This window comes from Planktothrix prolifica NIVA-CYA 540 (assembly GCF_963864145.1).
Lineage (GTDB): Bacteria > Cyanobacteriota > Cyanobacteriia > Cyanobacteriales > Microcoleaceae > Planktothrix > Planktothrix agardhii.
The window spans coordinates 5,345,669-5,400,692 of record NZ_CAWLTW010000001.1 but is presented as its reverse complement, the minus strand read 5'-3'; the positions used below and the strand labels follow the sequence as shown (position 1 = coordinate 5,400,692).

Here is a 55,024-nt window from a genome sequence, read left to right as displayed (position 1 = left end):
GGGTGGGGTTCTATATTCTGATCGCAAATCATTTAAGATTGCTATAGGTTTGGTATCCAAACCTATTTGCTATTTCTGATTAATTTTTTCCCAGAATGTTTCGATAATTTCAGTTAATATTAAACCCAAGGTTAATAAAATTTCTATGAATAGAAATAACGGCAGTAAAATTACTTGAAATAATCCCAGTAAAATTTTATTACTATTTTTCATCTGGGTTTGGACAGTCATCATTCTTAACCCCCGAACTAATAGTCTAATTAAGCGAATTCTATAGCTAATTTTTAAGTCTTTAAACTTGGGATTATCAAATTGAATTTGACCGGAATCAAAGATTTGATTTAATCTTGAAATCGAACTTTTGGTATCAATTTGATTAAAATTTAAGTGGAGCCAAGTTAAACCACAAAGTCTGCCTAAAATAAAATCCTGTTCTCGGTATTTTCTATCAAAAAATCCTCCAAAAGCGTTGATAAAATCTGAAGCTAATACTTGCTCGACGTCTGTAGGTTTCTCGACTAGAGGAGTTTTGAATAAATATCGGAATTTTTTATATAGATTTTCTAATTCCTCTTGCGCTTCTACATTTTCAATCCCTGAAATTTGATTCAAAATTAAGGGTGTAATGGGCGATAATTGGATATGATGATAGGGGATGGCTTTTTCTAGGTCGGTTTTTATTTTAGAGATAGTTTCCCCGGACTGGTTGGTGGGTAAAGTTTCTAAAAGAGATAATATATTCTCTTTATAATCCACTTGTTGATTGATTTCTACAATCTTTTTTAACTGTATGGCATCCTGTTGAGCAGAGGGAATATTTAACCCATCAAATAACAAGTCAAATAGATTAAAATTGTTCTTTTTTAAGCTGGGTCTACTTTCTAAGTTTTCCAAAGATGAGGGAGAAACATAAGCATAAATTCGCTGCTCTCGTTCGGCTTTAGTTTTGATGTTAAAATCATGACTGAATTTAATAAAATCCGCCCCTTCTTCCTGAATTAAATACTCTGAATTAGGCAAGGAACTTAAGTAAATTCTCGCTTCTAAATCAATGGCTTTGAGAATGGGTAAATTATCTAAAATTCCCCCGTCACTATACCAAAATTTGAGGGTTTCCTGGGTACAAAACATCGGTAGAGCCGGATCTAGTTGTTGTTTTCTGGATTTATCAGAGATTGTAAAATAAGCTGGACTCAGATTTTTTAAGTTATAACTTTTAACATTAGATGAATCTTGAATTGGAGGGAAGGCAACGGGAAAAGCCCCCGAAATTAAGCTGGTATCAATTACTTTTTTCCAAATTTTTTGTAAGCGATCGCCTTGACGATTTAACTCAGAATGAAACAAAAACTGCCGAGTTTCTGCATGGTTAACGGCTGGAATACCGGAAAAATTGCGACATTTATTTTCATAGGTTACTAACAGCCCTTGTAAATTCGTAACCGTCATTACTAAGGCTAAGGGTTGATGAACTTTCAGTTGATCGGTATTTTCCGTAATTAAATTAGCAATATTTTTAATCCCTTTTTGAGATAATAAACTTTCATTTTGACTTTTAAATAAATTATTCAAAACTTGACGGTAATCTTCAATGGCAAACACCGTATCAATATCTTTCATATCAGCTTTTTCTACCCAAGCTCTTTGTAAGATATTTTGGGACTCATACTCAGTATCACTAATCTCTCGATTTAATAAATAATAAGCTGTAATTGCTCCGGTCATCGCCCCAGCAGATGCTCCGGTAATCAAATCAATTAACAGGGGAGAATTGTCTTTTCTGGCTTGTCTAACTAATTCAAAACACACCCCAGCCATATAAGCTCCGAGGGCAATTCCTCCCGACAAATTTAGGGAAATTTGACTAGGATTGGGAGAGGTATTTTCTAGGGTCATAACTATTAGAATTTGCAGAAAGGCACCGTTGTTGGGCTTTAGCCCATTCTTCTTAGGGCTAGGAGGGGCTAAAGCCCAATAATTAGGAGGGGCTAAAGCCCAACAACTAGCCCAATAATTAGGAGGGGCTAAAGCCCAACAACTAGCCCAATAATTAGGAGGGGCTAAAGCCCAACAACTAGCCCAATAATTAGGAGGGGCTAAAGCCCAACAACTAGCCCAATAATTAGGAGGGGCTAAAGCCCAACAACTAGCCCAATAATTAGGAGGGGCTAAAGCCCAACAACTAGCCCAACAACTAGCCCAATAACGGGATATTAGGATTGAAGTTTGGCTTTCGGACGCAAAAACTTAATAACTGCATATAAATCTGGGTCGGTTTTGGCCTCCTCTCGATAACGGGCACTCAGATCAATTGCTTGCTCTAAATTTTCAACGGCTAATTCCGTTTGACGTTGTTGAGCATAAATAATTGCTTTATTATAATAAGCATCGGCATAATCGGGTTTTAAAGTTAACGTCCGATCTAAACTTTCTAGGGCTTCTTTTCCCCGTTTTAACTTAATTAAAACATAACCGCGATAATTCCAGGCTTTAGAATTATCCGGGTCAAATTCAATCGCCTGATCAAAGGATGTTACCGCATCTTGATATCTTTCAATTGCTTGCAATGCCATGCCTCGATTTAACCAAGCCACACTATCTTCTGGTTTGGCTTTCACCGCCTGATCAAAGGCTTCAAAGGCGTCTTGATGTTTTTGTAATTTGCCATAGGCTACACCTAAATCTACCCAGGCTTGGTGATAATCTGGTTTAATTTCTAGGGCTTTTTTATAGGATGCGATCGCCTCATTTTGACGTTTTAATCGACTTAATGCCATGCCTCGATTTAGCCAAGATCGGTAATCATTGGGTTGCAATTCTACTACTTGATGAAAGGTAGCTAAAGCATCTTCATAACGGCCTTCAGCAAACAATAAATTCCCCCGTTGCACATAATCATCAACATTTAAAAATAACTCCGGTTTATTGGATTTTAACCGATCTAATTGTTCGGAAATGGTGTCAATTTTCTGGATCATTTCTGAAACCGCCGATTCCATTAAATCCGTTGGCGAAACGGCTAATAACTGTTGGAGAATTTCATCTTTTTTCACCAAAGCTTCCGACTGCATTGCCACTAATTCTTGAAAAATCCCCGCTTTTTGAGCATTAGCATCCGCTTGAACTTCTGTGATCTGTTCCGTTAACATTAAATCAAATTTATCTAATTTATTAAAAGTAGAATCCTTGCGGGTTTGTAAATCTCCTCTTAACTGTTCAATTACCCCAGTTACATCTTGATCAAACTTCTCTAACCGTTGGACAATTCGTTCTTTTTGGGTTTTCCATCCGGTTTGACTATCAGCAATAATGGTAGCATATTCCGCTTCTAATTGTTGTAATCTTTGTAACTTTTCATCGACTTGAATCTGTAATTGTTGTTGATAGGTTGCTAGTTGGGTTTCTGCTTGCTGTTCCAACTGTTGAATGCGTTGGAGTTTCTGCTCCATTTGTCCTTGAATTCTGCCTTGGGATTCGGAGAGTTGAGTCACCGCATCCTTGCCAAATTTCTCTAAATTTTTCAGGGCTAAATCAATTTGTTCTTGAGCTTTTTGTTCCGATTTAATTCTAATTTCTTCTAGTTGCGGAGCGAAATCCGTTTCATAACGTTCTAAACGAGCAAAGACCCGATCTTTTTGGGTTTCTGCCTGTTTTTGTAGTTGGGATAACTCCTGAGCTAATTCAGTTTCAATTTGTTGTAAATTCTTGCCCACGGTATTTTTTTGACCTTCGACATCGGTTTGCCAACCGGATACGGTGGTTTTAAATTCTGTACCCACCTGTTCAAGAGTTTTGAATAGGCGATCGCGTTGATTTTGAACTTGAATTTGTAACTCGGATAATTGATTAGTTAAAGTGGCTTCTGATTCTTTGAAATTCTCTAAAACCGTATTTTTTTGACCATCCACATCCGCCTGCAACCCGGCGACATGATTCGCGTAATTTGTTCCCAGTTTATCTAAGTTTTGTAAGATTAAATCCTGTTGATTACTAGCGCGATTTTGTAAATCTGCCAATTGTTTAGAAAACTCAATTTCTAAGCGATTAATTTCCTGGGTAACTTCTTGAGTTTCCTGTTGAAAATTTTGTAATGCTCCTTGACGAACTTGGGATAATTCAGTTAACCATTCCCCAATTTGATCGCGATTGGTTCCTAATTCATCCTGAAAATCATCCGCTTCTGCATTTAGGTCTTGAGCAATTTTATCGGTTTCCCGAATCACCGCTTGCATTTGTTGATTAGCGACGGCAATTTTTCCTTCTAAATCCCCTAATTCATTCAGATGATTTTTAACAATAACGGTTACTTCTCGGACAACGGAACGCCGTAATAACCATAATCCCACTAAGGTTGCTGCTAATAGAATTCCTAACAATCCTAATAGGAGATTAAACAGGGTCATTGTCTGTTTAAAGGTGCGTTGAGCTTCCGCTTGAACTTGTTCCTGTAAAAGCTGCTGTTGTCGCAGTTGTTCCAGTTCCAGCCGCTCCTTGGGGGATATGGTTTTTGTCGGAGTGCTGGGTTTCGGTTCTGGAGACTTGGGGGACTGAGCCATGCTGACTCCCGCCGAAAGTAATACTAAAGTCAGAATCACGCTGCTGCGGGATATCCAGGCCAAAAAATTCAGGCGTCGATCCGAGATCACACCAGCATCAGTCCGTTGATAATTTTGCATGAATAGCTTTGTCTGCTTAACCAAGTCCGAGTTCTCCAACCCATCCCCTATAGTTTACCCTAAATCCAAGCGATCGGATTCTTAATCAATTACCTGATTCCCCGATCAATGAAAACTAATTTCCAATCTGGGACTGACCTAATAATTGATCTGATTAGGGTAACAATTGCGGTAAAATCATCAAAATTCTAGGGTAAAAATGATGATTTTTAAGAGTCGATGGATGACTTTAATCTTAACCAGTAGTTTGTTTATTTTTAGCGGGGGATGTAGTAACACAAACCCGACAAAAACAGCAGAAGTCGCCCCGGAAATTATCAACCCTCAACCCCCCAAACCCCAAACTTATACAAAAGAAGCAGAATTAATCGCCGTGGGGGATATTATGATGCACGGAGCTCAAATTAAATCCGGTTATAACCCAACTACAAAAACCTATAATTATGATAATTTTTTTAAAGAAGTTAAAGGAATTTTATCATCAGGAGATTGGGTGATTGGCAACTTAGAAACTACCCTATCAGGCCCGGAAACCGGATATACAGGATATCCTTTATTTAATGCTCCAGATTCTTTAGCAGATGCGATTACTAAAGCCGGATTTAATATTATCTCAACTACAAATAATCATTCTTTGGATCGAGGAGAAAAAGGCGTTTTAAAAACCTTAGAAAATGTGAAAAAACGAGGTTTAATTTCCGTGGGAACGGCTGCCTCGGTTGAGGAAGCTGAAAAAATAGTTATTGTTGAAAAAAATAATATTTCCATGGCAATTTTGGCTTATAGTTATGGTACTAATGGTATCCCGATTCCCAAGGGTAAAAATTATTTAGTCTCATTAATAGATGCTAAAAAAATTACCCAAGATATTACTAAAGCTCGTAAATTAGGGGTAGATGTGGTCACGGTTATTTTACATTTTGGTTCAGAATATCAACGTCAACCGAATACCGAACAAAAAACCTTAGTAAAACAGTTAGTTGATGCTGGGGCTGATATTATTTTAGGGAGTCATCCCCATGTTGTGCAACCCTATCAAGTTTTTGAACAAACTGGGAAATTAGGAAAGTCTAAAAAAGCTGTAGTTATTTATTCTATGGGGAATTTTGTCTCTAATCAACGGGAAAAATATCGAGATTTAGGGACTATTTTTAAAGTGAATATTTTAAAGAATTTTCCTGATAAAACCATTGAAATTAAAGACATTCAAACCCTACCCACTTGGGTACATCGCTATGATCAGAATGGGAAATATCAGTTTCGGATTCTACCCATAGCACAGGTATTAAAATCTGGCAAAGATCCCTTATTATCGGCGGGAGATTATCGACAGTTAGAAATTGACTTAAATAATATGAATCGTCATCTTAATTCTTTAAAGTAGAGTATTCAAGAAACCGGGTTTCTAATTAAGATTAATTGTATCCGATCAATATTTGTTGAGAAACCCGGTTTATGTCGTGCGATCGGGAGTGTAGTAATCAATCCACTCTCTTAATTTTTGGACAAGTAAATGAACTTTTGTACTGGGATTAGCTTGTATTGGTGCAACTCCCTTTTGGGCCTGTAAAAGAATTTCAGCCCGTTCAATTGCGTTTAATTCGTTACCAAATTGGTTGATTTTTTCGACTATTTCTATATTACCATGATCGTAGGTGATAAACCTGTGCCTACTGGTTTTAAATACAATGTACCATCGGGAAACAGATCAACAAATTGTTGAAAATATTCTGGCTCAGTTTTTTGATCTTCACAAACAATTAAAAAAAAGTATTCGTAGCGCCGCACTCTTTTTGGACGTTCAATTGTTTCTTTAGTTGCCTTTTGTTTTAACTTACCTTTCCTTGCCATTGCTTTTTATAATTACACTAGATTAAAATTTCCTAAAACTGGAATTGCCCCATATCTACCTTCAAAATATCTTTTTTCTTTATCTGTATCGGGTCTTTCTTTTTCAGGTATTCCGTTTTTTTTATCCATATAAATAAAATCAGATAAAGAATAAAATTCCGTCGATTCCCAAGGATTTTTTTCAGTAAAATATATCTGATCTCTTCTCAAATTAGCATAAGACAATAAATTGGTATCATGGGTAGCAAAAATTAATTGAGCATGATTAGGGTTAGTCTTATTATTCAAAAACATATTGATTGTATGAAGCGTCATTATCGGATGCAATTTTCCTTCTATTTCGTCAATAATTAATATGCCTCCATTCATCAAAGTCCATAGTATGGGCCCACTTAAATGAAATACTTTTTGAGTTCCTGGGGATTCATTTTTATTCAATTCCCAAGCTATTGATTTTTGAGTTTCTTGGTATTGACTGTCATAAATACGATGTGTTGAATAGACAGTATATTTTTTCGCTACGGTGAGTTCATTAATCAAAAAATTCTTAAATTCATCTGATATTTTTTCTGACAATTCTAATGGATAAAAATCTTGGTCTTGAACCTCTAAATCAATAATTCCAAAATTTAGGCTAGTAAAATATGCCTTAATTTTTTGACGATATTCTTGATCGTCCCAAAGACTAATGGTTTTGATTGCCTCATGATCTGTATTTAATCCGTCGATGATTGTATATTTCTTAAACCAATGAAGAATATTTTTTGCTTCTTCAATATTTAATATATCGCAAGTTGATAAAAATAATCCGTTGTCTCTTGTTGCTTCTATTGCGGCATCAATAATCGTTGAAGAAGCTTTTAAACCCGAAGAAACATCAATGATATCTTGGCTTCTTTGAAATAATTTAACTTCTCTACCTATAGATTTTCTAAATAGCCATTCTGAAACTATTTCATTTTGGTTGAATTCAATTCCATATCTGTATCTATCTTCTGCAATTAAAAAAACAATTTCCAAAAAAGTAGGTTTATTAATCCAATCTTCTCTAAGTAAAAAAGGGTCGTATGGTAACTTTGTTGTTGAAGAGAAACGTGCAGAAAAATTAATTAATTTTCCTAATATACCCATTGCTTTCAACAGGTTGGATTTTCCACTAGCGTTAGCACCATATATAGCCACAGCATTTAAAGCCTGATGCTTTCCCCTTTGAATGATATTTTCAGAATGCTCCTTTTGCTTTGGGGCAGGAACCAAACTCAACACTTGTTCTTCACCAATTGATCTGTAGTTGGCGACTCGAAATTCTATCAACATTCCATTTTTGGGATTATTTTTACAAAATCATACTGGTTCGGTAATTTTAAGATAACCAACCAGTATGATTTTGTCAATTAACCAGGACTACAGTTGTTTTACTTCCGAAACCAACTTAGCCACAACATCCTTGGCACTGCCAAACAACATCATGGTTTTATCCTTATAAAACAGTTCATTTTCTACCCCGGCAAACCCAGTGCTCATACCGCGTTTAATCACAATAGTATGTTTGGCTTTGTCCACATCCAAAATCGGCATCCCATAAATCGGGCTATTTTTATCTTCCCGTGCCGCCGGGTTCACCACATCATTTGCTCCGATAACTAACGCAACATCGGTCTGATCAAACTGCGGGTTAATGTCATCCATATCATATAATTGAGGATAGGGAACATTCGCCTCCGCTAATAGGACGTTCATGTGTCCGGGCATCCGTCCCGCCACCGGATGAATGGCATATTTGACATCCACCCCATTACTTTCCAATTGATCCACCAACTCCTTAACACTATGCTGGGCCTGGGCTACAGCCATGCCATATCCGGGTACAATCACCACAGAACGGGCATATCCTAACATCATCGCCCCTTCTTCGGTGTCAATACTGCGAACCGTTTGATCCGTTGAACCACCGCTACTAACAGTCCCAGAACCACTTTCTCCCGTGCCAAATCCGGCAAATAGCACGTTAGTTAAAGAACGGTTCATCGCCTTACACATAATCACCGTTAGGATAATCCCCGACGCCCCAACCAACGCCCCAGCAATGATTAACAGGTTGTTCATCACCACAAACCCGGCTGCTGACGCTGCCAACCCAGAAAAGGAATTTAACAGAGAAATTACCACAGGCATATCGCCGCCCCCGATGGGAATGACGAATAACACGCCCAAAATTAGGGAAATAAATACTAACCCTAAAAATACCGACACATTAAAAGGAGTTAGGCAAATATAAACACTGCCGACTCCAAAAGCAACAAACAGCAGAATATTAAACTGTTGTTGTAGGGGAAATAAGATCGGAGAACCACTCATAATTCCCTGCAATTTGGCAAAGGCAATCATCGAACCTGTAAAGGTTATTCCCCCAATTAATACTCCTAAAATAGCGGTAATTGTTGTGCCTAAAGGGGGAGTTTCTGCTAGGGCTAAATAGCGCCAAAATTCTCCCACCGCCACCATTGAAGAAGCGGCACCCCCCAAACCGTTTAGTAAACCTACCATTTGGGGCATTTCTGTCATTTGAATTTTATAGGCCATCACTGCCCCAATGACCGAACCAATCACTAAGGCAAGGATAACCCATTCATAGTTCAAAACCTGCCGATCTAACATCGTGGCAACAACAGCAATTAACATCCCAATGGCGGCCCATAAATTGCCACTTCTAGCTGTTGCTGGAGATCCTAACTTTTTCAATCCAAAGAAAAAGAATGTGACAGCTACTAAATAGCTGAGTTGTATTCCCGTTAAGCGAATATCCATTAGGCTTTAACCTCTTTTTTCTTGAACATTTCCAGCATTCGATCTGTGACTAAAAAGCCACCGACAACGTTAATCATGGCGAGAATAATTGCAATAAATCCCAGAATAACGGTGACATTCCAATCGCGATCGCCAGCAATAATTAACGCTCCTAAAACGGAAATTCCTGAAATCGCATTTGCCCCAGACATTAAGGGAGTGTGCAAAGTTGGCGGAACTTTCGTAATCACTTCAAACCCCGCAAATGTTGCTAAAACAAACACAAACAATGCGGAAATCAATGTTTCTGCGGTCATATAATTTTAGATTTAGAGATTGTGAACTTAACCAGAAATCGAGACTTGTTGACTATTTGCGCTTAAAGCATCTTTAACCCGCCCGGAACGAATTTCACCATTATGGGTTACACAAGATCCATCGAGAATATCATCACTAAAATTAATCTCCAATTGCTTATCTTTATTAATCATTAATCCCAATAAAGCCGAAATGTTTTTCGCATAAACTTCACTGGCATGAATGGGCATGGAAGCAGGTAAATTAATCGGCCCAATAATCGTCACACCATGTTTAACCACATCTTTTCCGGCTTCGCTGCATTCACAATTTCCCCCCTGTTCGGCAGCCAGATCGACGATCACCGAACCGGGTTTCATTTGGGCTACCATGTCCTCCGTGACTAATACCGGGGCCTTTCTGCCGGGTACTTGGGCCGTTGTCACCACCACATCAGAAGCCGCGACGTGCTGCGTCAGGACTTCCCGGGTGCGTTCCTTGGCTTTTTCGGAAATTTCCTTAGCATAACCCCCCTCGGCCACGGTATCTTCCTCTAGGGACACATCTACAAACTTAGCCCCCAAACTTTGTACCTGTTCTTTAACTTCGGGACGAATATCAAACCCTTCGACGATAGCACCCAGACGTCGGGCCGTGGCGATCGCTTGTAACCCAGCGACTCCAGCCCCCAAAATTAACACCTTGGCGGGACGAATGGTTCCAGCGGCCGTGGTTAACATCGGAAAATATTTCGGTAAGGCTGCTGCGGCAATTAATACCGCCTTATATCCGGCCAAGTTTGCTTGGGAGGATAGGGCATCCATGCTTTGGGCGCGACTGGTACGCGGGATCAATTCCATACTAAAGGCGGTCACGTTCTGCGCCGCCAGTTTCTGGACTAATTCTGGGTTTCCCAAGGGGTTTAAAAAGGTAATTAAAACCCCTCCAGACTTGAGTTGAGAGACTTCAGAGTCCTCTAATACCCCGACTTTCAGCAGGACATCCACTTCGCCCCAAAGTGTCCCCTGATCAACGATTTTCGCCCCAACCTGTTCATAAGTTGCATCGGAAAAACAGGCCCGTTCCCCGGCCCCTGTCTCCACCCATACTTCCACACCCTGTTTAACCAAACGGGCGACAACATCAGGGATGAGGGCCACTCGCCGTTCATCTACCTGAATCTCTTTAGCAATGCCAATTTTCATAAATCTCCTGATAATTTGTTCACAGTTAACAGTTAACGATTAACAGTTATGTTGTTTCCTCCGCTTAGGCAAGTTAATGCAATATTGGTCAATCCCGATAACATGAACAAGATCGTGTTATATTATATGCGAGGTTTTGGAAATTCGATAAGATTCCAGACATACAAGTTTAGGTTATATCTTAATACAGATAAACAAATATCCCTAAGAAAAAATCAAGTAAGTGTCCTTCTTCCCCTTTCTTCTGTGATTAATCAAATTTAATATTTACATTTGGTATATTATTTTGCCTAATCCATTCTGTCATTAAATAAGGATGCACAATATGGAGAGATTTACCCGAATTAGAGTAAATTAAATGTTTCTCCACTCTGAAACATTCATTTTATTGACTAAAACAAAATATAGATGATTTAGCATCCCCCAGGAGATAATAAGTTGAACACAACCCAACTCGCAGATTCCTTTTTGAACAATGTTAACTAAAGATTGGCACGCTGTATTTTCCCAGCCTTTCTTCTTAGCAAGCAGAACAGCACACCAAATATTGAGGTCAAGGCATAATCGTAGTATGTTATTCATAAAAATTGATTAGCAAGTCAGAGAAACTGCTAGAGATAAAAGTTCATCTTCAGTTTCAATTTCTTCTAGTGTTTCTACTTTCATTTCTTCCATAACTAATTGATTGGCTTTTTCATATTCAAGATTTAGCAATTGGCGAGTAAAATCTTTTGTTGATTTTACTTCAAAATCAGAACTTTCTGAAAGAGAATTAAGACCTAACATGGCTAAAGACAATAAAATTTCTAAGGCTTTTTTGTTGCCATTTAAAGATTCATAAAGCATTAGACTGTTAAAGTCTTCTAAGCTAATAGTTGATAGTAAAAAAAATTTTTCTTGATTTGTAATATTGAAATTTATTTCTATTTTTTCGATCTCATTTTTGAAACCAAGTTTTTCTAATTCTCTGAGTTGATCATTGTTAAAATTTTTCTCATTCAGCCAAGATATTTTATATTCTAAATCTTGATTACCTTTCAGACCTCCAATGCGAAAAGTGCCATTGGGCATTTCATAAAAATCAATCCCCAAGGATTTTAAAGAGGCAATTGTTTCTTGTTTTACTTTAACAATATCCATCGTTTTTACCTTGATTCTTGTTTGATCCTAAATCAAGATTATCATAAATTCTCGAAAATAGCTATAATCCTTAACTGGGTTTCTCAAAATATTATTAGTTATGATAAGTTTATGAATATGGGTAATCTCAAGGAAATGGCAATGCTGACTAAACAAGATTGGGACTGGTTGGCGACTGGATCAGAATATCAAATGGCTGTAACTATCGAGCAACTATTACAGGAGAATCAAGTGATGGAAGCCAGAGAAGGACTTTATGCCTTAATTGAATCTATGGGAAAATCGAAAAAATTAGCATTAAAAAGTCAGTTAATTCGGTTAATGGTTCACGTTATCAAATGGAAATGTCAACCTCAAAAACGCACGAATAGCTGGGCGATTAGTATTCTCTCAGCCCGTCGAGAAATCGAGGATATTCAAGAGGAAGTACCCAGCTTGAATCGAGATTTTATTGAATCAATTTGGGATAAATGTTTTCAAGCTGCTGTAAAAGAGGCTGAACTGGAAATAAGGAAAGTTAAATGTCATTTGACTTCTCTTTCTTGGTCAGAGGTTTTTGAGGATGAATATATTTTATCGGATGATGAGCAAGAAGATTAAGGTAGCGATCTGAAACAGAGTTTCTCCAAATCCTATTAGTTATGATAACCTTTTTTTAAAGATTTAACAACAACTAGAACTATCAGGAGCGCAACAGGAATTATCAGAATTGGTGATGGTAACGTGATAATGCTCTCCCTTGGTTTCTTCGGGTTTACGAATAGCATTCCGTCTACAATCGAATTCTGGGGCTGATTCAATATAAAACGGCGACTTATGGGAATACCAATTTCTACTCATTTTCAACCCCATCTTCGTTGATCAAAATATCTTGTTCCTCTGCTTCTACATTAAATTCCACACGACTCTGTAAAACAATTTCTTCAATTACTGCTGCACCTTTACCCCGTTCTAAAACCCTATCAAAATGACTCATCAGTTCTGGAATATTAATCACTTCTTCTATAGATTCCATATATTTTTTAACAATAGCTTTAATATTATATTTTTCCGCCGCTTTTTCTCTGATTTTATTTAAGATTGTTTCAACGGTATGTTCTGTTTTCACAACAAAAGTAATCGGATATCTCTGAACCTTGTCAATATCGAGAAAATATTTACCTGCATCAAGAGTTTCTGTGACTTGAAAAAATCTTCCCAGGGGTTTCATTACAAAGTCTATACCCCCATCATTTGCGTTGGTTCGACCCGTTTTATATAAAATTAAATATTCCACGTTCAGTTCATCGGGTGACCAACCCCAATATATTTGTTGGTCTGCATAATATTCTTTCAAAATAGCATAGCTGACAATTTCAAAAACTCTTGCATCTATATTAGGTTTCAGTAAATCTTTAATAAATTTAACCGCTTGTGAAGGATCTTGTTTCTGAATATTGATCATCTGTTGACAATAGATCATAAAGTCATTGAATGCTTGACCACGCGCCGATATATAAGCATCAATAATATCTTTAATCGCTTCAGCAATATTTATTTGAGAATTATCAATAGAACATTTTAAGAGATTTTCATTAATCCAATATTTATTGGTTTTAGCATCTCTGATTATAGGTACATAATATGATGTTGGAAAGTATTTTTTAAATTCTTCATTTAGTCTACTATTGAGGGCATGATTTTGGAGTTTACTTCCAAATGGAAGTTCTCGTTGTCTCTGAAGAAGTGTTGTAAATTTTGCTCCTTCATAATCACTATAATTGCCATTAATATGAAACTTATTATTTAGATAGTCCTCGACCAAGACATATATAGCATAATGATTTGCCAATCCTGCTCGTGACTTGGAACCACGATTAGCAGCTTTTGTTTTAATATTTAGATATTGTAATAACTCGCTAGAATCTAAGATTTTACTTCCCTGTTCAGGGAAATATATATTTAAAATTTCAGTAATCTTATCGGTAAATTCATGCTGTACTGTCGGCATTAAAAAGCTCCTTTTGGATGAAATCAAAATTTTGAATTTTTTTATTTCTTCTAGTCTGTTTTTTCTGTGGAGGTAATAGCTGATCACCTTTATATTCTTGCCATCCCAGAACTCGCCTTAGACCAATTTTAAGATACTCCTCTTGAGATTCTATACTAATAGAATTTCTTCCTAATCGTTTGGATACTGCACCCGATGTAAATGTACCTCCAAATGGATCAAGTACAATACCACCCTCCTGACTACTAGCAAGAATTATCCTCTCTAGCAATGCTTCAGGTTTTTGGGAAGGATGGTTTTCATATTCTTCCATAAGATATCTAACACGAGGAAAATACCAGACATTCCCCGGTACTTTTTCCGAATTATAGGGACTAGGAACCGATTTTCTATAATCAATTAACTTTCTTTGTGCGCCTGTTTTTGCTTCTACTTTAATATTATCAGAGTTAAATACATAATTACTTTTATTTTTAACACAATAAAGTATGGGTTCATACATTGATCCAAAGTATTTTTTAGCTTGAACTCCTGAACTATCATAATGCCATATAATGCGACTCAAAATTACTATTTTATTTCTTAAATAAAGATCAAAATATGGCATCGCTTGGGTACTTGCCATCACATATAAAGTTCCATTAGGCTTTAATATCCGAATACACTCATCCAGTAATTTATAAGCCCATACTGCATATTCCTCATCAGACTCCCACTTATCGTGGAAATTTGAGAATTGTTTCCCGATATTGTAGGGAGGATCAATAAAAATTAGATCTACAGATTCAGATGTTATTTCACTCGACAAAATAGGTAAAGAATCACCGTGAAATATAATATGTCCCTGGTCTTCATATCGTTCAAACATTACCATTGGTTAGGAAAGTAATTTATAAACCAATAAAGTGTTTCTAGCTATTAGCGATCGCCCTAATCTAAAGTTACTAAATATCACCTTAGATCAGGACTTATTATAACCTTTTTTTAAAGATTTAACAACAACTAGAACTCACAGGAGCGCAACAGGAATTATCAGAATTGGTGATGGTAACGTGATAATGCTCTCCCTTGGTTTCTTCGGGTTTACGAATAGCATTCCGTCTACAATCGAATTCTGGGGCCGATTCTAGGGGGATAGTTTCATGGGGTAAAATTCCTAAAATATCTTGATAATAGGGGCCGTTTATGTTATTATAAATATGGTAGGTTTTATCACAAACTGCCATCCGTTCCCCCCGATATAAAATATGTCCGTCATCGTCCATGACTTGTTTCCAAGGCCCTTTATAAATCACGGCTTGGTTTACATCTAAACAGGGGCCGTCTTTGCCTTTAAATGCAGTAACCGTTAGGGAACGAAACTCAATACCATCAATAACTTGCCAAGGTTCTTCCTGTCGAGCTAATATCTCAATGCCGTAAAATCCGGCCTGTTCAAACCGTTCTAAAAATTCATTTTCCCGAAACGCTCCAGCAATACAACCACTCCAAAGATCGGGATCATTTAAAATCCTAGGTGTGGGATCTTGATCGCAAACAATATCGGAAATAACTGCCCTTCCGCCCCGTTTTAAGACTCGATAAATTTCTTGAAATAGTTGATCCTTATCCTGGGGACGGACTAAATTTAAAACACAATTAGAAATAACAACATCAACACTATGATCAGCAATTAAAGGGTTTTGTTGACGGAGGCGATCGCATTCTAACTCAAATTTCCCTAGGTCTTCAATTGATTGAATCGGATTAACTTTTAAACTCTGTTGAACTTGATCTAAATCTAAGGCTAAATCCTGAATTTTTGCCTTAACAAAGCTGGTATTAAAATAGCCTAATTTCTCCGCTATTTCCGGTTGATAGCTGCGGGAAAGAGCCAACATTGTATCATTAAAATCTACCCCAATCACTTGACCGGATGCTCCTATTTTTTGCGCGATCATATAACAATTTTTACCCGCCCCGGAACCCAAATCAACTACGGTTTCCCCTGGGTTAACATAACGAGTAGGATCACCACAACCATAATCTTTATCTATAATTTCCTGGGGAATAATTTCTAAATATTGATTTTCCTGATATTCCACCGGACAACAGAGGGAAGGTTGTACCGTTTGGGCTCCCGCTTTGTAGCGTTCAATAACTGTTTCTTCAATATTGTAATTCATATCACGGATTTAAGAGGATTTGAACACGGATTAAGAGGATTTCACGGATTTCACGGATTTTAATTAGTTAATGGTTCACTATTAACTGTTCACTATTAACTGTTCACTATTAACTGTTCACTATTAACTGACAACTATTAACTGACAACTATTAACTGATAACTGATAACTGTTAACTGATAACTGATTTCATCCGCCCCAGATTTTTTTAATTACTTGATCGGGAGAGATATCAGACATTTTGCCCGAAGGAGATTTAAGCCCAATTACCCGATCGCTTTTTGGTAATAATTTAGCGGGTTCTGTTGGGCCAAATAAGGCGATCGTATAGGTTCCCACCGCAACGGCTAGGTGCATCGGGGCGCTATCGGTACAAAGCATTAAATTCGCCGAGGCGATCATCGCCGATAATTTACCAATATCCTCCGGTTGGGTGACTTTAACCTGGGGACAAGATTCGACAATTTGCCGCACTAAGGCCCCATCTTCTGGCCCCTGGACAATGATCACGGGGAGGTTAGGTTGGCGCTGTTGAATATCTTGAATAATTTTTTGCCAACTGGCCACGGGGTAGATTTTATCAATGCCTTTTTGTTTGGCTAACTGGCTAGATCCCCCATGAATCAAAATATAACCACTATCCTTGACTCCTAACCGTTTCTGTTCCGCTTCTCCCCAGTCGAGATCCAGTTTGGGCACATTAATTGATAATCCTGGGAAGGGACTAATAATATCCAACCCTTTGAGCAGGTCATAATACATTTCGGCGGCGTACTGCTCTGGTTTTAAGGGGACTGGGTTGCTAATAAATAACCCCTCACCCCCGCCTGCGTAACCAATGCGGGTGGGGATACCCGTTAACCACAATAACAACCCGACTGTCCAACTTTGACCCAGGGAGACTACCACTTCATATTCCCGGTCACGGACAATTCCTAAAAAATTTCCCCAGTCGGCCAAACTGTTCCGTCCCTTGAAATCATAGGTTAAAATTTCAGAAACGGACTTACAAACTCGATAAGCTCCCCTGGCTCTGGGTTCTACCATAACAGAAATTTGGGCTTCAGGATAGGCTTGCTTGAGGCCATCAAGGGTGGGAAAAAACAGGATTTGATCGCCTATTCCACCTGGGACAAGGGCTAGTATTCTCATAATTAAAGAGTTAATCTACAAGGTCAGCTTAATTCTAATATGAACATAGAATTGTCAATTTTACCTCTAAATTTTCACAATGCACCTATTAATTCCGGCGGCGGGTATGGGACGAAGAATGGGGAGCGATCGCAACAAATTGCTCCTAACTTTATTGGATAAACCCCTATTAGCCTGGACACTTGAAGCGGCGGAGGCTTCAGCTTGTATTGAATGGATCGGGATCATGGGTCAACCCGTGGATTTTCCCGACTTTCAGGAAATTTTGGCCCAGCTTAATTTAACTAAACCCGTCGAGTTAATTCAGGGGGGTGAAACCCGTCAACAATCAGTTTATAATGGCTTACAGGCCTTACCAACCGATGCGGAGCGGGTGTTAATTCATGATGGGGCGAGATGTTTGGCCACACCGGAGTTATTCGAGCGCTGTGGGACGGCTTTGCAGACTTGTTCGGGGTTAATTGCGGCGATACCAGTTAAGGATACGATTAAGGTTGTTGACAAAAATGGGTTAATTTTAGATACCCCAAATCGCCAACAATTATGGGCGGCGCAAACTCCCCAAGGTTTTGAGGTGAAATTATTAAAAGAATGTCATGATCAGGGACGTCAACAGGGTTGGGAAGTCACCGACGATGCCGCTTTATTTGAAAAATGTGGGTTATCCGTTCATATTGTTATGGGAGAAGAAACTAATTTGAAAGTGACAACTCCTGTAGATCTAAGTGTGGCAGAATTTATTTTAAGATCAAAAATCAAAAATCAGGAATAAAAATATGATCGCTAAAACTACATTGAATAACTGGAAAAATATCTTAATTCGTGAGTTCATTAATCTCGGAATTATTAATTTATATTTAGCCTCATCCTTTAGTATTTTAGTAACCTTAAATTCCCTAGCTTTAGTTAAATATGGCATTAATGGCTTTAACTACGGAATTGAGATTATGGGAGCTTTAGTTTTAGGAAAGGTAATTCTTTTATCGGAAAAAATGCCAATTGTAGAACGCTATCAAGATAAGCCGTTAATTATTTCGGTGGGTTATAAATCCGTTTTATTTACCATCATTGCTTTGTTTTTTAATAGTATAGAACATTTAATTGTAGGTTTATTTCAACATGAATCTCTGGAACGGATTTTAATAGAATTTAAAAATCAAGTTTCTCAAATTGATTTATTTTATCAAATTTTATGTTTATTGATTGTTTTTATTCCTTTCTTTATGATGAGAGAATTGAATAAAATCTTAGGAAAGGGAACCTTATTTAATTTGTTTTTTAACAATAGGAGTTTGAAGGTTAAGGAAGTTGCTTCAATGCCTGCTCAAGAACTTCTACTCCAGCATGGGTCAGATGGGCATTTTCACTAATATAACGTTTCCAGGCTTTTGTCCCTGGTTGTCGGGCAAATAACTCTAAAAAATGGCGGGTGATACTATTTAATTTTACCCCTTTTTGTAACCAATATTCCAGATAGGGATACATAGCTTCTATGACTTCTTGACGGGTCAAGGGAGGTGTCTTTTCTCCATAGATTTCTTGATCCGCCGTTGCAAACAAATAGGGGTGATCATAGGCGGCGCGTCCGATCATCACAGCATCAACAAATTGCAATTGATCTTTAACTTCTGTTAGGGTTTTAAACCCGCCATTAATTTCAATAAATAGCTGAGGAAACTCTTGTTTTAAACGATGAACTTCTTCATATCTTAATGGGGGAATAGTCCGGTTTTCTTTGGGGCTTAAACCCTGTAACCAAGCTTTGCGTGCATGAACACTAAAATGTTGACATCCGGCGTTAGCAACTATTCTGACAAAATGCGCCATATCTTCATATTTGTCCTGGTCATCAATACCAATTCGATGTTTAATTGTCACCGGAATATTAACTACTTTTTGCATTGCTTCTACTGCTTTAGCCACTAACTCCGGTTGCGCCATTAAACAAGCCCCAAAATTGCCATTTTGCACCCGATCACTGGGACATCCCACGTTTAAATTAACCTGGTCATATCCCATATCTTCGGCTATTTTAGCGCAAGTTGCCAGATGATTCGGATTATCTCCTCCTAATTGTAATACTAGGGGTTTTTCTTCGGGTGAAAATCCCAATAATTGCTCTTGATCTCCATGCAAAATTGCCGCCGTTGTCACCATTTCGGTATATAGCAAAGTTCGCCGGGTGATTTGTCGCATAAAATAGCGATAATGGCGATCGGTGCGATCCATCATTGGTGCAATACTCAGGAGATAAACCTGATTTGAGGTGACAATTGAGGTCGGAAGATTCATGGAATTTAGGATTTTGTTGCTTTTAATTCTAAGGTGATTTTGAGTTTTCCACTCACGGGGTTAGACGGTTGCCAAGTTAGGAGTGATCGGCGAATTTGATCAATAATTAGGGCCTGTTTGAGATTATGCTCTAAATCCAGATTAGAGTCAAGATCATCAAAAATAGCTCGTTGGACATTGCCTTGATCAATAATTATTTCAAAGGTCACTTTTCCATTGATTTCATTGGCTAAATTTAAGCCTTGTAAATAACGGTTGAGGTCATTAATTAGGGTGCGATCGCTAATTCCTGTAACTTCAACAACTGTTATTTTTACCTGACTATTTCCAACTGCATTAATATTTGTGGGTTGTGGGTTTATTCCGCGAACAGGAGGGGGCGGTGGCGCAATTTCTGGACTCCGTTGACTGCCATAATTATTATAACCAGATGCAGAACGAGTTCGTCCTAAACTCATGGGTTTTGCTGATGGCAATTGAGAGGTTTCTGGAGTGCCAAAAATACCGTCATAACTCACCCCTTCGGGCAATTCTAGGGGAACTTCTACGGTGTGACGAGTTCCATTAGGATCGACTCTAACTTCTTCGCTGACGGCGACAAAAGCGGTATATTCAGATAGTAATTGATAGGATAAAGCGGTGCGTGTTACCCCTTCAACTCCTGATTTTGTTTCCCCGGAAAACATTTGATTCATCAGGTCTTTAATTCTCGCCCGTCCCCACAATTTGGCGATCGCAATATTACCTGATTCGTTATTATTAATCTCAGGAAAATTAACGGGTAAGGTTTGTTCATAGCGATCGCCTTTTGCGGTTATTCCGGTAATTTTTAATAAGCCATTACGACGATCTAATTTACGTCCAAATAATACTAAAGGTTGATTATCAAATAAATCAGATAAGATTACCGGATAAATTTCTGGTTTTAATCCTTCCCCTTGCCAAGTGATTTCAATATCTGTTAGAATGGGGTTATTGATCTGTTTAAAAAAGGTTTCTACAACGGTTTCTGTGGGTTCATCTTGACGCACAATTTGCGTTGTTCCCCGGCCAATTTCTCCCAAACGATTAAGTAAAAAACGATTAACAGAACTTCCTACCCCAAAGGCGTAAAATCTATTTCCGGGTTTAAGTTTATTTTGAACTTCTGCAATTATTTCTTGATCATTTCCAATATATCCATCTGTTAATAGAACAATACTGCGTAAGCGACCCTGGGAGGGAGAGGTAAACCTCATAACCGCCTGGATTCCATTTAATAATTCCGTCCCGCCATCTGCTTGTAATTGATTAATATAATTAATCGCTTTTTGTCGGTTAGCGGGGGTATTTGCTAAGGGAATTTCTGATAAGGTATTGGTGGTATTGGCAAAATCAATAATATTAAAGGTATCTTCGGGATTTAATCCTTGAATAAATCTTTTCATTAATTCTTGAGATTTTTTCAGAGGTTCTCCTTCTTGGGAACCGGAAGTATCCATCAGAAAAATAACATCTTTCGGAATAATTTGATTAGGATTATAACTAATTGCAGGTAACAAATAGGTGGCAAAATGTCCTCCCTGTTGATCTGCTTCTGTTAATACCGATGCTCTGGTATTTTCTCCTGAAATCTGATATCTTATAATTAGATCTTTATTAGGAATTTGATCGGATTGATCTAAACTAACAAATATCCGATTTCCCTGCTGTTGGGTAATAATTTTATGGGAAGTTGATCGGACATTTTCAATCGCAACCCCCGCATCAATTTCAACATCAACTTGAATTTTGTGGGGGGATTTTGCCTCCTGTTCAATAATTGGTGACGTGATCCGATCCGCATCGGGAACTTGATTAGTATTGGGTTGATTTTTATTAATTAATTGACCGGGAATATAACGGGGGCCAACTACCATCGGAAACACAAATTCATAGTTTCCCCCTTCAAATTTTAATTGATCAATATAGCGAATCGTTACGGATATTTGTTCGCCCGGTTGAATATTAGCTACAGATTGAGTAAAGATATTATCTCTTTCCTGTTCTAATAATGCGGTGGTGCGACCTTGAGCTTTAGCCCGTTGATAGATTTCTTTGGCGCCTTCTCGGGTTTCAATTTTGGATTTTATGGTGCGATCGCCGATTTTAATTACCATCTGATCAACGGCGGCTTGATCGGGAAGGGGAAATACATAAATCGCTTCTAAAGGTTCTTTAAAGGGATTTTCAAAGGTTTGAGAAACTTCAACCTGTGAAACATTCCCCGAAATTTTAGCCTTAACCTGGGTTTGTTTTAAGGGAAAAACTTGGCTTTTAGTTTCAGATTGAACATATAAACCGCCTATTTGTTTATCCATGGTTTGTTGAGGAAGTTGTGCTAATTTTAATACTGAGGATTGACGATTCAACTGTTGAGGTAAACTGGCAAAACTTGGGGGAGTATTTACCATAAAATTCAAACTATTAAAAATCATAATTCCCAAGGAAAGCCTGGCTATATTTGATAAAGAGTTCATAAATAAAATTGTCATTATTTGAGTTAGACTATTAATTGGAGATACTCACTAAGACCCGATTCTGATTATAAACGTTCCTGAGTCAGATCACTTTTTTACATTCCCAAAACGACCGGAGGAAAAGCTACAATTTTCGTCTGTAAGTAGTGATTGTATAGTTTTTTACTCCGTCTGAATCATCAGATTTTCAGGAAAATTCAGCAGGGACTCAATAAACGGCTATAATCTGAGGTTGGGTTATGAATAAAACCGATCTAATCCGTTCCCAAATTATTTACTATTGAGTTCTAATGCTTCCAAATCAAACCCTAATTCGGATTTTTATAAGTACGGGAGAAGTCTCTGGCGATTTACAAGGGTCAATGTTAATTGAAGCCTTATTCAGACAAGCCAAAAATCAGAATATCCCTATAGAAATTATAGCATTAGGCGGGGAAAAAATGGCCGCAGCCGGAGCAATATTATTAGGAAATACTACAGGAATTGGTTCCGTTGGGCTTTTAGAATCTTTACCATATATTATTCCGACTTATTTAATTCAGCAAAAAACTAAACAATATTTAAAAAATCATCCCCCCGATATTGTAATTTTAATTGATTATATGGGGCCGAATATTGGTATCGGAAATTTTATTAAAAATCACTTCCCCAAATTGCCGATTTTCTATTATATTGCACCGCAAGAATGGGTCTGGTCATTAGGTTCAAAAAGTACGGAACAAATTATTAAGTTAACCGACCAAATTTTAGCAATTTTTCCAGAAGAAGCTCGTTATTTTCAATCAAAAGGTGCTCAGGTAACTTGGGTGGGTCATCCTTTATTAGATCGGATGAAAACGGCCCCCAGTAGAGAAGAATCTCGGATCAAATTAGGGATGAAACCCGATGAAATTGCGATCGCTTTACTTCCGGCTTCCCGATGGCAAGAAATTAAATATTTAATGCCAATATTATTAAAAGCAGCGCAACAAATTCAAGATAAAATTCCTGGGGTTAAATTTTGGATTCCGGTATCTTTACCCGAATATCATAACGCCATAGAAACCGCCATTAAAAACTATCAATTAAATGCGGTTTTAGTTTCAACAAAATCAGGAAATTGTCAAACCTTAGAAGTAATATCCGCCGCTGATTTAGCAATTACCAAATCAGGAACCGTTAACTTAGAAATTGCCTTATTAAATGTTCCCCAAGTTGTGGTTTATCGAGTCAGTAATTTAACCGCTTGGCTGGTTCGTCGTTTCTTAAATTTTTCAGTTCCGTTTATATCCTCAACTAATTTAGTGCAAATGCAAGCTATTGTTCCCGAACTGGTACAGGAAGAAGTAACCCCCGAAAACATTGTACGAGAAGCCATAGAATTACTCACGAATCAACCCAAACGACAGGAAATATTAAATCGCTATCAACAGATGAAACAGGCATTAGGAGAGGAGGGAGTGTGCGATCGCGCAGCTTTAGAAATTCTCAGTAGTATAGCAGGGAACACCGGAACAGAAAAGACATCATAGGAAAGTTTTTCGGCTGAATATCTTGCCAAAATTAGGGTTTCTAAAATATTATAGAGACAGTTGATCATGCGATCGCCTAACATGAATTTGTGATCCTTGGGCAAACGGTTTAAAATGGGGACATACCATTTAATTAAATCGTAGGTTTTTTGGATAATTGGGAGTTCTTCCATTAACAAAACTTAATATTTTAGAAAAAATAAAAACGCTCGCTTCGCTCGAACACGAAGAAGGGAAAAGAAAAAAGAAGGGTAGAGGGCAAAAGAGCTAAAGAAAACAGGGCTAAGAATCCTGCACACCAACCAGGGACGCACCAACAACCCAACAAACCCGAAAGCCGTTGATGTAGTCGAAGACGCCGGGGTGATCGGAGTCACGACTAGCAGAACGGCAGATATCAGGATAGTTGACCCACGAACCGCCCCGCAGACAGTGTTTTCTTTCATCGCTTAATAAGTTGACTAAATTTTCAATGCTATAAATTTGATAACGATTATCATTCTTATTCTGCTCATCCCAAACTTCTCCTTGTGTTGGCGCTCCTTGATAGTTGTCATGCCAGGGGTCGGCGCACCATTCCCAGACATTGCCATGGAGATCATACAACCCAAAGGCATTGGGAGGGAATTGACCAACGGGGGTGGTTTCCTCTCGATATTTCCCCTTGGGTTCGTCTGCATAGGTTCTGCTTGCATCATAATTGGCTAAATCGCTGGTTAGGGTTTCCCCAAAGTAAAATGGGGTGGTAGTTCCCGCACGACAAGCATATTCCCATTGGGCTTCTGAGGGTAAACGGTAGGAGCGTCCGGTGTGTTGGAGTAGTCGGGCACAGAATTCTACCGCATCGTACCAGGAAACGTTTTCTACGGGTCGGTTAGAACCCCCCCCTAGCCCCCCCTTGAAAGGGGAGGAACTGGAAGTTTCGCTTTCTAAGGGGGGTTGGGGGGAAACTCCTGAAGCCCCCCTTTCAAGGGGGGTTGGGGGGTATCTTTAAATTCAGAACAGTCAGGATCAAGATCCCGTTGAATTTTGGGCCAGTTAGCAACGGCTTTCCATTGGGCTTGAGTTATGGGATATTTGGCCATGAAAAAAGGAGGCACTGTAACTTGATGTTGGAGGCGTTCGTCTTCGTCTCCTTCTCCCTCCAGTGAACCCATCAGGAATGTCCCCCCAGGAATACAAACCATATCTAACGTGACTCCATCCCCCAGGTCTTCGGTGAAGTATTGGGCTTGTTTGGGTTCCCTGTTGATAATTTCACCCTTTTTGTTAACAGTAACGGTTTCAAAGGAAAACACCGATAGGGGGAGTTTTTCAGAGGGTTCGGCTTCTAACTGTTGTGCTAGGGTGAGGATAGGGGCAAAGCCAGCTTCTTGGAGTAAATCGCCATAACTTTCGACCAAAGAGGCTAAACGCACCCGTTCTTGAGCATCTGGTTGTTTTAAAGCTTGTTCTATCGCTGTTTTAATTTGTTCCAGGGCTTTCCCTGGTCGAGTATAGGCTAGGGCTGTCCATTTGGGTTCGGGGCCTAATTGCCAAGCAATGCGGCTATTATGGGGTAGGGAAATTTGTTGTTGGATGTAACCCGTCATATAGTCCGCCAGACGGTTGAGGCGACGTTCTCCAAAGTTGGCTTGAAGACGACGGAGTAACAAGTCTCGGACTTTGCCATCCATAGCATAGAGTTCCCGTCCGACTGAAACGCAGAGGGAAGATAACAAGATATCCGCAACAGCAATAAAATCACAGTCAGGAACAAAATTTTCCCGCAAACAATATAACAAATGGGGCGTGAGGGCGAGGGGAAAAGCCGCATGAAATAATAAGTCCATCGTCTTTGGGAAGCGTTCTGCAAAGGCTTCTAAGCGATGGTCAGCGAGTTGTTGTCGGATATCATAAACCATTAGAAACCGAGTTTTTATAGGGATTTCCTTGTTCCCTGGTTCTACCAGGGAATATTAACGGGAGGCTCTGCCTCCGAATCATAGCAGGCGGAGCCTGCAATTGGGCATTGCTAGGTAGAACCTAGCAACGAGAAATCACACGAACCATGGCATTGAGTCCAGAACAGTTATACTCAAACATGGGAAGATGGAGAGTTTCTATTATTCCTGCTGCGGTTGTATTTTGCCAACGATCTTCGGGTAAAGGATTAAGCCAAATTATAGACCGTACTAAGGGTTCTATTTGATCAAAAAAGACTTGAGTTAATTCAATTCGTTCTGGATTATAATTTCCCCGTCCTGCTCCCCCATCACTAAAAATTACCACAATAGTCCGATTTTTGTGCAGGGTTGGGAGGATTTCATCGAGGGGTTTTGCTTGGGGTTGGTTGGGGAATAAATAAAGATAATTGTGGGGACAATTTCTAAAGTAATAAATTTGGGTTTTCCCAAAAGTGTGTTTTTTGAGACTGGTGATTAATTGTTGGGCTAGAATATGAAACGGAATCATAGAACCATCCCAGTCTATTAATAGTAATAATTCCAGGGAATTAACCCGGCGAGGACGGAAAACGGGTTCAAAGATTTGACCTTGACGGTAAATTTGAGCTAAGGTTGCGGGGATATCGAGTTCAGTTGCATTACCTTCGGGAATAGGATAGCGTAAAAAACGCCAACTTTGCAGGATTTGACGTTCTGTAACGGGTAAATCTTGAACGTTAAAACTAAAGTCTTGGGAGGTTGTTTTTGAGGTTTGGGGTCGAAATCCTTCGCCGCGTAAAGCAATGGGAATTTGCACGGAATTGGATAGTTTTGGGGTGGGTATTTTGTCAGGAGTTGAGGGGGTTTGATTTGGGGTGATTTCGGAAGTGGGAGGAGTTGGAATTGTCTCAGGTTTTAAGGGGGTTTCTAGTAATTTTTCCGATTGAAACCGGGCAAAATAACGATCAAATTCCGTATCAAAAATATCAGAATTAAACGATGCTTTGGGTTTAAACCACAGCAAACGACAGAGTTGTTTTAGGTCTGCTAAATTGCTTTGACCAAACCCTAAAGTTAACGCTTGTACAAATAACAGATATTGTTCAACGGTTAGGGACATTCCCGCGTCTCGCAGGTGCAGAAATAAACCTAAATAATTAGGGTAATTTGGTTTATTCATCGCGTTTCCGTTGATAGGAGTCTTGACTTTCTTTGGTTTTTAGTAAAGTTCCCAATAGAGGAAGATTACCCGCTAAATCTTTAATATCTTCAAATGCTTCAGATACGGGTTTCTTCAGGAGAATTTTCATCAAGTCCAACAGTTCGCTTGTTCCGGCTTTTTTAGCATTTGGACGGTTACTTCCCATCTCTCGTACACCTAAAAACTTATCAACTGTTTCATCAACTAATTCCAGTTGTTCTGAGTTGAGATCAGGAAAATGCAATTTAACAATTTCAATTAATTCTTCTTCATCGGGAAAATTCAAATAATAATATAAACACCGACGGAGAAACGCATCGGGTAGTTCTCGTTCTCGGTTACTGGTAATAATCACAATGGGAGATTGTTCAGCTTTAATGGCATTATCTCCCGTGGCTCCAATTTCAGGTATTTCAAACTCTAATTTATCTAATTCTAACAATAAATCATTGGGAAAGTCAATATCTGCTTTATCAATTTCATCAATTAATACAATCGGTCTAACTTCTTTGACTTCAAAAGATTTTCCTAATTCTCCTCTTTTTAAATAGGCTTTTTGATTGTTTAATCGTTTAATAACGGCTTTAATTTCATTTTCTTCTAAATAGTTTTTTGAGTTATTCATCCCTAAAAATTGAGCATCTCTTAAGCGGGCGATCGCATCATAGGTGTATAATCCATCTTGGGCGCGAGTGGTGGATTTAATATTCCAAGGAAAATAGGGCCATTTTTGATTATTTTCCTTGAGATAACGTTGACTAAATTCATAGGCGATAGCAGGTGCGAGTTGTGTTTTCCCGCAACCAGGTTCTCCTTCTAATAGTAAGGGACGTTCTAAAGCGATCGCTAAATTAACTGCTTGAATTAATCCCTTTTCAGGACGATAGGGACACAGTTTCTTTCCCCGTTGATTCGGTTCCGGTTGTGGTTGACATTGTTCATCACCTGTGTATTCTAAAGGTTGATTCATAACGTAAAACTCCTTTCTATATCTGAATAGTTTAGCTTACAACGTTCACAAATCGCTTTTAAAGCGAAGAATGGGATTGTATTTTTTTCAATAATGTCTTGAATAGAATCTTCAATATCTAAAATAGAATCATTGTTTAATTCTATCAATAACTTGGAAAGTGACTGCCTTACCCACAGTGTAATATCATCAGGGTCTAAATCATTAATCTCAGGAAGGTTAATAATGAAATCAGAAGACAATTGTAAATTTCCTGTTTGATCTACAATAAATAAAATTGCTTGTCTTGAGGAATCAGATGATGAATCATGATGAATTAAATTGACAACTAATTGCCATACTTGATTAATAAAAATCTCTAAGCCTTTACCTTTAGCAACATTATTAAAGTTCCAAATCGCTAAAATAACAGGTTGAGTTAGCCAATATTGATAAATTTGTTGAGCGATCGCTTCAGGATTGACCTCTTGCAAAAAAAATCTATGCTATAATAACAAATTTTCACTTTCAGACTAAGAGTGTCAACTCATAATTATAAATGGCCGACAACAAATTACAACGAAGACCATAACGGCGACGACGATTTCGATAACGACTCGATAAGATCCTGAAAATTTTGAGGCTCCGATTAACGTGTTCAATCACAATTCGTTGATGAGCCAAAGCTTGATTATAGTCTTTTTCTAAGACCGAAAGATTGCCATTTTTGGGTTTCTTTTTGGGTACATAGCTATTCAAGTGATAATCCTTAATCCCTTGATAGCCACTATCTTGTAAACTATCAGTTTGGGGGTGAAAATGAATTTTGCTTTTTTTGAATAAGCTAAAATCGTGGCAATGTCCTTCTCCAAAATCTGTACAAATAATCTGTTTAGTTTCTTGATTAATTACTAACTGAATTTTGAGTGTGTGATGTTTTTTCTTTCCTGAGTAATATTTTTTCTGTTTTTTTTTCGGTCTTTCAATAGCCGTTTCTGTGACATCCATCACTACGATTTCGGGGTAGCCAGAATCTTGAATTAATGCTTTTTTTCCCGGAATACGAAACTTTTCTGTTTTGATTAAAGTTGATTCAATATTAGCAACAATTCGGCAAATAGTTGATTCTGATACTCCCCAATTTGTCCCAATATGAAAATATGTTCTGTATTCTCGCCAATACTCCAAGGCTACTAAAACTTGCTCTTGGAGAGTCAGGTGGGTGTGACGTCCTCTCCTATCTTTAGGATGTTCTAACCTGAACTGCTCTATGGCATTAACCATTTCTTGAAAGGTTTGAATCTTGACACCAAATCTCCGTTTAAATTCATGAGGTTTCAAATTTAGATAAAATTGAGTGTTCATCGCAGAGTTATTGTCTAAATTCACTTTCAATTTTTACCATTTTATGGAGTTTTTAGCAAAAATTTGTGAAGAATGGTTAGTCTCTAGGATTTTATGAAATTGAGCAAAACTTACCATAATACCATAAAATTATTTTGCAAGAGTTCTTAGTCTCGTCTCGACAAGGAAAACTCTTAATTATTGGCAGTACCAACGATGGCAATACGGGGTTTAATACTAATCTTTGGAATAGCCTCAAAGATTTACCCAACACCCAATTTTGCAATCAAAATATCCGCAACTGTGTCAAAGATTCAATCAAAAATATTCGTTCTGCTCAGGAGAAGTAAACCTATGATTTCCAAATTTGATGAAGACGTGATTTTACAGGAATTTATTGCTGAGAAGTTGTTACCTGAACAACTCCCCAATATCTTCGTGCTTTACCCTCGGTTAAGCCAAAACTTAACGATTTTAGCCCCGTTAAAATATGCCTTAGAAATGAAACGACGGTATCAAGTTAGTTAATTATCCTTCCCAGTCGAACAAGTAAACTTTGTTAGGAAAGTGTTGCTATTTTCTATTTAATGCTACTTTAGTACACTTTCCTAAATTTTTAATCCATCTTACTTTGTGAGGAAAATTATCCTATGAACTTACACAAATTTATCGTTCTTTTCTGTATCACAATTGCCGCACTAATGAATAGTCGAGCACCTTATGCGGCTTTAGCAGGGTTTTCCGGCGAATGGCGCTGGGTTATTGCGATCGGAGTTAGTTTCCCTCTCGTTTATTTTACAGAATGGGCTATTGCTTATGATGTGGCAATTTCCAGTATTAAACGGGATATTCACCATGATCAAGAGCAAATAGAAGCCAAAAAAAGAAACACCAAAAATCAACTAATTGCAGTGCGCGCAGAAGCAGAACAAATAGTCTTTAATGCAGTTTTGAAAGACTATTTGCATCAAAAAACAAAAGTCTTTGTTGTTTTTGCCACTGGGCTTTTAATTGTTGAGTATGCAGCCACTCTATTTTATGTGCGTTTTCAAGGGGAAGATACCGATTGGATTATCTATATTGTTCCCTTACTCGGAATCATTTTAACAATAATGACAGGATTTTATACCGGAAAAATTATTCGTTATCCTGAATATAAACGGCAAATTTCCCAAAAGTTTGATGCTTATTATCAACAACGTTATCAAGAAAACCCCGATGGAATTAAACACGCCAGTCGTGAGTTTTGGGTCTTAGAAGAATTAACTAAGTATGTGTTAGATCATCCTCAATCTACCCCTGAACAACGCAATCAAAAAGAAAATCAAGTTTGGATTGAACTGCTAATTCATCAACATAATCAAGTCTTGAAACAAGGGCAAAAAGCAATTCAGGAGAAAAGACGCCAGTTAAATCAAAGTCCAGTGGGGTTAATTAGTCGAGAAGCTTGGGAAACTGCCATTAATGAGGATATCAAAGCCATCACTGAGGAGTTCCAATTAGAACTTTACCAGCTTCAAAGTGAATTAAAACGACGGGGCTATTCTATGGAATCTAATCAGGTCTTATCGACTGAAAAAATCAATACTATTAAGCATCCTAAATGGCAACTTAAACCTGATTCTCATTCCTAATTATTCAAGGAAGTCTCACTGATGCTAGGTGGACTTCCTTAAATTTAAGGGAAATTAAGAAGAACTATCAACCTCATCATCCGAATAGTCTACGGATCGATATTCAACATAGTCTGTTGAATTATCATTCGGACGGCGATCTTCAGAATAGCGATATTCCGAAGAAGCAGAGGGGCGACGGCGAGATCGGGGTGCATCAGAAGCCGAAGTTGTCCAATCCTCTCGATCTACCGCAGGCGTTGCGGGAGGACGGTTAGAGCGACTTCTGGGAGGTCTTTGTTGCCGTTCTCTAGGGGGTTCTCCCCAATCCGAGGTCGGTTCTGGACGAGATTCTGGACGAGATTCTGAACGAGATTCGGAACGAGATTCTGGACGAGATTCTGGACGAGATTCTGGACGAGATTCTGGACGACGTTTGCGAGGACGTTCCGCCGAGGTCGGGTAGTCAACGGTACTGCTTTTGCGACTAGAGGGACGCCGACGAACCGTATCATCTTCATAAGCATCGGCTCGACTCAAACGAGTATCACGACTCCCGCGAATTTGACGGGCCATCGGCATATATTCGTCCGTCGGTTCGAGTTCGTCTAATTCTGCATCCACCCGATAAACGTCACTGACATAGCGTTCATCGTCTACAATTGGCCCTCGTTCCTTAGCTTGGACAATGGCAATTCCTCTGAGGCGAACACTTTCCACCGCAAAGAAAACCGCACTTCCAGTTAATAAAAATTGACCAAAGGCTAGAATTGGATCAAGTCGCCATCCTTGAAACAACAGAATCCCGCCACAGAGTAACGCAATGGCAGCAAAGAAAATATCATGATCCCGTGCTAGTTTTGGCCGCCAAGAACGCAGGAAATATAATCCAGCACCAGAAACCGCGAGGGCAATGCCCACTAAGCTGCTGAAATTTAAACCTAAATTAACCATTATTTTTTCTCCTATGCCAGTCCTATCTTAGCGATTTCTTTTGAAAATCTCTAATCACCGGAGCTTGGGGCTGGGTATTTTGGCAACAATACAACATTAGGGGCTATCGATTCAGACAAAATTCTGATTCTTAGCCCCTAAGTTTATGGGTTTAACCAGGATTTTGGCAAGTCTGCCTAGACCTGTTCCCAGATAACCAGTCTAGGAACGAATTACTTTATCTTTTTTGCTGATAAAGAGCAGACCGACAGTTGCAGGAATCACCACAATCAGGATTCCAGCCAGCAAACTATAGAAAAAGTTCATTAATGAAGGTGTCATAACAAATGCGATCCTTGTCTTAGATTGATTTCTTGGTTTAACAGTTTAACAAAATTTCACAATCTTGAGAAGGTATTTGTCTGTTTATGAGAAAACTTCCCAAAACCGCTAGAATTGATCCGATAAACAGTAACAAAACTTAAAATATTTTTTCCGATCCTATGGACACAATAACAATTTTAACTTGGGGTTTAGGTTTAATTCTGGGTTTGATGACCTTTTTGTTTATTTTCAGAATCGTCCTCACCTGGTATCCCCAAGTTAACCAGCAGCGTTTTCCATTTAACTTAATTGTTTGGCCCACCGAACCCTTTTTAGTCATTACCCGCAAAATTGTTCCCCCCGTGGGAGGGGTAGATATTACCCCGATTATTTGGGTGGGACTATTTAGTTTGTTGCGAGAAATGCTCCTCGGTCAACAGGGATTATTAAGAATGATGTAGGCTAATCTTTGAATATTAGTGGATCAGGATTTAGATCAAAACAGTGTATTATGTCCGATACTGGCGGTTTTGTCCAGAATTTCAATAACAACTATATTGTCTAAGTCTATTTATGTTAAACCGAATTATTCAATTTTTCAAACGACTGATTCAACGCCTGTTTGGGAAGCAACCTAGTCCTCCATCGCCATCGGTCGAAGCAACTCCAACTCGCACGGATACGGAATATGAAGCCCTATTTCTGCAACTGTTGGACACCTTACAACCTAATAGCAGTCGAGGACAAATTAAGGGATGGTTAATTGGTAACAGAGTTCAAGAAGCGCAGTTAGTGGCTTGGTTGGAACGGTTTGGAACCCGTTTACAGGAAACACCCAGCCAACACGAAGAACTCGCACGACGCCTGGTATTTTTAGCGAGTCTGGATATTGGTGATTTAGGAGATGTGGCGGGAAGTATTGGCAGAAGCATTTTGGCCCAATTAACTCCACAAACCGAGGTTACGACTTCCGATATTAATGAGATTAAACCAATCATTGATGCAGAATTTATCGAGGATGGGGTTGCGACTCCAGCAAATCCTTCCGAGAATATTGAGGCTTCTCCAATTATTAATGCAGAATTTATTGGGGATGGTGTTGCAATTTCAAGGGAAGAAGAAACTCCAATAGTTGAAGAAACTCCCGTTAGTTACCAACCGGATATAATTCCCGAAGTTACCCCAATAGTTGAAGAAACTCCCGTTATTTCCCAACAGGATATAATTCCTGAAGAAACCCCAATAGTTGAAGAAACTCCCGTTATTTCCCAACAGGATATAATTCCTGAAGAAACCCCAATAGTTGAGGAAACTCCCATTATTTCCCAACAGGATATAATTCCTGAAGAAACCCCAATAGTTGAGGAAACTCCCATTATTTCCCAACAGGATATAATTCCTGAAGTTACTCCAATAGTTGAAGAAACTCCCGTTATTTCCCAACAGGATATAATTCCCGAAGAAACTCCAATAGTTGAAGAAACTCCCGTTATTTCCCAACAGGATATAATTCCCGAAGAAACTCCAATAGTTGAAGAAACTCCCGTTATTTCCCAACAGGATATAATTCCCGAAGTTACCCCAATAGTTGAGGAAACTCCCGTTATTTCCCAACAGGATATAATTCCTGAAGAAACCCCAATATTTGAAGAAACTCCCATTATTTCCCAACAGGATATAATTCCCGAAGTTACTCCAATAGTTGAAGAAACTTCACCAGAAGTTAAACAATGGTTTGAGCAAGGAATAAAACAAGATGAAGCTGGAGACTTTTATGGTGCTTTAGACTCATTTGATCAATTGCTTCAACTACAACCGAATCATATTCGTGTTTGGTTTTATCGAGGTAATACCCTCAGAAATTTAGGCAGAATTGAAGAAGCTCTATCCTCCTTTGAACAAGCGATTATCCTGAAACCAGAATATGCAGATGCCTGGAATAATCGAGGTAGTGTTTTAGAGGTTTTAGGGAATATGGAAGAAGCCTTAAAATCCTATCAACTTGCAGTTGATTTAGAACCCAATGATCCCTATATTTGGAATAATCGCGGAAACGCCCTATCGGATTTAGGAAGATTAGAAGAAGCCTTAGAATCCTATCAACAGGCGATTCAATTAGAGCCTAATTATTTTAACGCCTTATATAACCAAGGCATTTCACAACTCAATTTAGGACAATTAGAAGCAGCCTTAATTTCCTTTAACCGTGCGCTAGAATTGCAACCAGATGATGCCGATGTTTGGTATAATAAAGGTCTGACATTACAGGATTTAGGACAAACAGAAGCAGCCGTTGCCGCCTTTGAAAAAGTCAGGGAATTGCAACCGGATGAAACCGAAGGTTAAACCCATTAAAGTAGGGTGCGTGTATTGGAATACCCGCACCATTTCACTAAAATTAATATTAATAGTAATAGGAGAATGTGCGATCGCTATCCTTCCAATACATTGTTTAAATTTCAAAACTCGTACAGGGAGACATTATTGCTGTCTCCCTAAAGTTTTTTTATCCTAATTTATCTTATAGTATTGATCACTATTTTCTTTAAGTCTGCTTAAAGAGTTAAGAAACCTCTACTATTAGCATTTTTTTGTTATACCAAGTTTCTAATAATGCTAAATCTTTGAAATAATCTTCATATATTTTATGAAAATCATTTTTACTACTATTTGCACTAGATTGGGATTCTTTACCTTTTGAATTAGCAGATTTATTTAACTCGTCAAACTTTTTAATTGATTGTTCAATGATGATATCTTTAACCGATTTCCATAAATTTTGATCAACTAAGTAATATCCTGAATCTTTAAACTCAATTTGAGATCCCGTACTCAAAATTTCCCCTATTTTGGGGTCAGAAGCAGAGATAGACAAAAATTCTGTATTAACAGTTTCAGCACAAAGCAAATCTTCAATCTGTGATAAATCTTTATTTTCAAGAAGCACCTTGAGCATTTTCAGAATATCATTGAAGTCAATAGATTGAGTGAATTGTTCAGTAAAACACTGAATTTTCAAGAAATGAAGACATTTAGTCATTTTTTTATTTCCTTGCTTGCTTAATATATTCAACTAACCCAGGTAAGCTATTGACTTTTTGCAAAGCTTTAATTAGATTATCTACTGAATCACAGTCATAGTATTGTATATCAACATTACTACAATCTTTTTTTAGTTTTTCTAAAATCATTCTATTACTACTGTCAACACGATTCACTGGAAAGATGTAACGAAACGCTGTAGGTTGCTGATCTTTCAATAATTTTTTAACATCTGCTGTCCATTTTTCCAAACTTCTATTATTAAGAGGGCCTCCTGATTGTTCGGGAGAAGATTTACACTCATAAATATAATTTCCATCTTGAAAATATACAGGTTCCATTGACTTTACCTCAAGTAAATAGGATAAGATTTGAAGATCAAAAGTAGACAATATTATAGCAGCTTCAAATTTTCTGAGGTACAAATAATTATATAAAATACAACCATCAATACCTCATATAATTCTACACAACTAGATTTTTTTTTAGGCTACCTTTTTGCGAAAATGAGCTTGAACTTTAAACTCATTTCCTAACTTACTAATTCTACTATGCCCAGAAATTGCAATGATTTTACCGTCAAGTAATCCTCTAATTAATTCATCTGCTTGTTGAGATAAAGCAACAAAATCTGCGCTTCTTGCATTGTCACTTAAATTATCAACATAGTCTACACCAGGTTGCATTCCAAACTGTTTCATTAAATCTCTCATGAGAGATTTGAACGTTTGATCAATAACTTTACCTTTATCTAAACGGTTTAATGAACTCCAATCGGACAACCCTTCGAGTGCTTGACTTAAAGCTGTTTTGATTCGATCAAATCCAAATGTTGACATAGATAAATAGTGATTTGGATGTACTTTATATTTTTTAGAATAATGCACTTTGAGTTAATAATCTACTGACAAACGTTAGAAGTAATGTTAGAATCCAGTTAGTGTTTTTTTTACAGAGTCCCATGGAAAATCCTAATGAACTGTTTAGCCAAGTTGCAAAATATTGGGACTTGGAAACCTTGTATAAAGATCTTGCCTCAGCTAAGGGAAAACACTTAACTCCTGTTGAAAAATTACACTTAAGAGGATTACTCTGTGGTTATAGTCCTTCGGAGATTGCAGAACAACTGGGCAAAACTTCAAGGGGTGTAGAAACGGATCTTTGTACTACAGTGTATAAATATGTGAAATTTCTTTTAGATAAAACGGATGAGAAAATAGAAAATTGGCGCAATATTACTGACTGGTTAGAGCAATCTGGTTATAAATGTCTATCTCCTCAAATCCCGCTTAATAGCATATTACCTGAAAAAAGTATCGTGAATATTGCTACCGTTAATGTTGAACGAGATCAAATTGTATTTCAAATCAATCTACGGATTCCTACATCAGAATTTATGGAATTATCCAAAAATTTAGAGATAGAGGAAAAAGAAAATAATTAATAATGGAATTTTTGATCAATACCATTATTATTCTGCGTCTCGATTAACCTCGATATCCGATTATCTTAAAAATAACTCTTGATTTTCCATCCCAAACACCGGACAATAATTAAGGCTGAATATCCTAAAATATTGTGAAACTTTTTGACAAAGTTCGTTTTAACCCCTATTTATTGAAGATCGTGACTGTTGTTGCGATCGCATTTTCCCTAAACAGTTGTAGCAGTAAACCCGCCGACTGTATCAAACTTATCGGTATCATCAATGAAGGTCAAACCCTAGTAGTTAACCTCAGTCCTAAATTAGATGGGAAAACCACACAACAACTGTCTCAAGAATTAAACAGTATTGCCAAGGAGATAGAAACCCTAACGATTAAAAATAAATCCCTACAAACCTTTCAGAAAAACTCAACCCAACAGTTTAAAGACCTCTCCAATAGTCTAAAGCAAATCGCTGAAGCCCTAACTATTGCGGAGAAAGCTCCCGTTACTCCAGAAGGGAAAAAACAACTATTAGAAGCCCAGAAAACTGTCCAAGAAGCCGGAGAAAAAGCCAAACAAATTGTTTCCAATAATGAGGTATTATTCAAAGAATTAGTAAATTATTGCCCCCAGAAAAAACCGTAAGAAATTGTAGGGTGCGGGTATCGTGGCGCACGCATCATCTAAGTGAAATTAACAATTAGGAAAAATGCGATTACAGCGATCGCCATTTTTGTCATATCTTTTTTAGATGCAACAATTCTTATAATAGAGGTAGCATTGCTATCTTCCTAGAGTATTTGAGTGCTGATTCTCCTATAGCATTATTTTTATTGTAATTTTTATCGAGTTGTAGTATAGTAGAGTTAGGATGGGGAAAAGTTATATTAGTACCAGTTTCAGGTACAGCAACAACAGATAAGTAACCCATTCTCTGCTCGAAAACAAGCCAATTAAGGTAAAGTATATGGAAACTCAATCTCTCACAGCGTCTATACAAGATTTACAGAAGAAGGTAGTAGAAACATTGCAAGAGACAGGCAAGTTAATGAGACGTGCCAGCGATCTATTTACGATAGAGAGTGAAAAGAAAAAATATATTCAATTTCATAATCAAATCAATGAGGCACTTCCAAGTATACAAAATTTTGAACTAAGAGTTGTGATTGTTGCACCAACCAGTGCTGGTAAATCTACCCTGGTCAATGCCATGATTGGGAGAGAGTTACTCCCTAGTCGTACTCTTGATATGACAGCTTATCCTACAGAAATAGTGTTTAAAGCAGAATTAACAGAACCATTTTTAACCATTAGTGAAGCTACTTTATCTTTATTTAATAGTGCAATGGAAACATTGCGAATTAAAATAGTAGAATGTTTAGGATGGGATGATACGTTAAAGAAAATTGCTGATTATCCACTCCTAAAAAATTTAGCTGAGAAAGTTAAAGAAAGAGAACTAATTTTTCCACCGCAGATTACAGGATATGAGGAGATTAAACAAGCTATAACAGAAATCAATGATTTTGTTAGGCTTTGTAGCAAGTTAGATTCTAGCATTAATGGGATCTGGAGTGAAATTAAGGATCTACCTCGTATCGAAACACCTTTTATACAAGATGAAAAAATTAACATAACAAAAAGGCTCGGTAATTTAGTCATCATTGATACACCTGGGCCAAATTCCCGAGAAAACAATGCAGGAGAAACACAAGAAAACATTAGAAAGCAACTGATTAGAAAACAACTCAATCAAAGTTCAGTTGTTTTAGTTGTCTTAGATTATACAGTTTTTAATACTGAAGTTGATAACCAGATCAGAACTGAGATTAAAGAGATTGTAGAGGTTATTGGTGAAGATAACTTATACATTTTAGTGAATAAAATCGATCAACGTAAACCTGGTGACACAATAACTTCTGAACAATTGCGAGAGTCAATTATAGCCAGCTTTAATCTAAATTCTTCTGACGACAGAAATAATAAAATTTTTGAAGTTTCAGGAAGAAGGGCTTTTTGCGCTACTAATTTTATTCAAGAAATTAAACAATATTCTCCTGAAGCAATATCTGAACTAAAAATACCTGAACCAAAAAAGGATGAACCAAAAAAGGATGAACCAAAAAAGGATGAACTAAAAAAGGATGAACTAAAAAAGGATGAACCTTTAGCAGCAGAAGTTTTTGCTTTAGCAGCAGAAGTTTTTGGGATGGACTGGGAAGAAGACCTAAAAACAACAACATTTGATACGCTTCAGAAAAAAGCTAGAAAGCTCTGGGAGAAATCAAAGTTTAGTGATTTTTTGGAAAATACCATTAATGTACTTTTAGTTAAGAGCGCTCCTCTTTCTCTTAAAAGTTCACTGAAGAAGAGTGAAAACCGTTTAAAGAATCTCAATAATGATCTGATGTGTTGGCAGAGTGGTTTCAATAGAGATTTTAACCAAATTCAAGACGATATTAAATTTGTTAAAAGCGAAAAAGACCTGATTGAAACTAATGAAAAGGTTTTAGAAGAAAAACTCAATGAACAGTTGAAGTATTTAAATGATTACTTGGATTCTGTTGTACTCAAAAATTGGGCTCCTAATATTCGCTCTAGCGATTTAGAGAAAAAGATATCGGCTCTTGGTATTAACCCTAAAATTTTAGAGTGTACAAGTCAGAATGAATCTAATAAATATTCTCAAAGAATAAAAAAGTGTACAGAAGAATATTTTGAAAAGATTCTATCAGATAAAGAGGAAAAAATTAATGAGTACATTTCAATGACTGAGGAGGAATTATCTAAACTGATTAACAAATATTTACCAAAAATACAAGAGTCTGTAATACGAGTTCGTACAAGAATACAAACTAATTTTTCACTTAATTTGGATCTGACCGATGAGTGGCAATTGCCAGATTTTTCTTCTGATGAAATCCCTGATGGAATGTCTAATATAAACATGGGTATTAAGCCACAAATTTCTATTTGGGGTCAATTGCATAATAATTTTGTTGCACCTCTAAATTTATTGAGATTGAACATTCCGATTGTTAAAGAAAAATATTCCATTGATGTGCAACAGTATATTCAAGAAGCTACTGAGTTAATGAAAGATAAATTTGAAGAGAGAAAATCTGAAATGAAAAAGTATATTACCAACCAATTATCTAAAGAATATATTACGAATGAAAATAATGTTTCTTACAGTGATTATATCGATCAAATATCAACCATTTTGCAGCAAATCCTTGAATCCAAAAAATTATCAGAAGAACCTTTGAAAGAACTCAAAGTTAAACTTGAATTTGCAATCAAAGAAAGCCAAGAATTATTGAGCCAAGTTGAAGATCAGTTAATAGATGTAGAAAAATTAATAGACTAACAAAAATCAATGATTTCAATTGAAAACGGGGGAGAAGATTGACACCCCGTAATCTTTTCCCTGCACCCAAAACCTGACACCCGTTAATGATGAATTTCCAAACTTAAAACATAACGACCCATTTGTAGATTTTCTGACCAGAGTTCGTATTCTAAACGCACATATTCAGGTAGAGGATGTCCGACTAACTCCAACTTCCGAGTAAAATTACGCAGACGCAATTGACTGGCCATGGCCTGTAAATCCGTTTGTAAATAATAGCGACTCAAGCCATACATTCCCTGTTGCCATAAATGACGATAACTATATTTCCCCTGTCCCTGCATCGTCATCACCGCCCGATAGGGAGACACCTCTAACCACAATAGACGGGGTTTTTGGGGCGGGGGGGCTGTTTCTTGGGGCAAAATATCGGGCTCCCATTCCACTAAGGCAGGTTCATGTAACAATAAATGGAACTGGTCACGCTCCTTCTGATACAGGGTTGCCGACCCCTCAATTAAAGAGCGAAGGGGTAAGTCTATGGCAACTAAAGACAGACTCACAGGGACACGATAGTGTGTTAACATAATTCATCTCAATATTAGGTAAAATTCTCGACGTTTCTAATTTGCTTAGGGTCGAGAAAGCGGTAGGATCACTTTTAGAAATCAGTGGCCTAATCTAAAATCATAAAATGCAAGAGACTATCATAACAACAGAAAATAGAGAAACTGAGCAAATATTAACAATACACCCCCCCAAATTTGGGTTATCCTTACAAGGTCGCATCCGCATTCCTGGGGATAAGTCAATTTCCCATCGCGCCTTAATGTTAGGAGCCTTAGCTAAAGGTGTCACCACCATCGAAGGGTTATTGTTAGGAGCAGACCCCCGCAGTACCGCCGAATGTTTTTCTCGGATGGGGGCGGAAATTTCCGAGTTAAATTCCCAACGGGTAGAAGTCAAAGGCATTGGACTGGGTAATCTTCAAGAACCCCTGGAAGTCTTAGACGCGGGTAATTCCGGTACAACCCTACGGTTAATGTTAGGAATACTCGCCTCCCACCCCGGACGATTTTTTAGTGTCACCGGGGATAGTTCCCTGGTACGTCGCCCCATGTCCCGTGTTACCAAACCTTTACAACAGATGGGGGCCACTATTTGGGGCCGTCAAGGGGGATCTTATGCACCCCTAGCGGTTCAGGGTCAAGCCCTGCGCCCCATTCATTATGTTTCCCCCATTGCTTCAGCCCAGGTGAAATCCTGTATTCTGTTAGCCGCGTTGATGACCGAAGGAGAAACCACCGTTACCGAACCCGCCCTGTCACGGGATCACAGTGAACGAATGTTAAGGGCATTTGGGGCGAATTTAACCGTTGAACCAGATACTTATAGTGTAACCGTTAAAGGGCCAGCAGAACTACACGGTCAGCACGTTGTGGTTCCGGGGGATATTAGTTCGGCGGCCTTTTGGTTAGTGGCCGCGGCCATTGTTCCCGGGTCGGAATTAGTCGTGGAAAATGTGGGGGTTAACCCGACTCGCACCGGGATTTTAGAAGCTTTAGAAAAAATGGGAGCGAATTTACAATTAGAGAATGAACGGACTGTGGCGGGGGAACCTGTGGCGGATATTCGAGTTAAATATAGTCAATTAAAAGCCTGTGAAATTGGGGGGGATATTATTCCTCGATTAATTGATGAAATTCCAATTTTGGCGGTGGCTGCGGCTTTTGCTGAGGGGACAACTATTATTAAAGATGCGGAAGAATTAAGGGTGAAAGAAAGTGATCGGATTACGGTAATGGCGACTCAAATGAGTCAATTGGGAGCTAAAATTAGTGAACGTCCCGACGGCTTAGAAATTACCGGGGGTTTTCCTTTAACGGGGACAGAAGTTGATAGCGATACGGATCATAGAATTGCCATGAGTTTAGCGATCGTGGCTTTGAATTGTCAAGGAAAAACTACTATTCACCGCGCTGAAGCCGCCGGAATTTCTTACCCGAATTTTGTTGCCACGTTAACCGAAATTTGTACGGTTTAAAATTGTCGCAGAAACTCAAGAAACCGGGTTTCTAATTATTTGAGAAACCTGGTTTTAATAATAGCGATCGCAGTTAACTCAACCTGAGTATTATAGCGGTATGGTATTGCATAAGGTATTGTACAAACATCCTTTGCGTGGACAAAAGTTTTTGTTTTACAAAGTGTTTGAAGTTGTTATATAATCAATAAATCTGCTTACTCTAAAAGAGATGTTATCTAAACTACGAGTTCAGCACTATAAAAGCCTCTTTGATACAGAAGTTAATTTAGAACCCTTAACTGTCTTTATTGGGCCGAATGGTTCGGGAAAATCAAATATTTGTGAATCTTTAGCTGTATTATCTGATTTTATCCAAAGGTTGATAGCTACTACGAGTAAGACAGAGGTAATACCTTTGTTTGCCAATTCTTTAACAATTGTCAGTAAGAATCAACAGAGTTTGGAATCTAAATTCTGGCATGGGAAACTAGATTCACTGTTGTTTGAAGTGAGTACCCATCCTCCAACAGAAAGCAATTCTTCTGAAGAAAATACAATATTTTCAGAGCTATTAGTCCATCTTGATTATCCTCAGCAAAAAGTTTCTATAGGAAATCTTAAACAAACTCGTAATCAAATCAGTCAGTTTGCTGTTCAACTCGGAAAATTTTTGGTTTCTAATCAATACCCCGATTCTTTTGTTGGCAATGCCTTAAGAAAGGTGAGTATTTACGATTTTTCCCCAGTTTACTTATCTAATAATGGCTCATCAAATGGTGACATGGAAAGGACAGGACAAGGGATTGTTTATGCTCTAGTTGATATTTTGCACGCTAATCGTAATTGGTTACTGCATAAAATGATGGAATTATTGAAAATAGTATCAACAGAAGGAATAGCGGGAAAACCTGTTCAAGTTTTAATTACAACCCATTCTCCTGTCCTGTTAAATTATGTTGAACCTTATCAAGTTCGTGCTGTTGAACTAGATAACGAAGGTAAAACTCAAGTTCATAGTTTACCTATAGATTCTGTGCGTTTTCAAAAAGCACTGGAAGCTTATGATGGCGCTTTAGGTGAACTTTGGTTTACCAATGTATTTGGAGGAAATCCTGCATGAGTCGTCCGATTCGGATTGGATTAATTGCTGAAGGGGAAGCAGAATTAGGCGCAAGTATTCCTTATATTAAACCCGAAGACGGTGGAAAAATTATTGACAAGGATAAAGAAGGAGCGCTTCATACTTTAATTAGACGAGAACTCAAAAGTGCGAGATTATCTGATTGTGATTTTGTACATTGAACAACTGGAGAATATAGAAACCTTAGATGAGATCAAAAATGTTTTAGAAACTGCGATCGCAAAATCAACTTATCTCTCAGAAGTTAGTAGCAATCAACGACCACTTCAAATCCGATGGAAACTAGGGTTTGAGATTGATTTAGACATTATTAAAACTTGTTGTTCAACTGGATATGCTCCTTTCACCAAAGGTTTAACGGAGGCTGCAAAAGTTGTGATGGATGTACTAGACTAAAATAATATTCATCCGTTGCATTCCTCCCAGTCAATGTTATGATTGTTTTTGTTGAGCAAAATCTTCACTACTGGTGGGAGAATGAGCATATTTCCCTTGTAGGGTATTAATCAAAACTTTTCGTTAGTTGTTTTAAGGTTTCCATTTCCATAAATTTAGAAAATAGATGAGTAAAATAAGCCTAATTTTATTTTACAGTGTGATCGCTGATTCTGAAAAGAATCAACAAGTACCATAAAAACCTCTATTAATTCTGTTAACTTTTATAATATTTTTTGAAAATAATCTTGTGAGTTTTTAAAGACTCAAGTAAAGTATATAAAATATTGTTAACTGGAGATCAACATTGATGTTAGTTCCTAATCGAGACCAATACCGCCCTTCGGAAGAAGAAATTGAGCAAATGTGGCAAGAATTACAAGTCGTATATACCCCCCTAGAAGATCCATCTGTTAATAAACTCCTCCAAGAATTAAGAAAAATTTTGGTTAATGGGGGTGCGGAGTTCGCCCGATTTAAGGTTTCTCCCCATGCGGTGTTAAATTGGTTTGGCTCCAGGGACTTACTGAATGAAATTAATTTTTTTGAACAGTTTGTTACCTTACCCCCAGTGATGGATGGTTTATCAGCTTTAGAAATTGAAACCCCTTTAACCACAGACCTAGACCTAACGGAAGATACCAGTGCTTTCACCTTAGATGGAGAATTAGCAGAGGCTTTATTTTTAGGTGGCGCAGATGAAGAATTTGAAGGAACTGCGAAACAAGCGAAGGATATCGGGATGAAATTTTGTGAGACTTTGTTTGGAAGTCGCTATGATGAAATTCAGATGTATATTTCTCAAGAACCTTGGACAGAGTGGTTCGCGGGCGTTTCTTGGGATGTGACTTGGTTTGGAATTGATAAGCGAAACTATCAAGTTTGGGTATTGTGTATTACGGATACCGATTAATTAAAGAGCGATTCCTAGTCAATAAGTTGGGATTACACTTTTTGGTTTTCCCCGCTATAATTGGCTTTAGGGTGAAATTCAAGCCATCGTCAACGAGAATTAACACCTAAATTAAAAAAAAAGATTGCTTTTTCAAAGTTTATGCTATACTCATGATCGAGGAAGTTGCTTTGAGTGGCATTAGCCCTGTATGCAAAGAAAAATCGTTCAGGTTGGAAAGCGTTAACCCTTTAGAAATTAGAACAACTTAAGAGGTATTATGAGCCAAAAGGTTATACACCCGATGGATAAATTACAGCGTCAGGTGGATTCCCTGGTCAAGTCTGACATTATCAAACCTTCCGATAGTCTATGGAAAATTGCCCTTCTCTATGGCGATGAATGGAAATATTGGAAACAGGAATTGTTAGAATTTGGTTTCTCCATGCAAGATCCACTCAGCGAGTTATTAGCCGTTGAAGCTTGGGATGAAGACGAAGATTAGAAACCTATTTCTCAAACTCTCCTTGATTTCAGTCGGTCTATAATCAATCAAAAATTCATCCTTTCAAATTCCACTGTCTAAAGTTTTGTATTTCTCTATCCGTGGCTTTTAGTCCTTTGCCCTTTCCTCCTCCTTTGCATAAATCTTCCTCACGATTTGATCAATTTAGGCACTGGGCTAAAGCTTGAGATAGAGATTGAGCCGTTGGATAGCGATCCTTTGGTCGGTATTCCGTGGCTTGTTCAATTACTTTTCGCAGTTGAGGCGTAATAGTCGGAACGTTATCGAGTTCAAAACCATAACTATTCCCTCGTTTACCATAGAATTTTAGGGGTGTCTCGGCGGTCAGTAGAAAAATTAAGGTCGTACCGATCGCATATAAATCCGATTGAGTCAGGGGTTGTCCTCGATCCTGTTCAGGAGCGCTATATCCTTCAGCCCCGATGCGGGTTCCGGGCGGCGTTCCGATTTCCTTCACGGCTCCAAAGTCCAAAACTACAATGCGGTGATCCCGTCTCCGCAAGAGCAAGTTTGCAGGCTTGATATCTCGGTGGATTAGAGGCGGATCGAGGGAGTGAATATAGTCCAATATCTCGCAGGTTTGAATCATCCACTGAATCGCCTGTTGGGGAATTACTGGCCCCCGTTGATGGATATACTGTTCCAGATCGGTGCCATGGATCATTTCCATGACTAAATATTTTTTGCCATCTTCCACGAAAAAGTCATAAAACTGGGGAATTCCCTCATGGTTTAAGGCTTTTAGGGTACGGGCTTCCCGTTCAAATAATTCTTGGGCCTTGGCAATTTGTGCCATATCCGCATTCATTTCTTTGAGAACAACGACAACAGGCACAGCCGATTTAGCCGTGGTAGAATCCCAGGCTAGGGTGGTTGTTCCCATTCCTCCCTGTCCGATGGTTCTCAATACTTGATATTGTCGGATTGTGCGTTCAACCAGAATGGGAAGCCCACAATGAATACAGAATAAATTCCCCGGCGTATTCCCCTGATGTTTGCAGGAGGGAGGAGTGGCCGGAATAGCAATGACACTGGCCTGGAGTTGAATTTGCAATAAGGGGCCATCTTTTGCTAATTCAATTAAAGCACCATCCCCGACTAAACCCTGATTCATGAGAACCCCATTCACAAAGGTTCCATTTGTTCCCTTACTCACGAGTAACCAAAGGGAATTCAGGGTTTCATCCGTTGGACGGTGTAACTCCAGATGATAACGGGAAACCAAGGAATCAACGATTACAACTTGATTATCCGCCGCCCGTCCAACTCGAATTACCGCCTCCTGTGCAAATGTCCACTGTCGCAGGGGGGTTTTTTGTTGGGGGTCTAACAACGTTAGAATTAACATAAATTCAGTTATCAGTTAAGAGAATTACGAATAGGTAATGATTAATGGGTAATGAGTTTACCGATACTTTTTTGCTAACGTTTGTTAACAAATACATAAGTCAAGATGTTTTCTCAACCAAGGCGTATCAACCAATGCACGAAGGAAAATCCCTCGCGCACCATTTAGATCCCTATCCATATTTAATTGGGTAGATGTCGATCTTGAAACATAATTTCTGAACGTGCAAGTTAGAATCTTTACCTAGCCAACCAAAAGATGTTTCAGAAAAAAATGTCATGAATGTGCGAACACCAGGATCTAAGGCAACAACTCTCCCTTGATTCTCGGAATTTAGTTGCTGCACTTCTGTAGCAATGGTCAAGTAATATTCACCGTAAATTAGTGTTACTCGACCATCACTAAAATTATTAGGAAGTGATTCTTTGAATTGACACTCTCCTAATATACTGTGGTAAATTCCACAATCTTTAATCGCGGATTTAGGGATATAAATTGATTGCTTTACATCCTTGCGACTCCGAAATTTACATCGACGAATCTTACCGTCTACCTTAAACCCTTTTTTTGCAGCTTTAACAGCTAAACAAGCATCTTTAACGGCTATTGATTTAATTTGATAAGGAACGGGTTTAGCCCATTCCGGTAATCCGTTTAAGATTCCTGTTTTAATCGCCATCCAGTTGGCTTTTGTATCAGGTTGCTGCAAATATTTAATGGTTTCGTTGTAGACAAATCTACTAACTCCGAACCATTGTTTGAGCAATTTTTTTTGTTCAGGGTTTAGGTAGATTCGGATCTTCTTTGATTTTTTTGCTGTAGCTTCTGAGTCCGTGCATCCGACAAGAAAAGACACCAAGGATGGAGAGAAGATCGGCTGTGAGTTCGGTTTCTGGGCAGTATATAGGATTTTCGAGAACCACGATGTTTCCACCGTTTTGTTCTGCCATAAACTCGAATAATTGAAATCCGAATCGACATAATCTGTCTCTACAGGCAACAATAATTGTGAGCTTATCTCCTCGCATAAGTCTGACCAGTAACCCTTGCAATCCTTTCCTTTTGAAGTTAAGTCCTGAACCGATATCTCGGACAATTTCTGCATCTGGGTAGACTGATTGCATATAGACAACTTGTCTATCGAGGTCATCCCGTTGTTTTGTTGAACTAACTCGGCAGTAGCAAACAGTGGTAGCGACCACTGTATCTCTGATGTAGGATTCGACATCGTACAGTCTTTGTCCTGCTGGGTTTTTGATGCTTTTGATCTTCCCTTCATCGGCGTATTTTCTCAACGTATTTGGATGCAGATCCAGAAATTCGACCGCTTTTCTGAGTGGTATGTATGCCATGTATAGCAATCCTATTTGAGTTGTGGAGATAAATGAGCCTACAACCCAGGCACAGCAAGGAGCAAGTGTTACAACTTATTTAGGATTGCTATATTAAACTATAACATACGTTAGCATTTGTTAATAAAACTTACGCTGTTAAACAACCTCCCTATGCTCCCTCTAAGAGAGTCCTAAAGGACTCACTACGTTGAGACACCCCTTCCCCTAAACCCAAGCTCGAACTACAATAGCCGTAATATTATCGTGACCATTATGTTGATTCGCCAGAGCAATTAAACTGTCTACTGCTGTGGATAAAGGGGTTTCGGGCTTGAGTAAGGGATCAAGTTGAGTTTCGCAGAATATTTCTAAGAGGTTATTATCCGTTAAGCCGTCGGATGCTATAATTAGAACCGTATCTTCCTCAATTTCCAAAAACTGAACCTCGGGATGAACAAACTGCTCCTCCCTCGGCCCTAAGGCTTGAGTTAATTGATAGGCGTCGGGACGAGAGTAGGCTAGTTCGGGCTCAATTCCTTTTTGAATTTCCCGTTGTCCGACTTCATGATCAACGGTAACTTGCTGTAACCCATGGGTGCGAGTTAAACGATATAACCGACTATCTCCCACATGAGCCACCGCCACTTGGTGACCAACCACTAAGGCCATCACTAAGGTTGTACCCATGCGACCCACACCGGAACGGACTCCCTGTTGATTTTCAGTATAAATCGCTTCATTTGCCTGAAGAATTGCATCCTGTAGGATTTCTGCCGTGGGGAGTCCATCGGGATATTGGTTTTGAAAATAGTCTTTCAGGGTGTCAACCGCCATTTGACTCGCCACTTCCCCTCCGGCGTGTCCTCCCATCCCATCACAGAGAATATATAAACCCCGGACGGAGCTTGTTTGTCCCTGGGGTGTTTCTTGAATCTTGATTTGGGTTTCCATCCCAAAACAGTCCTCATTGTGATCCCGTTGACGTCCGATATCGGTACGTCCCACCGCTTCTAGGGATTTGAGTTTCTGAGCCGGAATTACCGTTGGAGCTTGATTTAAGCTCGATGGCGGGGTTTCTGTTCGATCTATCGGTTGGGGAGTTGAGGTTGAGGGAAAATTAATTTCATCTAAAACTACCATTAAATCTTTTTGCAATTGTTCAACGGTTTGAATTTTTCCTTCAATTAAATCGCGTAATTTTTCTTTTAAGGAACCTACATAAGTCCGTTGGGATTGTTGAAATAACTCCTGCCATAATAATCCTAAATCCGATAAACTCAGGGCAGAATTGGGCGATTCAAAATACAATTGTTTTAAACATAACTGTTGAGAATCTTCAGAAAAAACCCTTAAATTCTGAATTTCTAATAAACTTTGACGACAGTTCCAAGGTTCCAACAATACCCAGAGTTTTACTAAGTCCTCTAACCAATGAACAATTTGTTTGGCTGTGTTTTTCTTGTTACTCCACTGGTCAGATAATAGGGGGAAATTAGTAAAATCTTCTAAAATAATCACACTATAGAAAGGCTGTTCCCAGGCATCTTGTAAGCGAGGGAAATAGTTAGAATGCTCGGAAGCTAAGGAAAAATAGGGTTGTGCCGCCGTAATAATAAAGGTCTGTAATTGCTTGTCTGAGGGGGTAGAATCTTGTTTTTCTAGGGCTTTTAGGGGAGATACCTGCAAGGGTTGGGTATCCAAAACCTTCACCGTGATGGTTTCCCCTGACTGTAGCGGAGGTAAGGGTTCGAGGAGTTGATAACGCTGTTGGGGGTCTAAATAGGCTCCAATAGGGAGTTCGAGCGATTCCAGACTATCCTGCGGTGACGGTTCACCGGAGGGACTCAGGGCATCCTGGGGCGCGATGGTGATGGCTTCGATATCTGTTTGGGAAAAAATTTCTTCTTCGGGTTCAATGGCCGCAGGTGTTGGGTCTGACTCTTGAGGGGTGTCAGGAGTGAGGGGTTCAGTCTCAATTCGATCTGAAATCGCTTCCTCGACGGTATTGGCCCCCTCTAAATGGTCATTATTTAAAGATTCTAATTGATCAGGTTGAGAAGCGACTAAGGACGAAGGGCTAACCACGGCGAGATAAACTGTTCCAGTTACTGTCCCGCAGTTGTGACATTCCAGGGTATTTAGGGGAACGGTAGCCGCACATTCAGGACAATATTTCTGGGTGAGGGAAGTACCGCAGCTTTGGCAAAACTTATTTAGATTTGGGTTTTCAAATTGACACTGGGGACAAACGACCATAGTTAGATTCCCTGCCTTTTTAGAAATCACACAGGGATATTTTAAGGGTACGATTTTTTATTATACAACAGGATTAGGAAAAATGGATCATTCCCGATTCAGGAATCTTAACTTCCATTATTTTAAATTTTTAAGTTCAGTTTTTGTTACCTTCCTTGATGATGGTTTGAATCGCAATTGATTCGAGGGTTGACAAGGGAATTTTACAGAAATATCGACGGCGAAACTGTTCTTCTTGGATGGTATCTAGGAAGTTTTGGATTAATTGATTCAGGGTTTCAGAAGCATAAAAACCGGATAATTTTTCCCAGCTAATATCTAACTTTTGATCTTGATATTCAATATTAAATCCTAATTGTTGCAAGATTTTAAAACCAATTTTTAAGGGAATTACTCCTAAGTTTAATTGATTTCGGAGTTGTTGAATAGTCACGGGTTGATGGGTACGACTGAGATATTTGGCAATACCGATCAGTTGTTCCCAAATTTTTTCAGGCGGTAATAATTCGGGTAGGGTATAAGCGATCGCTAAAGGTCTTTTTTCAGTATGGGCGCGGCGAAACCAAGATTGTAAGTCTTCCCAACAGGTGGGACAGTCATTGAGAATTAATAAGTGATCAGATAAAGGTTGATTAAAGTTTTGATTACGATAATCTAAAATAGGATGATTAGCAAGATCAATAGAGGCTGGAGGATTCTGATCTTGAGCAAAACGTAATTCTAAGATTCTAATTTCATATTGTTCTTTAAAGGTATTAAAATCGAGTTCTACAATCACATCTAATATTCCTTCGGGTAGCTCATCTTTATAATGTCCCCACCATACCCCAGGAAATCCAGTTGATATAGACTGATCCCATAGTTCAAAGGTGGTTTTAATATATTGAACTTTTTTCCCTCTTAAATCCTTTTCTGAAGTATTCCAAGCATTAGTAAACCAACAATTTTTAATTAATATTTTAGGAACTGGGTTTCCCATACCACAGGGTTCTAATAGTTTTAATTCCTGAAATAAATCAAACCCTAATTCGGCAACGGTACAAACTAAATCAACTTGAATATTTCGTTGTCCAATATCCGACAAATCAGATTCTAATTTTTCTCGCATTTGGCGATTAATTGCATCTATAAATATCGGAATATTTTTTATTGGTAAACTCAACCCGGCGGCGAAGGGATGACCCCCAAAACGATGCAAAAGATGGGCTTGACTTTTGACTAATTCATATAAGTCAATTTGATTCACTGAACGAGCAGAACCCCTGGCTAATTTTACTTCTGAATTATCGCTAATTTCCTGCTGATAATTGCTTAAATCTATTGTTCCCTCTGTACTTAATAAAATGGTCGGTCGTCCATACTCTTGAGCTATTTGACCCGCCACTAAACCCAAAACTCCTCCTTGCCATTGCGGATCAGATAACACAATAACTTGAGTTGTAGATAGGTCAATTTTTTTTAATTTTTTCATCACATCGTGACTAACTTCTTTTTGTAATCCTTTGCGCCGGGTATTAGCTAATTCGGTTTCTATCGCTAATTCTTGACAGCGTTTTTTATCCTTGCTGGTTAGAAGTTCAACACAGAATTTAGCATCCCCATAAATGCGACTCACGGCATTAATTCGAGGGCCAAGACCGAAGGAAATATCGGTAGGACGATCACCTGTTCGTTTGCATAAATCTAACAGTTTGGCAACCCCTGGACGGGTAGGATTTTTTAATTGTTGTTGTAATTTTTTTATTCCTAATTGAGCTAAATAGCGACAATCTCCTTTAAGTTGAACTAAATCAGCAATTAAACCAATGGCGACTAAATCCAATAAATCTTCTAAGGGACGTTGGGGAATATCGGGCAAAGTTTCATATAATGCTTCAATTAATTTATAAGCAACCGCCACCCCCGATAGATGATATAAAGGATGATCTAAAGATAAATAACGGGGATTAATAATAGCAACTACTGGAGGTCTTTCTTCAAGTAAAGTATGATGATCGGTAACAATAATATCAATGCCTAATTGATTCGCATATTCAATTTCTTTTAAGTTGGTACTTCCGGTATCGCAGGTAACTATTAACTGACATCCCTGTTGATATAATTGATCAATTCCGGCACAATTTAATCCATGGGATTCGGTTAAACGATTGGGTATATAATAGGATAATTGTTGATTTTCCCGACTAAAAAATTGTCCTAAACCATCCCATAATACGGAAGTTGCGGTAATTCCATCGGCATCAAAATCTCCCCAAATTGTGACAATTTCTTGTTGATTTCGGGCTAAAATTAATCGCTCAATTGCCCTTTTCATCTCTATTCCAAATTGAAATGGACTAGATGGTTGATAACAATTATAGTTTAAAAACCCTAGCAATTGTTGAGGGGTTTGTATACCTCTATGTAATAATAATTGAGCCACATATTTCCCTGAAATTTGAGGAGCGTACTCTTGAATAATTGGGATAATCCAATCAGGAGTATCTAAATTTGGTTGAATTTGCCACATAGGAATGATGATTTCTTTAAATTATAACTTCTTGGACTTGATCAATATTATATAGATTCAGAGAATTTAAAGGTTGATCCAGGGATAATTCTTCGGAAACCCGTTGACAACGGATAGCAAATTGACAGGATTTACAATGTCCTTGACTTTGATCAACTTGGGGGAAAGATTCACCCTGTTGATAACGGTCTAAATAGTTATGAAATTGATCAATTAGTTGGTTTAAATCCTGTTGATTTTTCTGATGTTGTTGTTGAGTATAGGGAAAGTTTAAAAATTCAGGTGGTTGTTTTTGAGGAGACTTAACAAACCAATAGGTCATTGAAACTTGTTCGGGTAAATATTGACTGGTTTCGACTAAAAGATAGGGATATAAACGAGTTTGCCAATTATTTTCTAAAAGTTGGCGATTTTGAGGACGAGGATAGGTTTTCCAATCAAAGATTTGGGCCTGTTTTTCTTCGGCTTTAATTAAATCATAAATAACTACTAATAAATTATTCCTAAAATTCAAACTACGGTAATGTTCTGCTTCTCTAAAAAAGAAGGTTGCGGGATCGGAATTTAACCTAAAAATATCCGATGCTACACTTAAAAATTCATCATAACAGCGTTTTAATTCCTGATCTTGGATCAGTAACAAATCCACAGGTAATCCTAACTCATGTTGCTGCATTAACAAGTGAAACTGATTTCCCCAGGCGATGCGTTCTTCCTGTTCTGGGGAAGTGGGTGAAACTAATTGATCTAAATAGGTATATTGAAATTTTCGAGGACACAGAGACAACAAATTTAAGTGTTGTTGAGATAGTCTAAATTGAGTCATGGCGATTGGATTAACAAACAATTATAATCTGAATTATAGCAACCGTCAAGGCATTAAAATAGTTTTAGTTATTGTTCCTAATAAGGATCAAAAAAAATGATTTATTTTAAAGAACAGCTATCAAAACTGCATCGTGTTAAGCGTTTTCTCCGGGAAGCCACAAAGCTATAAATTTTTGGCCCTAAGAGGGAAGCACCCGGAAAATAAAGGATGAATAATAACGGCCAGAGAAGGGGTAGATAGTGAATCATTTCGCGCAATGCAAAGAAACCTGTTTTCACAGAACCATTAGGAAAAATGAGATGAATTTCAGCTAAACAGGCTTCTAAAGAAAGCTGAGGATAGGTCTTTTGAAGGGTCGTCCATTGTTCTTCAACGGGAATATAATTGAATTGTTGAAACCAGTCACAATAACATAAAAGGGTCATGGAACGAATACACAGAGGACAGAAACCATCATAAAGAATTTCCGGTTTTGGTTGACCCGAAAAATTGAGTTGATAACAGGAAAACATTTTAACCATCCTATTTAAAGTTGTTCAATTACTTTGGCTTGGTCTGATAATTTAGCCTGTTGTTGTCCTTGGAAACGAGCATTTCCATTAAATAAGGAGATGGGGGTACTAATTAAATCCACGATTTCGGCTTTTCCGGTTAAGAGTTTGACCGTACCCAGGGGTAATTCTTTTAAAAACCAACGTCCTAACCGATATAAATATTCTGAAGTTGTTAACTCTTTCATTAAATTAATCCCATGGAGTTCATGCAAATACCGATTTGATTCTCCATAGCGTCGCCACTGACTTTTTAATGCTTTTAAAGTTGACCGATGACGGTGTTTAACTATTGCTTGGGATGCTAATTCTAATTGATAATTGGTTTGTTGTTGAATCCGCCAACACATATCCGCATCTCCCCCAGTGGTGAGGTAGGGACGGAACAAACCCACCTGTTCAAAAATAACGCGACGTATGGCTAAATTAGCGGTTTGACCGTAGGGTAAAAAACTATTATTTAAGGTATGTTTTTGGGATAAAGTTTCTTGTTTATCTGCATATTTTTCTAATAAATTGTGACTGGGTAGGGCAATGATTTCACCTGCTACTAGACCGATATTAGGGTTAGAAAAGGGCTGAATTAATTGCTCTAACCATTGGGGTTCCGGTCGGCAATCCATATCGGTAAAGGCAATAATATCACTGGTTGCGACTTTAATTCCGGCATTGCGAGCGGCATAGGAACTTTGGATATTATTTTCTGATAATGAACGAATATTAATTGAAGAAGATGCGGCTAATTCCTGAACAATAGATACAGAATTATCCCGACTATTGTTATCAACTAATAAATATTCTACTCGATCTGCCGGATAGGTTTGCGATCGCAAACATTCAATTAAATCCGGCAAATCAGTCTCGCCATTATAAACCGGAATGACAACAGAAAGGTTAATCATGATTCGGCCAAAAACCTAAAAAGGATTGTATCCTAGAAGCAGGGTAATTAACACTAAGATAGCATTAATTAAATAGAAACTCCCGACCACTTGGGTTTCCTGCCATCCTGATAATTCTAAATGGTGATGTATAGGAGCCATTTTGAACAGACGTTTACCCACACCCTCGGCATTTTTTGTAGCTTTATAATAGCTAACTTGAGCAATTACAGAGAGGGTTTCCACGAAGAAAATTCCGCTAATTATTAATAACACCCATAAACTGTTAGTTAATAGGGCAACCGTGGCTAAACTTCCCCCCAATGCTAGGGCTCCCGTATCCCCCATAAACACTTTTGCGGGGTTGCGGTTGTGGGTAACAAATCCTAAACAACTGCCACTCATACAGGCACAAAAAGTGGTTAATTCCGGTGCGCTGGGGGCGACATAGGCCCCTAAACCTAAAAATGCGATCGCACCTAAACCGCCCATTAATCCATCTACACCATCGGTTAAATTGGTGGCGTTACTTTCAGCAACTTGGGCAAAAATTGCCAGGGGCCAGAATAACAATCCCAGGGGAATTGCTAATCCTAAAGGTAAAGCAACGCTGGTTAAAGT

53 protein-coding genes and 2 pseudogenes (1 of these 55 only partly in view) are annotated in these 55,024 nt (G+C 38.3%); 19 read left to right on the top strand and 36 right to left on the bottom strand.

The window, feature by feature from the left end:
- Positions 1-69 precede the first annotated feature (69 nt).
- Together AC559H_RS24155 and AC559H_RS24150 are read right to left on the bottom strand one after the other, a co-directional pair.
- Positions 70-1,896: a patatin-like phospholipase family protein gene (locus AC559H_RS24155; protein ID WP_026794656.1), complete on the bottom strand. Its 1,827-nt coding sequence runs from the start codon at positions 1,894-1,896 to the stop codon at positions 70-72.
- A 317-nt stretch (positions 1,897-2,213) separates the two neighbouring features.
- Positions 2,214-4,700 carry a tetratricopeptide repeat protein gene (locus AC559H_RS24150; protein ID WP_148292090.1) on the bottom strand — a complete coding sequence of 829 codons (2,487 nt, stop codon included), beginning with the start codon at positions 4,698-4,700 and terminating at the stop codon, positions 2,214-2,216.
- Positions 4,701-4,875: 175 nt separating this feature from the next.
- Here AC559H_RS24150 and AC559H_RS24145 point away from each other — a divergent pair, with 175 nt between their 5' ends.
- A complete protein-coding gene (locus AC559H_RS24145) occupies positions 4,876-6,060 on the top strand; it encodes a CapA family protein (protein ID WP_026794658.1) in 1,185 nt (394 codons plus the stop codon).
- Between the two features lie 251 nt (positions 6,061-6,311).
- Here AC559H_RS24145 and AC559H_RS24140 read toward each other — a convergent pair whose 3' ends face one another.
- From AC559H_RS24140 to AC559H_RS24115, 6 genes are all read right to left on the bottom strand, one after another.
- A complete protein-coding gene (locus AC559H_RS24140; RefSeq protein ID WP_026794659.1) occupies positions 6,312-6,527 on the bottom strand; it encodes a hypothetical protein in 216 nt (71 codons plus the stop codon).
- 12 nt (positions 6,528-6,539) lie between these two features.
- Entirely contained in the window at positions 6,540-7,844 is a 1,305-nt protein-coding gene (locus AC559H_RS24135; RefSeq protein WP_193372515.1) for an AAA family ATPase, read from the bottom strand.
- A gap of 87 nt (positions 7,845-7,931) precedes the next feature.
- Positions 7,932-9,335 (bottom strand): NAD(P)(+) transhydrogenase (Re/Si-specific) subunit beta, encoded by a 1,404-nt coding sequence (locus AC559H_RS24130; protein ID WP_026786184.1) that lies wholly within the window; start codon positions 9,333-9,335, stop codon positions 7,932-7,934.
- Entirely contained in the window at positions 9,335-9,631 is a 297-nt protein-coding gene (locus AC559H_RS24125) for an NAD(P) transhydrogenase subunit alpha part 2 (protein ID WP_026786183.1), read from the bottom strand. The genes AC559H_RS24130 and AC559H_RS24125 overlap by 1 nt, the downstream gene beginning before the upstream one ends.
- Before the next feature lie 27 nt (positions 9,632-9,658).
- A complete protein-coding gene (locus AC559H_RS24120; RefSeq protein ID WP_026786182.1) occupies positions 9,659-10,816 on the bottom strand; it encodes a Re/Si-specific NAD(P)(+) transhydrogenase subunit alpha in 1,158 nt (385 codons plus the stop codon).
- 591 nt (positions 10,817-11,407) lie between these two features.
- Entirely contained in the window at positions 11,408-11,956 is a 549-nt protein-coding gene (locus tag AC559H_RS24115; RefSeq protein ID WP_051319776.1) for a hypothetical protein, read from the bottom strand.
- Between the two features lie 111 nt (positions 11,957-12,067).
- On the opposite strand from AC559H_RS24115, the gene AC559H_RS24110 reads away from it, so the two are divergent.
- Entirely contained in the window at positions 12,068-12,556 is a 489-nt protein-coding gene (locus tag AC559H_RS24110) for a DUF29 domain-containing protein (protein ID WP_233423043.1), read from the top strand.
- A gap of 63 nt (positions 12,557-12,619) precedes the next feature.
- Here AC559H_RS24110 and AC559H_RS24105 read toward each other — a convergent pair whose 3' ends face one another.
- From AC559H_RS24105 to AC559H_RS24085, 5 genes are all read right to left on the bottom strand, one after another.
- Complete coding sequence (locus AC559H_RS24105; protein ID WP_155806284.1) at positions 12,620-12,796, bottom strand: hypothetical protein; 177 nt, start codon at positions 12,794-12,796, stop codon at positions 12,620-12,622.
- On the bottom strand, positions 12,789-13,946 hold the full coding sequence (locus AC559H_RS24100) for a hypothetical protein (RefSeq protein ID WP_026794662.1): 1,158 nt from the start codon (positions 13,944-13,946) through the stop codon (positions 12,789-12,791). Before AC559H_RS24100 ends, AC559H_RS24105 begins: the two co-directional genes overlap by 8 nt.
- Positions 13,927-14,820: an adenine-specific DNA-methyltransferase gene (gene yhdJ / locus AC559H_RS24095; protein WP_233423044.1), complete on the bottom strand. Its 894-nt coding sequence runs from the start codon at positions 14,818-14,820 to the stop codon at positions 13,927-13,929. The genes AC559H_RS24100 and yhdJ overlap by 20 nt, the downstream gene beginning before the upstream one ends.
- 118 nt (positions 14,821-14,938) lie before the next feature.
- Positions 14,939-16,111 (bottom strand): DUF8838 domain-containing protein, encoded by a 1,173-nt coding sequence (locus AC559H_RS24090; protein WP_036833548.1) that lies wholly within the window; start codon positions 16,109-16,111, stop codon positions 14,939-14,941.
- A 189-nt stretch (positions 16,112-16,300) separates the two neighbouring features.
- The gene (locus AC559H_RS24085; RefSeq protein WP_026786175.1) at positions 16,301-17,263 is read right to left on the bottom strand and encodes a glycosyltransferase family 9 protein; all 963 of its coding nucleotides are present in this window, start codon (positions 17,261-17,263) and stop codon (positions 16,301-16,303) included.
- Positions 17,264-17,342: 79 nt separating this feature from the next.
- Here AC559H_RS24085 and ispD point away from each other — a divergent pair, with 79 nt between their 5' ends.
- Both ispD and AC559H_RS24075 read left to right on the top strand, forming a co-directional pair.
- Positions 17,343-18,035: a 2-C-methyl-D-erythritol 4-phosphate cytidylyltransferase gene (gene ispD / locus AC559H_RS24080; RefSeq protein WP_026794665.1), complete on the top strand. Its 693-nt coding sequence runs from the start codon at positions 17,343-17,345 to the stop codon at positions 18,033-18,035.
- 4 nt (positions 18,036-18,039) lie between these two features.
- Positions 18,040-18,633, top strand: a complete 594-nt coding sequence (locus AC559H_RS24075) for a hypothetical protein (RefSeq protein ID WP_026786173.1) — start codon at positions 18,040-18,042, stop codon at positions 18,631-18,633.
- Here the strand turns inward: AC559H_RS24075 and dusA are convergent.
- On the bottom strand, positions 18,563-19,555 hold the full coding sequence (gene dusA, locus AC559H_RS24070; protein ID WP_026794666.1) for a tRNA dihydrouridine(20/20a) synthase DusA: 993 nt from the start codon (positions 19,553-19,555) through the stop codon (positions 18,563-18,565). The two genes, AC559H_RS24075 and dusA, sit on opposite strands and share 71 nt — an antisense overlap.
- A gap of 5 nt (positions 19,556-19,560) precedes the next feature.
- Positions 19,561-22,053 (bottom strand): VIT domain-containing protein, encoded by a 2,493-nt coding sequence (locus AC559H_RS24065; RefSeq protein ID WP_237745611.1) that lies wholly within the window; start codon positions 22,051-22,053, stop codon positions 19,561-19,563.
- Positions 22,054-22,343: 290 nt separating this feature from the next.
- Between AC559H_RS24065 and lpxB the strand changes: the two genes are divergently transcribed.
- A complete protein-coding gene (gene lpxB / locus AC559H_RS24060) occupies positions 22,344-23,564 on the top strand; it encodes a lipid-A-disaccharide synthase (protein WP_026794668.1) in 1,221 nt (406 codons plus the stop codon).
- A 282-nt stretch (positions 23,565-23,846) separates the two neighbouring features.
- Here the strand turns inward: lpxB and AC559H_RS24055 are convergent.
- The 6 genes and pseudogenes from AC559H_RS24055 to AC559H_RS24030 form a co-directional block, all read right to left on the bottom strand.
- A pseudogene (locus tag AC559H_RS24055) lies at positions 23,847-24,446 on the bottom strand (formylglycine-generating enzyme family protein); the annotation flags it as partial.
- Positions 24,447-24,553: 107 nt separating this feature from the next.
- A pseudogene (locus AC559H_RS24050) lies at positions 24,554-24,859 on the bottom strand (formylglycine-generating enzyme family protein); the annotation flags it as partial.
- A gap of 730 nt (positions 24,860-25,589) precedes the next feature.
- Positions 25,590-26,669, bottom strand: coding sequence for a hypothetical protein (locus AC559H_RS24045; protein WP_026794669.1), 1,080 nt, complete (start codon positions 26,667-26,669; stop codon positions 25,590-25,592).
- Positions 26,662-27,660 carry an AAA family ATPase gene (locus AC559H_RS24040; protein ID WP_026794670.1) on the bottom strand — a complete coding sequence of 333 codons (999 nt, stop codon included), beginning with the start codon at positions 27,658-27,660 and terminating at the stop codon, positions 26,662-26,664. Before AC559H_RS24040 ends, AC559H_RS24045 begins: the two co-directional genes overlap by 8 nt.
- Complete coding sequence (locus AC559H_RS24035; RefSeq protein WP_026798615.1) at positions 27,657-28,133, bottom strand: plant Invertase/pectin methylesterase inhibitor family protein; 477 nt, start codon at positions 28,131-28,133, stop codon at positions 27,657-27,659. The genes AC559H_RS24040 and AC559H_RS24035 overlap by 4 nt, the downstream gene beginning before the upstream one ends.
- A gap of 34 nt (positions 28,134-28,167) precedes the next feature.
- The gene (locus AC559H_RS24030) at positions 28,168-29,004 is read right to left on the bottom strand and encodes an IS5 family transposase (protein WP_036834550.1); all 837 of its coding nucleotides are present in this window, start codon (positions 29,002-29,004) and stop codon (positions 28,168-28,170) included.
- A gap of 134 nt (positions 29,005-29,138) precedes the next feature.
- Between AC559H_RS24030 and AC559H_RS24025 the strand changes: the two genes are divergently transcribed.
- The 3 genes from AC559H_RS24025 (at position 29,139) to AC559H_RS24015 (ending at position 30,617) form a co-directional block, all read left to right on the top strand.
- Complete coding sequence (locus AC559H_RS24025; RefSeq protein WP_148292363.1) at positions 29,139-29,333, top strand: hypothetical protein; 195 nt, start codon at positions 29,139-29,141, stop codon at positions 29,331-29,333.
- Positions 29,334-29,337: 4 nt separating this feature from the next.
- Positions 29,338-29,511 (top strand): hypothetical protein, encoded by a 174-nt coding sequence (locus AC559H_RS24020; RefSeq protein ID WP_158442074.1) that lies wholly within the window; start codon positions 29,338-29,340, stop codon positions 29,509-29,511.
- Positions 29,512-29,684: 173 nt separating this feature from the next.
- Positions 29,685-30,617, top strand: a complete 933-nt coding sequence (locus tag AC559H_RS24015; protein WP_026798614.1) for a hypothetical protein — start codon at positions 29,685-29,687, stop codon at positions 30,615-30,617.
- 54 nt (positions 30,618-30,671) lie between these two features.
- Here AC559H_RS24015 and AC559H_RS24010 read toward each other — a convergent pair whose 3' ends face one another.
- Together AC559H_RS24010 and psbX are read right to left on the bottom strand one after the other, a co-directional pair.
- Entirely contained in the window at positions 30,672-31,550 is an 879-nt protein-coding gene (locus AC559H_RS24010) for a Ycf66 family protein (RefSeq protein WP_026794673.1), read from the bottom strand.
- A gap of 201 nt (positions 31,551-31,751) precedes the next feature.
- Positions 31,752-31,871, bottom strand: a complete 120-nt coding sequence (gene psbX, locus AC559H_RS24005) for a photosystem II reaction center X protein (RefSeq protein ID WP_071782561.1) — start codon at positions 31,869-31,871, stop codon at positions 31,752-31,754.
- A gap of 161 nt (positions 31,872-32,032) precedes the next feature.
- Between psbX and AC559H_RS24000 the strand changes: the two genes are divergently transcribed.
- Together AC559H_RS24000 and AC559H_RS23995 are read left to right on the top strand one after the other, a co-directional pair.
- A complete protein-coding gene (locus AC559H_RS24000) occupies positions 32,033-32,314 on the top strand; it encodes a YggT family protein (protein WP_026786163.1) in 282 nt (93 codons plus the stop codon).
- A 112-nt stretch (positions 32,315-32,426) separates the two neighbouring features.
- Positions 32,427-34,199, top strand: coding sequence for a tetratricopeptide repeat protein (locus AC559H_RS23995; RefSeq protein ID WP_026798613.1), 1,773 nt, complete (start codon positions 32,427-32,429; stop codon positions 34,197-34,199).
- A gap of 217 nt (positions 34,200-34,416) precedes the next feature.
- Here the strand turns inward: AC559H_RS23995 and AC559H_RS23990 are convergent, their stop codons facing one another.
- The 3 genes from AC559H_RS23990 to AC559H_RS23980 form a co-directional block, all read right to left on the bottom strand.
- Complete coding sequence (locus AC559H_RS23990) at positions 34,417-34,893, bottom strand: hypothetical protein (RefSeq protein ID WP_026794676.1); 477 nt, start codon at positions 34,891-34,893, stop codon at positions 34,417-34,419.
- A 4-nt stretch (positions 34,894-34,897) separates the two neighbouring features.
- Entirely contained in the window at positions 34,898-35,236 is a 339-nt protein-coding gene (locus AC559H_RS23985) for a hypothetical protein (RefSeq protein WP_026794677.1), read from the bottom strand.
- Positions 35,237-35,380: 144 nt separating this feature from the next.
- Complete coding sequence (locus tag AC559H_RS23980) at positions 35,381-35,734, bottom strand: hypothetical protein (protein WP_026798612.1); 354 nt, start codon at positions 35,732-35,734, stop codon at positions 35,381-35,383.
- 122 nt (positions 35,735-35,856) lie between these two features.
- Between AC559H_RS23980 and AC559H_RS23975 the strand changes: the two genes are divergently transcribed.
- The 3 genes from AC559H_RS23975 to AC559H_RS23965 all read left to right on the top strand — a co-directional run bounded on the left by AC559H_RS23975 (position 35,857) and on the right by AC559H_RS23965 (position 39,693).
- Complete coding sequence (locus AC559H_RS23975) at positions 35,857-36,339, top strand: helix-turn-helix transcriptional regulator (protein WP_026794679.1); 483 nt, start codon at positions 35,857-35,859, stop codon at positions 36,337-36,339.
- A gap of 134 nt (positions 36,340-36,473) precedes the next feature.
- Positions 36,474-36,968, top strand: a complete 495-nt coding sequence (locus AC559H_RS23970; RefSeq protein ID WP_026794680.1) for a hypothetical protein — start codon at positions 36,474-36,476, stop codon at positions 36,966-36,968.
- 322 nt (positions 36,969-37,290) lie between these two features.
- Positions 37,291-39,693 carry a dynamin family protein gene (locus AC559H_RS23965; RefSeq protein WP_026794681.1) on the top strand — a complete coding sequence of 801 codons (2,403 nt, stop codon included), beginning with the start codon at positions 37,291-37,293 and terminating at the stop codon, positions 39,691-39,693.
- A gap of 83 nt (positions 39,694-39,776) precedes the next feature.
- Here the strand turns inward: AC559H_RS23965 and AC559H_RS23960 are convergent, their stop codons facing one another.
- Entirely contained in the window at positions 39,777-40,262 is a 486-nt protein-coding gene (locus AC559H_RS23960) for a hypothetical protein (protein ID WP_026794682.1), read from the bottom strand.
- 107 nt (positions 40,263-40,369) lie between these two features.
- On the opposite strand from AC559H_RS23960, the gene aroA reads away from it, so the two are divergent.
- The 6 genes from aroA (at position 40,370) to AC559H_RS23930 (ending at position 44,674) form a co-directional block, all read left to right on the top strand.
- On the top strand, positions 40,370-41,719 hold the full coding sequence (gene aroA / locus AC559H_RS23955) for a 3-phosphoshikimate 1-carboxyvinyltransferase (RefSeq protein WP_026794683.1): 1,350 nt from the start codon (positions 40,370-40,372) through the stop codon (positions 41,717-41,719).
- A 211-nt stretch (positions 41,720-41,930) separates the two neighbouring features.
- Positions 41,931-42,821 (top strand): AAA family ATPase, encoded by an 891-nt coding sequence (locus AC559H_RS23950; RefSeq protein ID WP_026794684.1) that lies wholly within the window; start codon positions 41,931-41,933, stop codon positions 42,819-42,821.
- Positions 42,818-43,003, top strand: a complete 186-nt coding sequence (locus AC559H_RS23945; protein ID WP_026786157.1) for a hypothetical protein — start codon at positions 42,818-42,820, stop codon at positions 43,001-43,003. The genes AC559H_RS23950 and AC559H_RS23945 overlap by 4 nt, the downstream gene beginning before the upstream one ends.
- Positions 42,969-43,238 carry a hypothetical protein gene (locus tag AC559H_RS23940; RefSeq protein WP_199918644.1) on the top strand — a complete coding sequence of 90 codons (270 nt, stop codon included), beginning with the start codon at positions 42,969-42,971 and terminating at the stop codon, positions 43,236-43,238. Before AC559H_RS23945 ends, AC559H_RS23940 begins: the two co-directional genes overlap by 35 nt.
- A gap of 349 nt (positions 43,239-43,587) precedes the next feature.
- On the top strand, positions 43,588-44,190 hold the full coding sequence (locus tag AC559H_RS23935) for a hypothetical protein (protein WP_026786155.1): 603 nt from the start codon (positions 43,588-43,590) through the stop codon (positions 44,188-44,190).
- Positions 44,191-44,449: 259 nt separating this feature from the next.
- Positions 44,450-44,674, top strand: a complete 225-nt coding sequence (locus AC559H_RS23930) for a DUF4327 family protein (protein WP_026786154.1) — start codon at positions 44,450-44,452, stop codon at positions 44,672-44,674.
- Positions 44,675-44,834: 160 nt separating this feature from the next.
- On the opposite strand, the gene AC559H_RS23925 is transcribed toward AC559H_RS23930, so the two are convergent.
- The 9 genes from AC559H_RS23925 to mraY form a co-directional block, all read right to left on the bottom strand.
- A complete protein-coding gene (locus AC559H_RS23925; RefSeq protein WP_026786153.1) occupies positions 44,835-46,043 on the bottom strand; it encodes a protein kinase domain-containing protein in 1,209 nt (402 codons plus the stop codon).
- A 172-nt stretch (positions 46,044-46,215) separates the two neighbouring features.
- Positions 46,216-46,809, bottom strand: a complete 594-nt coding sequence (locus tag AC559H_RS23920; protein ID WP_330943090.1) for a hypothetical protein — start codon at positions 46,807-46,809, stop codon at positions 46,216-46,218.
- A 10-nt stretch (positions 46,810-46,819) separates the two neighbouring features.
- The gene (locus AC559H_RS23915; RefSeq protein WP_071782560.1) at positions 46,820-47,395 is read right to left on the bottom strand and encodes an IS607 family transposase; all 576 of its coding nucleotides are present in this window, start codon (positions 47,393-47,395) and stop codon (positions 46,820-46,822) included.
- A 207-nt stretch (positions 47,396-47,602) separates the two neighbouring features.
- A complete protein-coding gene (locus tag AC559H_RS23910; RefSeq protein WP_026794686.1) occupies positions 47,603-49,633 on the bottom strand; it encodes a serine/threonine phosphatase in 2,031 nt (676 codons plus the stop codon).
- 136 nt (positions 49,634-49,769) lie between these two features.
- Complete coding sequence (gene recJ / locus AC559H_RS23905; RefSeq protein ID WP_026794687.1) at positions 49,770-52,142, bottom strand: single-stranded-DNA-specific exonuclease RecJ; 2,373 nt, start codon at positions 52,140-52,142, stop codon at positions 49,770-49,772.
- A gap of 16 nt (positions 52,143-52,158) precedes the next feature.
- Positions 52,159-52,968, bottom strand: coding sequence for a PD-(D/E)XK nuclease family protein (locus AC559H_RS23900; protein ID WP_026786150.1), 810 nt, complete (start codon positions 52,966-52,968; stop codon positions 52,159-52,161).
- Between the two features lie 101 nt (positions 52,969-53,069).
- Positions 53,070-53,492, bottom strand: a complete 423-nt coding sequence (locus tag AC559H_RS23895; RefSeq protein ID WP_081692328.1) for a thiol-disulfide oxidoreductase DCC family protein — start codon at positions 53,490-53,492, stop codon at positions 53,070-53,072.
- Positions 53,493-53,497: 5 nt separating this feature from the next.
- Positions 53,498-54,424 carry a glycosyltransferase family 2 protein gene (locus AC559H_RS23890; protein WP_026794688.1) on the bottom strand — a complete coding sequence of 309 codons (927 nt, stop codon included), beginning with the start codon at positions 54,422-54,424 and terminating at the stop codon, positions 53,498-53,500.
- A gap of 15 nt (positions 54,425-54,439) precedes the next feature.
- Positions 54,440-55,024, bottom strand: the 3' portion of a protein-coding gene (mraY, locus tag AC559H_RS23885; RefSeq protein ID WP_026794689.1) for a phospho-N-acetylmuramoyl-pentapeptide-transferase. The gene runs 522 nt beyond the window's last position; 585 of the gene's 1,107 nt are visible here — the last part of the coding sequence; its start codon lies off the right edge, out of view; its stop codon occupies positions 54,440-54,442.

Bases quoted from the DNA above. Each gene is read 5' to 3' on its own strand.
- aroA (WP_026794683.1), top strand. From the start codon at position 40,370: ATGCAAGAGACTATCATAACAACAGAAAATAGAGAAACTGAGCAAATA.
- AC559H_RS24135 (WP_193372515.1), bottom strand. From the start codon at position 7,844: ATGTTGATAGAATTTCGAGTCGCCAACTACAGATCAATTGGTGAAGAA.
- lpxB (WP_026794668.1), top strand. From the start codon at position 22,344: ATGCTTCCAAATCAAACCCTAATTCGGATTTTTATAAGTACGGGAGAA.
- AC559H_RS24140 (WP_026794659.1), bottom strand. From the start codon at position 6,527: ATGGCAAGGAAAGGTAAGTTAAAACAAAAGGCAACTAAAGAAACAATT.
- AC559H_RS24020 (WP_158442074.1), top strand. From the start codon at position 29,338: ATGATTTCCAAATTTGATGAAGACGTGATTTTACAGGAATTTATTGCT.
- AC559H_RS23930 (WP_026786154.1), top strand. From the start codon at position 44,450: ATGAGCCAAAAGGTTATACACCCGATGGATAAATTACAGCGTCAGGTG.
- AC559H_RS24120 (WP_026786182.1), bottom strand. From the start codon at position 10,816: ATGAAAATTGGCATTGCTAAAGAGATTCAGGTAGATGAACGGCGAGTG.
- AC559H_RS23975 (WP_026794679.1), top strand. From the start codon at position 35,857: ATGGAAAATCCTAATGAACTGTTTAGCCAAGTTGCAAAATATTGGGAC.
- AC559H_RS23945 (WP_026786157.1), top strand. From the start codon at position 42,818: ATGAGTCGTCCGATTCGGATTGGATTAATTGCTGAAGGGGAAGCAGAA.
- ispD (WP_026794665.1), top strand. From the start codon at position 17,343: ATGCACCTATTAATTCCGGCGGCGGGTATGGGACGAAGAATGGGGAGC.
- AC559H_RS23915 (WP_071782560.1), bottom strand. From the start codon at position 47,395: ATGGCATACATACCACTCAGAAAAGCGGTCGAATTTCTGGATCTGCAT.
- AC559H_RS24065 (WP_237745611.1), bottom strand. From the start codon at position 22,053: ATGAACTCTTTATCAAATATAGCCAGGCTTTCCTTGGGAATTATGATT.
- AC559H_RS23890 (WP_026794688.1), bottom strand. From the start codon at position 54,424: ATGATTAACCTTTCTGTTGTCATTCCGGTTTATAATGGCGAGACTGAT.
- AC559H_RS23965 (WP_026794681.1), top strand. From the start codon at position 37,291: ATGGAAACTCAATCTCTCACAGCGTCTATACAAGATTTACAGAAGAAG.
- AC559H_RS24010 (WP_026794673.1), bottom strand. From the start codon at position 31,550: ATGGTTAATTTAGGTTTAAATTTCAGCAGCTTAGTGGGCATTGCCCTC.
- AC559H_RS24105 (WP_155806284.1), bottom strand. From the start codon at position 12,796: ATGAGTAGAAATTGGTATTCCCATAAGTCGCCGTTTTATATTGAATCA.
- AC559H_RS24030 (WP_036834550.1), bottom strand. From the start codon at position 29,004: ATGAACACTCAATTTTATCTAAATTTGAAACCTCATGAATTTAAACGG.
- AC559H_RS24075 (WP_026786173.1), top strand. From the start codon at position 18,040: ATGATCGCTAAAACTACATTGAATAACTGGAAAAATATCTTAATTCGT.
- AC559H_RS24155 (WP_026794656.1), bottom strand. From the start codon at position 1,896: ATGACCCTAGAAAATACCTCTCCCAATCCTAGTCAAATTTCCCTAAAT.
- AC559H_RS24045 (WP_026794669.1), bottom strand. From the start codon at position 26,669: ATGAATAAACCAAATTACCCTAATTATTTAGGTTTATTTCTGCACCTG.
- AC559H_RS24130 (WP_026786184.1), bottom strand. From the start codon at position 9,335: ATGGATATTCGCTTAACGGGAATACAACTCAGCTATTTAGTAGCTGTC.
- recJ (WP_026794687.1), bottom strand. From the start codon at position 52,142: ATGTGGCAAATTCAACCAAATTTAGATACTCCTGATTGGATTATCCCA.
- AC559H_RS23995 (WP_026798613.1), top strand. From the start codon at position 32,427: ATGTTAAACCGAATTATTCAATTTTTCAAACGACTGATTCAACGCCTG.
- psbX (WP_071782561.1), bottom strand. From the start codon at position 31,871: ATGACACCTTCATTAATGAACTTTTTCTATAGTTTGCTGGCTGGAATC.
- AC559H_RS23895 (WP_081692328.1), bottom strand. From the start codon at position 53,492: ATGGTTAAAATGTTTTCCTGTTATCAACTCAATTTTTCGGGTCAACCA.
- AC559H_RS23910 (WP_026794686.1), bottom strand. From the start codon at position 49,633: ATGGTCGTTTGTCCCCAGTGTCAATTTGAAAACCCAAATCTAAATAAG.
- AC559H_RS24040 (WP_026794670.1), bottom strand. From the start codon at position 27,660: ATGAATCAACCTTTAGAATACACAGGTGATGAACAATGTCAACCACAA.
- AC559H_RS24100 (WP_026794662.1), bottom strand. From the start codon at position 13,946: ATGCCGACAGTACAGCATGAATTTACCGATAAGATTACTGAAATTTTA.
- yhdJ (WP_233423044.1), bottom strand. From the start codon at position 14,820: ATGGTAATGTTTGAACGATATGAAGACCAGGGACATATTATATTTCAC.
- AC559H_RS23985 (WP_026794677.1), bottom strand. From the start codon at position 35,236: ATGGAACCTGTATATTTTCAAGATGGAAATTATATTTATGAGTGTAAA.
- AC559H_RS24145 (WP_026794658.1), top strand. From the start codon at position 4,876: ATGATGATTTTTAAGAGTCGATGGATGACTTTAATCTTAACCAGTAGT.
- AC559H_RS23900 (WP_026786150.1), bottom strand. From the start codon at position 52,968: ATGACTCAATTTAGACTATCTCAACAACACTTAAATTTGTTGTCTCTG.
- AC559H_RS24085 (WP_026786175.1), bottom strand. From the start codon at position 17,263: ATGAGAATACTAGCCCTTGTCCCAGGTGGAATAGGCGATCAAATCCTG.
- AC559H_RS23935 (WP_026786155.1), top strand. From the start codon at position 43,588: ATGTTAGTTCCTAATCGAGACCAATACCGCCCTTCGGAAGAAGAAATT.
- AC559H_RS24115 (WP_051319776.1), bottom strand. From the start codon at position 11,956: ATGGATATTGTTAAAGTAAAACAAGAAACAATTGCCTCTTTAAAATCC.
- AC559H_RS24110 (WP_233423043.1), top strand. From the start codon at position 12,068: ATGAATATGGGTAATCTCAAGGAAATGGCAATGCTGACTAAACAAGAT.
- dusA (WP_026794666.1), bottom strand. From the start codon at position 19,555: ATGAATCTTCCGACCTCAATTGTCACCTCAAATCAGGTTTATCTCCTG.
- AC559H_RS24000 (WP_026786163.1), top strand. From the start codon at position 32,033: ATGGACACAATAACAATTTTAACTTGGGGTTTAGGTTTAATTCTGGGT.
- AC559H_RS23960 (WP_026794682.1), bottom strand. From the start codon at position 40,262: ATGTTAACACACTATCGTGTCCCTGTGAGTCTGTCTTTAGTTGCCATA.
- AC559H_RS23980 (WP_026798612.1), bottom strand. From the start codon at position 35,734: ATGTCAACATTTGGATTTGATCGAATCAAAACAGCTTTAAGTCAAGCA.
- AC559H_RS24015 (WP_026798614.1), top strand. From the start codon at position 29,685: ATGAATAGTCGAGCACCTTATGCGGCTTTAGCAGGGTTTTCCGGCGAA.
- AC559H_RS24090 (WP_036833548.1), bottom strand. From the start codon at position 16,111: ATGAATTACAATATTGAAGAAACAGTTATTGAACGCTACAAAGCGGGA.
- AC559H_RS23925 (WP_026786153.1), bottom strand. From the start codon at position 46,043: ATGTTAATTCTAACGTTGTTAGACCCCCAACAAAAAACCCCCCTGCGA.
- AC559H_RS24125 (WP_026786183.1), bottom strand. From the start codon at position 9,631: ATGACCGCAGAAACATTGATTTCCGCATTGTTTGTGTTTGTTTTAGCA.
- AC559H_RS23950 (WP_026794684.1), top strand. From the start codon at position 41,931: ATGTTATCTAAACTACGAGTTCAGCACTATAAAAGCCTCTTTGATACA.
- AC559H_RS23990 (WP_026794676.1), bottom strand. From the start codon at position 34,893: ATGACTAAATGTCTTCATTTCTTGAAAATTCAGTGTTTTACTGAACAA.